This window comes from Micrococcus lacusdianchii, from assembly GCF_023155805.1.
Classification (GTDB): domain Bacteria; phylum Actinomycetota; class Actinomycetes; order Actinomycetales; family Micrococcaceae; genus Micrococcus; species Micrococcus lacusdianchii.
This window is the reverse complement of sequence record NZ_JAKNUW010000001.1, coordinates 221,704-270,739: the sequence shown is the minus strand read 5'-3', so window position 1 is coordinate 270,739 and position 49,036 is coordinate 221,704. Positions and strand designations below refer to the sequence as shown.

Here is a 49,036-nt window from a genome sequence, read left to right as displayed (position 1 = left end):
CACTCCACGATCGGCCAGGTGAGCCCAAATAGCTACGAGAACGCCTACGACGCCGCGAGGTCAGCTACCCTCACGGAAGCGGCATAACCGAACCGACACCGTGTCCACGATCAAGGGTCAAGGCCCGGTATGCTCTGCATCCTTCCGTTGGATCAGAGCCTCCACCAGACCCGGGGCGATTCACCTTGTGGCCTGAGGTCATCCGACGCCACTGCCCACCACGCATCGCTCACGACAGGCAGTCCCGCCGCCTGGAGTTCGGCCAGCAGTTCGGTGTACTCCTGAGTCAGCGTCTTTCGCAACGGCGCGGGCCATTTCCCGGGCTCAAGCCCCTCACCGTGATGTCGATAGTCGAAGGCGTCACCCATCCTGCTGTCCCAGGCGTGGATCCTCGCCTGCAGGTCTGGAGGGACCGCAGCGATGACCTGCGCTGCCCTAGTCGGGCCATCCGCGTCTGATTCACACACGTCTATGAAATTCTCACCTCCATGGAGGTATGTGAATCGAACTGACTCCGAGTGCGGGCCCGGGTTCTTCGACATCAGCACGATGGGGTGGACGTCGGGTACGACGTCACGACGACCTTGTTGTTCATGGAGACGGCGACGCGTGGGCATCGGGTCTTCACGTACTGGGGCTTTCCATTGACGACCCGATAGAGCTTGATGGGGGTCTTGTAGCACCGGGTGTTCTTCTCCCGGTTGGCTTTGGTGCTCGACGGGGCTTTCATAGCCTCACGGGAGGCATAAACCATGAAGTCGTCCCAAAGGCCGGGGCCAGTCATGGTGTTCTGCCAATCTTGCTGGTGCCGTGCACGGATGTGGACGTATCCACCGCCACTGTGGCCACAGCGCAGGGAGACGGTTCCATCGTGCTTCGTCGTGAACTTCTCAATCACGTGGGTGGTCCGACCAGCATTGCAGAGGCCGATGGAGATGGGATTGAGAAGGGGTTGTGCGGTCACTTCATCACCCCGCGACGGCGCTGTCGTCGACGAGCCCCCATCCAAATCGATCTTATCTTCCAGTATGACTGTCTCCGTGGGACCAACTGCGTACCAATCACCCTCTCGTGCACCTGCCGGTGGAGCCGGCACTCGCTGGGTTCCTGCCCTAGCGACAGTCTCCACCGAGGAGAACTCGTCGCCGGCTGGAGAGTCGGCAGGGGGCAGGCCAGCTACGAGGAGAACGGACAGGGCTGCGGCAGCGAAGGTCTTCATGTCTGACACTATCGTGAGAAGGGCGAGCGGTGCCGAGGATGTGATGCCCATCATAAACCGAGGTGGCCTGGGTGTCGCCTCAAGGTCAGAGCGCAACGAGTGCTGAAGGGCATGGCGCACATCCTTCCCTGTGGTGTAGGAGCACCACAGATCGTGTGACACCTATCCATGCACCAGCCCGCTCCTCCACAACCACTACGCCAATGTCGGGCGGGGCTCCTTCCGGGTCCGGGGAACGAATCGAACCGGGGTCCTGGCCGCGTTCGTGCTGGCCGCGGTGAACGTCACCACTCTGGCTGTCCGCTACGGGTACGACGTAGCCAACCCTCCGTCTCTGGACCCCACGGTTGTTCTGCTCCCCTTGCCACAGCACCGCCCCACGAGGGCCCTCCACAGGGAGTTCAGCCGCCCCGCCGAGACTAAAGGTCGTAGCACTGACCCGCCTCCTGACAAGGTACGGCTCGAACCGATCTTCCTCCCGGTTCTTCGAGCACCTTCGGCCTCGGCTTCCTGAGTGCCGCAGGGCCATACGCCCCTGCCCGGATTCCTCCGGGTGGGGGCATTTTCGTACCCCGGGGCCCCGGTTCAGAGCGGTCTGGCCGGTCTGAGCCGCCACAGGACCCGTAGTGAGGGCCGTCGGCGGCGGTGAGAGGGCATGACAAAGGGGCCCGGGCCACATCTGATGTGGCCCGGGCCCCTTGGCGCTTCATTTCCTGGGTTCGTCGCTCCCATTTCCTGAAACATCCCGTGTGGAGGCAAGGGGACTCGAACCCCTAACCCCCTGCTTGCAAAGCAGGTGCGCTACCAATTGCGCCATGCCCCCGTGGGATCAGCCCTGCGGCGTCTCCTCCGGATCCACGTGTGCGTCCTCGGCGGACTCCCGCGGCGCCTCCGGTCCGGGCAGGCCGTCCGTGGCGTCAGCCCAGACCTGCCTGCCCTCGCGGTTGCGCTGCCAGGCGCGGAGCCCGTACGCGGCCGCGGCGCCGGCCACCAGGGTGGCGGCTCGTGCCAGACGCATGGGGTCTCCTCCCCGTCAGACGACTCGAGCCCCAGTCGGACCGGGGCTCGTGCGTGGAGTGGGCGTACCAAGACTTGAACTTGGGACCTCTTCGTTATCAGCGAAGCGCTCTAACCGCCTGAGCTATACGCCCTCACCATTGCGCACGGACCAGGATCCGTCCACAACAGGAGACGACTCTACAGGCACGGCGACGCCCCGCGCAAATCCGCGCGGGGCGTCGTCGTCGGTCGCATCGAGAGGCCGGGTCAGTCGTCGGTCAGGGTGACCCCGAGGCCGCCCACGAGCGCGGCGCACACGTTGTACAGCATCGCCAGGACCGTGGCCAGGGCGGTCAGCAGGATCACGTTCAGCACGGCCGCCACCGTGGCCAGGGAGACCACGGTGCTCAGCGGGGCCAGCGACTCCACGGTGTAGGTACCGGCGTCCGCGCCGAGGATGGTGCCCAGGACGTCGTTGATCAGCCCGAACACGCCGGTGAGCTCGCCCAGCGTGTAGATGGCGATGGCGGCCACCACGGTCAGCACGCCGAGGGCCACGGAGAGCAGGAAGGCCAGCTTCAGGACGGACCACGGGTCGATCCGGCTCAGCTGCAGCCGGGCACGGCGCACCTTGGCCTTGGGCACGGCGCGGACCAGGTCCTCCTGCGCGTCACGGGTGCTGGAGCGGCGCACCGGACGGGAGGTCGTGGCCCCCTTCGTGCCGCCGGACGGGCGCGGCGATGCGGACGTGCTCACTGGTCTCCTCCGTCTGCATCCTCACCGGGGGCGTCGGCCTCCGGAGCTGCTGCGGGGTCGTGCGGGTCGTGGACTGCGTCCAAGGGTACCCCCGGCGCGGGGACGGCTCCGGCGTCCGCCTGGGCCTCGATCTCGTCCTCGTTGTTGAGGGTGACCGCCACGATCCGGTCGCGCTTGTCCGGCTTCGCGAAGATCACGCCCATCGTGTCGCGGCCCTTGGCCGGCACGCCGGCGACGGCGGAGCGCACCACCTTGCCGGAGGCCATCACCACGAGGACCTCCTGGCCCTCGCCCACCACGAGCCCGCCGGCGAGCTCGCCGCGGTCGTCCACGAGGCGGGCGACCTTGATGCCGAGGCCGCCACGGCCCTGCGTGCGGTACTCGCCCACGTGCGTGCGCTTGGCCCACCCGCCGTCGGTCACCGTGAACACGGAGGAGTCCTCGTCCCCGGCGCGGATGACGTCCATGGACAGCAGCGCGTCGTCTCCGCGGAACTTCATGCCCGTCACGCCCGAGGTGGCCCGGCCCATGGGGCGCAGCGCCTCGTCCGTGGCGGTGAAGCGCACGGACTGACCCTGACGGGAGATCAGCAGAAGGTCGTCTTCGGCGGAGATCACCTGCGCGGAGACCAGCTCGTCGCCCTCGCGCAGCTTGACGGCGATCAGGCCGGCGGTGCGGTTCGTGTCGTAGTCCTCGAGCGGGGTCTTCTTCACGAGGCCGTTGCGGGTGGCCAGCACCAGGTACGGGTAGCGCTCGTAGTCCGTGAGCGGCTGGATCTGCGCGATCCGCTCGTCCGGCTGGAACGCGAGGAGGTTGGCCACGTGCTGGCCCTTCGCATCACGGCCGGCCTCCATCAGCTCGTACGTCTTGACCCGGTACACGCGGCCGAAGTTCGTGAAGAACAGCAGCCACTGATGCGTGGACACCGTGAGGAAGTGCTCCACCACGTCGTCCCCGCGCAGCGCCGCCCCGCGCACGCCCTTGCCGCCGCGCGCCTGCGAACGGTAGTGGTCGATCCGGGTGCGCTTGACGTACCCGCCGCGGGTGATGGTGACGACCATCTCCTCCTCCGGGATCAGGTCCTCCATGGACATGTCCCCGTCGAAGCCCGCCACGATCTCGGTGCGGCGGTCGTCCCCGTGCCGGTCCACGAGCGCGGTCAGCTCCTCGGAGACCACCTCGCGCTGTCGCTGCGGGGACTCGAGGATCGCGTTGTACTCGGCGATCTTCGCCATCAGCTCGTCGTACTCGTCCTGGATCTTCCGGGACTCGAGGGCGGCCAATTGGCGCAGCTGCATGGCGAGGATGGCGCTGGCCTGGTCGTCGTCGATGTCCAGGAGGGACGTCAGGGCGGCCTTCGCGACGTCGGCGGAGGCCGAGCGGCGGATGGTCGCGATGACCTCGTCCAGCGCGTCCAGCGCCTTGAGCAGGCCCTGCAGGATGTGGGCGCGGGCCTCGGCCTTCTTCTTCCGGAACGCGGTGCGCCGGACGATGACCTCGATCTGGTGGCGCACCCAGTGGTGCACGAACCCGTCGAGGGACAGGGTGCGCGGCACGCCGTCCACGAGGGCCAGCATGTTGGCGGAGAAGTTCGTCTGCAGGTCCGTGTGCTTGTACAGGTTGTTCAGCACGACCTTCGGCACGGCGTCCCGCTTGAGCACGATCACGAGGCGCTGGCCGGTGCGGCCGGAGGTCTCGTCGCGCATGTCCGCGATGCCGGAGATCTTGCCGTCCCTCACCATTTCCGCGATCTTCGCGGCGAGGTTGTCCGGGTTGACCATGTACGGCAGCTCCGTGACCACCAGGCACGTGCGGCCCTGCATCTCCTCCACGCTCACCACGGCGCGCATGGTGATCGGGCCGCGGCCGGTCCGGTACACCTCCTCCACGCCCCGACGCCCCAGGATCTGGGCGCCGCTGGGGAAGTCAGGCCCCTGGATGCGGCGCAGCAGCGCCTCGAGGAGCTCCTCGCGGGTGGCCTCCGGGTTCTCCAGGTACCACTGCACGCCCGCGGCCACCTCGCGCATGTTGTGCGGCGGGATGTTGGTGGCCATGCCGACGGCGATGCCCGAGGAGCCGTTGACCAGCAGGTTCGGGAAACGCGCCGGCAGCACGGTGGGCTCCTGCTGCTTGCCGTCGTAGTTCTCCTGCATGTCGACGGTGTCCTCGTCGATGTCCCGGACCATCTCCATGGCCAGCGGGGCCATCTTGGTCTCGGTGTACCGCTGGGCGGCCGCGCCGTCGTTGCCCGGGGAGCCGAAGTTGCCCTGGCCGAGGGCCAGCGGGTACCGCATGACCCAGTCCTGGATCAGGCGGACGAGGGCGTCGTAGATCGCCGTGTCGCCGTGCGGGTGGTAGTTGCCCATCACCTCGCCGACCACGCGGGCCGACTTGTTGAAGGAGCGGTCCGGGCGGTAGCCGCCGTCGTACATCGCGTAGAGCACGCGGCGGTGCACCGGCTTCAGGCCGTCGCGCACGTCCGGCAGCGCGCGGCCGACGATCACGGCCATCGCGTAGTCGAGGTAGGAGCGCTTCATCTCCGACTCGAGGTCGACCGGCTCCACCTTGTCCGCGGCGCCCTCCGGCAGCACGTAGTGCTCGACGGCGATGTCCTGGCCGGTCTGCGGGGTCTGCTCGGCGCCGTCCTGCGGCTGGTCGGGCTCGGCGCCCGGGGTGGTCTCGTCGCTCAAGGCGACTCCTCTCCTGCGTGGGAAGTCTCGGGAAGGTCAGGCGGCCCGGATCAGATGTCCAGGAAGCGGATGTCCTTGGCGTTCTGCTGGATGAAGCTGCGGCGGGACTCGACGTCCTCGCCCATCAGCATGGAGAAGACCTGGTCGGCGGCGGCGGCGTCCTCCATGGTCACCTGCAGCAGGGTGCGGTGCTCGGGGTCCATGGTGGTGTCCCACAGCTCCTGGTAGTTCATCTCGCCCAGGCCCTTGTAGCGCTGCACGCCGTTGTCCTTGGGGTAGCGCCAGCCCTTGGCTAGACCGGCCTGGATGGCGGCGTCGCGCTCCTCGTCCGAGAACACGTAGTCGTGCGGGGCGTTGGTCCACTTGATGCGGTACAGCGGCGGCTGCGCAAGGAACACGTGGCCGGCCTCGATCAGGGGGCGCATGTACCGGAACAGCACCGTCAGCAGCAGCGTGGTGATGTGCTGGCCGTCCACGTCCGCGTCGGCCATGAGCACGATCTTGTGGTACCGCAGCTTGGCGATGTCGAACTCCTCGCCGATGTTCGTGCCGAAGGCCGTGATCATCGACTGGATCTCCGCGTTGCCGAGGGCCTTGTCCAGGCGGGCGCGCTCCACGTTCAGGATCTTGCCGCGCAGCGGCAGGATCGCCTGGGTGTCCGGGTTGCGGCCCTGTTTCGCGGAGCCGCCGGCGGAGTCGCCCTCCACGATGTACACCTCGCAGCGGGCCGGGTCCTTCGAGGAGCAGTCCGCGAGCTTGCCGGGCATGCCGAAGGACTCCAGCGGGGACTTCCGCCGCGCGTTGTCCCGGGCCTTGCGGGCGGCCAGACGGGCGTGCGAGGCCTGGACGGCCTTGCGGATGATGTCCTTCGCGGTGCCCGGATTGCGCTCGAGCCAGTCGCCGAGGTGCTCGGTGACCACCTTGGACACGAAGCCGCGTGCCTCCGAATTGCCCAGCTTCGTCTTGGTCTGACCCTCGAACTGCGGCTCGGAGAGCTTCACGGAGATCACCGCGGTCAGCCCTTCACGGATGTCCTCGCCCGTGAGGTTGTCCTCCTTGGGCTTGAGGATCTCCTTCTCGCGGGCGTACCGGTTGATCAGCGCGGTCAGCGCGGAGCGGAAGCCCTCCTCATGGGTGCCGCCCTCGTGGGTGTTGATGGTGTTGGCGTAGGTGTGCACGGACTCCGAGTAGGCGGTGGTCCACTGCATGGCCACCTCCACGGCCATGTTGCGCCCGCCGTCCTCGGCCTCGAACGCGATCACGTCCTCGTGCACCACCTCGGACTTCTTCGAGGAGTTCAGGTGCTTCACGTAGTCGAGCAGGCCGTCCTCGTAGAGGTAGGTGACGCTGCGGCGCTGCGGCTCCTGCTCGGCGTCGTCCGTCAGGCCGTTCTCCGCGACGTCCTCCCCCGCGGTGCCCTCGCCCACGATCTCGTCGTCCTGGACCTCGTTGTCCTCCTGGACGCGCTCGTCCGTGAGCGTGATGCGCAGGCCCTTGTTCAGGAACGCCATCTGCTGGAAGCGGGCGCGGAGGGTCTCGTAGTCGAACTCGACCGTGTCGAAGATCGTGGGATCCGGCCAGAAGACCTGGGTGGTGCCCGTGGCGTCCGTGGCCTCGCCCTTGACCAGCTCGCCCTGGGGGTGGCCGCCGTCCGCGAAGGACATGCGCCACGCGTGGCCCTGGCGACGGATCTCGGTCTCGACGCGCGTGGAGAGGGCGTTGACCACGGAGATACCCACGCCGTGCAGGCCGCCGGAGACGGCGTAGCCGCCGCCGCCGAACTTGCCGCCGGCGTGGAGGATGGTCATGACGACCTCCACGGTGGGCCTGCCCTCGGTCGGGTGCACGTCCACGGGGATGCCGCGGCCGTTGTCCTCCACCCGCACACCGCCGTCGGCCTGGAGCGTGACGTCGATGCCGTCCGCGTACCCGGCCAGGGCCTCGTCCACGGAGTTGTCCACGACCTCGTAGACCAGGTGGTGGAGGCCGCGCGGGCCGGTGGAGCCGATGTACATGCCGGGACGCTTGCGCACGGCCTCGAGGCCCTCGAGCACCGTGATGGCGCTGGCCCCGTAGTCGCCGGGGACGCGGCGGTCCTCGGCGGACCGGGCGGGGGCCACGGCCTGGTCCGGCGCCGCCGCGGAGGACTCGGGGGCCGATGCGGCCGCCGCCTCCCCGTCGCTCACCGGCTGCTGCTCGGGGTTCTCGGATGGGGCGTCAACCACGGGCGGGTCACTTCCTCAGGACGGGACGGTCAGGGGCGCCCCGCTCGGCCCCGCGCGCACGCGCGCGAGACCCGCCGTTCCGGGAGACGCGCCGACGACGTCTGCCGGGGCGGTCCGCGAGGGGCGCGGGGCGGGCCGCCGGCCGGGGACCGGCGGCGCCTGTTCCCCGCCATCCTACGGCGTGGTGGCCTCTCCCGCCGCATCGGGGGGTGCTGCGCGACCGGATCATGCCGTGGACGGGCTCAGAGGCCGCTCAGGACCGCCGGGGCACCCTGCCCAGGGCTCCAGGCACGCCCCGGCCCCTCCGGACGCGCCAGAGGGGCGTCCACGGTCTCGGGCCCTCAGCCGTAGGTGTCCCGGGGTCCGCGCCCGCCGCGCACCGTGCGCGGCCCGTGCCGCCAGCTCGGGGCCGCCGGTCCGGCCACGTCGATCCTCGTCACGACGCCGGGCCCGAGGGCCTCGTCGAACCGCTGCAGCAGCACCGGGCTCATCAGCCGCAGCTGGGTGGCCCACGCCGTGGAGCTGGTGCGCACCCGCACCACCGAGTTCTCGAAGCTCTCCGGACGGCAGTGCAGCGCGATCTCCGGCCCCACGAGCTCAGCCCAGCGGGTGAGCACCGAGCCCACCGCCACCGGCGTGGACCAGCCGCGGTCCCGGATCAGGCGCCCGAACACGGTGGACACGGCGGCCGGGTCCCGGTCCGTGGGGGTGCCGGTCCGGCGTCGTGCCCCGCCCCCCGCCCCCGCGGGGCCGCCGGCGGCACCGCCCGGGGACCCGGTGCCCGCCATCTGCGTGGCCAGGCCGGCGGCGGTGCCCCGCGCGCGCAGGGGGGCCTCCCCCCGCTCCCGGGCGGCGTCCCGGACCCGGCGCAGCTGCACGAGCGCCAGGTCCGGCCGGTCCGGGGGCAGCTCCGCGAGCGCGTCCGGCTCCGGGGACCGCTCACGCATCGGGCGGCTCCGGGGACGGGGCGCCGTCGTCGGGGGCGGCGTCCGGGGACGCGACGCGCGGGGCGCGGATGTCCCCCTCCACCGGGGCGGCGGCGGGCACGGCCTCCGAGCCCTCCGCGTCCTGGCGGATCAGCACGCGCGGGCCGGCGAGCTCGGCGGGGACGTCGGCGATCGCCGCGGCCGTCACCACCACCTGCTCCGCGCGGCCCACCAGCCCGGCCAGCCGGGTGCGGCGGGCGGCGTCGAGCTCGGCGAACACGTCGTCGAGGATCAGGACGGGGCGGGCGTCCGGGTCCGGCTCGTCCGCCACCAGGACGTCGTACGCGGCCAGGCGCAGCGCCAGGGCCAGGGACCACGTCTCCCCGTGAGAGGCGTAGCCCCGGGCCGGCGCGGGGCCGAGGAAGAGGGCCAGCTCGTCCCGGTGCGGGCCGACGAGCGTGAGCGCCCGGGCGCGCTCCTCGTCCCGCTGGGCGCGCAGCGCCGTGGCCATGTCCGCGGCCAGGTCCGCGACGGCCGGCACCTCCGCATGCGCGCCCCGGGCGAGCGGCACGGTGGACTCGTACGAGTACGCGGCGGCCTTGGAGCCGTTGGTCAGCGCCGCGTAGTCCTGCTCGAGGGGGTGTGCCAACAGCCGCAGGACGTGCAGCCGGCCGTGCAGCAGCCGGGCGCCGGCGGCGGCCAGGTGCTGGTCCCACACCTCGAGGGTCGACTCCTCCTCGGCGCTCCAGCGGTGAGAGCGGCGGGCGGACTTGAGCAGTGCGTTGCGCTGGCGCAGGACCCGCTCGTAGTCCGCCGCGGCCTGGCCCAGGGACGGCCGCAGCTGCACCATGAGCTGGTCCAGGAACCGGCGCCGACCCCCCGGCTCTCCCGTCACCAGCCCGAGGTCCTCGGGCGCGAACACCACGGTCCGCAGGATCCCCAGGCCCTCCCGGGCACGGACGAGGGCGCCGCGGTTGATGGCCACCCGGTTCGAGCGGCCCGGGAGGATCTCCAGCTCGAGGGCCACGGTGCGCCGGCCGCGGTGCACGCGGCCGGCGATCCGGGCGCGGTCCTGACCGAACCGCACCAGCTGGGCGTCCTGGCTCACGCGGTGGGACTGGTGGGAGCCGAGGTAGCCGATGGCCTCCACCAGGTTGGTCTTGCCCACCCCGTTGGCGCCCAGCAGCACGGTGGACCCCGCACTCAGCTCCAGGTCCGCCCAGCGGTAGGAGCGGAAGTCCGAGACGGTGAGGTGGGACAGGTACACGGGTGCGGTCAGCCCCCGGCCGTCAGGTCAGGCGGACCGGCATCACGAGGTACCGATGGTCCGAGACGCTCCCGGACTCCTCGGAGACGCCCGTGAGCAGGGCCGGCTTGGGGGCCGAGGTGAAGGAGAAGCGCACCTGGGGCTGGTCGACGACGGCCAGGCCCTCGGACAGGTAGGCCGGGTTGAAGGCGACGGTGATGTCGTCCCCCTCCAGGGTGCAGGGCACGGACTCGTTGGCGGAGGCGTCGTCCCCGGTGCCGGCGTCCAGGGACACCTGGCCCTGGGTGAACACCATGCGCAGCGCGGTGTTGCGTTCGGCCACGAGGGCCACACGCCGGGAGGCCTCCACGAGGGCGGCGGTGTCTACCACGGCCTCGATGGGACTGGACTCCGGGAACAGGGAGCGGATCTTGGGGTACTCGCCGTCCACCAGGACGGAGGTGGTGCGCCGGCCGCCCGAGGAGAACCCCACGAGGTCGGCGTTCTCGCCGAACATGATCTCCAGCTGTCCGCCGCCGCCGAGGGACTTGGCCACCTCGGTCAGGGTGCGGGCCTTGATCAGCAGTGACGTGGACACGGACGGGTCCGCGGGGGTCCAGCGGATCTCCTTCATGGCCAGCCGGTAGCGGTCCGTGGCGAGGAACGTCATGGTGTCGCCTTCGATCTCGACCTTGACCGCGGTGAGGATCGGGAGGGTGTCGTCCCGGGAGGCGGCCACGGTCACCTGGGTCACCGCGTGGGCGAACGCCGCGCCGTCCACGGTGCCGGCGGCCGTCGGCAGCGCGGGTAGGGCGGGGTAGTCCCCCACGGGCATGGTGGCCAGCGAGAAGCGCGAGGAGCGGCACGAGACGAGCACCTTGCCGCCGTCGAGCTCCACCGTGACCGGGGCGGCGGGCAGCGACCGGACGATGTCGTTCAGCAGCCGGCCGGAGACGAGGACCTGGCCCTCGGTCTCCACGTCCGCCTCGATCTCCAGGCGGGCCGAGGTCTCGTAGTCGAAGCTGGCGATCGAGATGAGCCCGTCCTCGGCGGTGACCAGCAGCCCGGAGAGGACCGGCACCGGCGGCCGCGGGGACAGGGAGCGGGCCGCCCAGGAGACGGCGTCGCTGAGGATGTCGCGTGCCACGGTGAACTTCACGGTCTCTGCACTGCCTCTCTGGCGGGATCTTGCGGTCGGGAGGCCGGAGACGGGGCTCACGGTCCACGGGACGGCGTCTGCCGGTGAATCACAAGGATCTCTGTGGTTCAAGGAGGCGCGCCCAGTCAGCATAGGCGGTCTGAGAGCGCGGTGTCAGGTCGCTCGAGCGCCCTGTGGGCGCTCCGGTTCTTGTGATTCGTCGGCCGGGAAGCCGAGGCGGGTTGATGTTGCTTGGCGGGATCTTCGGGAAGGGATCAGGAGTGGTGGTAGCAGGTGTGGAATCTGTGGAGATCCGCTCCGGAGCGCGTCGTTCCGTCGATTCCGCTGGGGGAACCGTGTGGATCCCGTCCCGTTCGGGGTGTGCACGGCCGGTGGACGACGTCGCTGCTGGCCCGGCAGGGATCCACAGCGTCCGGCCGCGTTGTCCCGAGGATCGGCCCCACCGTCCCGCGCTTGTCCACAGCGTTGTGCACAGTACGTGTCCACATCGGCTAGAAACACCGGAATCATGCCGATCGACCCTGTGGACAACTGTGGACAGCGGTGGATGGTCGAATCACATCGGTGTGGTTCCCCCGGATGTGGACCGTTCGTGTCCCCAAGGATGTGGAGAGGGCTGGGGACACGGAGTGGTGCAGGATCCCGCCGTCCACACGGCGCCGTGTCATCCACAGGCGACGACGTTGTCCACCGGGTTGTCCACAGCGGTGGACAATGTGGACGGACCGTCGACCGGTGGTCGAGGGTCCGGGCGGCCCGTCAGCCGCCGCGCTGCTTGCGCTTGATCTCGTTGGTGAGCTCCGTCACCTGGTTGAAGATCGTCCGGCGCTCCGCCATGAGCTCGCGGATCTTGCGGTCCGCATGCATCACCGTGGTGTGGTCGCGACCGCCGAGCTCCTGCCCGATCTTCGGCAGGGACATCTCCGTGAGCTCGCGCAGCAGGTACATCGCGATCTGCCGGGCGGTCACGAGCGTTCGGGTCCGCGACTTGCTGGTCAGCTCGTCCATCGTGAGGTTGAAGTACTCGGCCGTCGTGTGGACGATCAGCTCCGGCGTGATCTCATGCCCGGCGTCGTCCGTGATCAGGTCCTTGAGCACCTGCTCCGCCAGCTCGATGTCCACCGTCTGACGGTTGAGGGACGCGAACGCCGTCACCCGGATCAGCGCGCCCTCGAGCTCTCGGATGTTCGTGGAGATCCGGGAGGCGATGTACTCCAGGGCCTCCGGCGGGGCCACCAGGCCCTCCGCCTCCGCCTTCTTGCGGAGGATCGCGATGCGGGTCTCCAGGTCCGGCGGCTGGATGTCCGTGATCAGGCCCCACTCGAAGCGGGAGCGCAGCCGGTCCTCGAACCCGGAGAGCTGCTTGGGCGGCAGGTCCGAGGTGATCACGACCTGCTTGTTGTTGTTGTAGAGCGTGTTGAAGGTGTGGAAGAACTCCTCGACCGTCGCCTCCTTGTCCGCCAGGAACTGGATGTCGTCGATCAGCAGGATGTCCACGTTGCGGTAGACCTGCTTGAACGAGGCGCCCTCGTCATGGCGGATGGAGTTGATGAAGTCGTTGGTGAACTCCTCCGAGTTCACGTACCGCACCCGCAGGCCCGGGTAGAGCCGCCGGGCGTAGTGCCCGATCGCGTGCAGCAGGTGGGTCTTGCCGAGGCCGGACTCGCCGTAGATGAACAACGGGTTGTACGCCTTGGCCGGGGCCTCCGCCACGGCGTTGGCCGCGGCGTGCGCGAACCGGTTCGAGGAGCCGATCACGAACGTGTCGAAGTGATACCTGTCGTTGAGCCGGCTCGTCTCCGAGGACGTCGACGGCGGCGCCGGGGTGGGCGCGCCCGGGGCGCCGGGCGCGGGGGCGGGTGCCTCCTGCGGGCGCGGGCGGGCCAGGCCGGGCAGCTCCTCCGCGATCCCCCGATGGGTGCCGGCGGCAGGGGGCACGGGGGCGGAGACGGGGGGCTCGGCGTCGGCCGCGGTCGGCGCGGCAGGGACCTCCGCGCGGCGGTCGTCCGCCGAGGGGGTGCGCGGCGGCTGGAGGCTCGCGTCGATCGAGATGGCCAGGAGCATCTCCGCGCCGAACACCGCGGTGAGGGCGTCCGTGAGGGCGTCCGCCACCTGCGCGCCCTGCAGGGTCTCGCGCGTCGTCTCGTTGGGCACGGCCAGCAGCAGGGTGTTGCCGATCTGACCCTGCGGCTGGGCGAGGTAGACGTACCCCATGAGCCGGGCGGTGACCCGCGCGTCGTCCTCCAGGGAGGAGACGACCCTGCGCCATCGCTCCAGCACGGCCTGCTCTGCCGTCATGGCGGACGTCCTCTCCCCGGGCGACGGGCCCGGGCGGCCCGCTGCGGTGTGCCTTCGATCTGCGTCAGCCTACCTGTTGTCCACAGGGTTGTGCACAAGGAGTGGACAACCCGTATCCTCCTGTGGACAGCCCGGACGGATCTCCTCCGCCCAGGGCCGATGTCGCGCACCCCGCTTGACCCCTGGGCCGGCGGACGACTAGAGTCGCCTGGTCCCCCGGGGCGGTGCCGTGCCCTCTGTGCACACCGCTGCGCCCGCCGGGGATTTCATGTCAGAGCCTCCCCGGTCCTTCCCCCTGGTTCATGTCCTCAGGTCGACGATCGAAGGCACACCTACACGTCGTGGAGTGATCACAGTGAGCAAGCGCACCTTCCAGCCGAACAACCGTCGCCGCGCCAAGAAGCACGGCTTCCGCTCCCGCATGCGCACCCGCGCCGGCCGCGCCATCCTGGCCGCGCGCCGTGGCAAGGGTCGCACCGAGCTCTCGGCCTGATCCGGCTCCCCGGGCCGACACGGCGCTCGTGCTGCCCCGTGACCGCCGCGTCCGTCGGCCCGAGGAGTTCCGCCACATCCGCCGCACCGGTTCCCGGGCCGGACGGACCGCCGTCGTGGTGAGCGTGGCATCGGACCCGGCCCCCGCCCGGTCCTCGGCGTCGAGCCAGACTCGTCAGCCGAGGGCCGGGTTCGTCGTGTCCAAGGCCGTGGGCAACGCCGTCGTCCGCAACCGCGTGACGCGGCGGCTGCGCGCGATCCTGCGCGAGGAGCTGGAATCGGACGCCCTGCGCGGCCGCCCGCTGCTGGTGCAGGTCCGAGCCCTGCCGCCGGCCGCCGAGGCCGACCATGCCACCCTGCGCCGTGAGGTGCACGGGGCCCTCTCCACAGCCCTGCGCCGCCACACGCCTCGGGCTCAGGAGGGGTGAGATGACCGCCTCCTCCCCGTACGTCGTGCTGGAGCCTGCGCAGGAGTGGGGCCCGCTCCGCGCCCTGCCGGCCACCCTGCTGGCCTGGCTGCTCACCGCCTACCGCGCGGTGGTCTCGCCCCTCTACGGCCCCGTCTGCCGATTCTTCCCCAGCTGCTCCGCCTACGGGCTGGAGGCCGTGCACGTGCACGGCGCGGTGAAGGGCTCGGCGCTGGCCGCCGCCCGCGTGGCCCGCTGCCACCCCTGGAACGACGGCGGCGTGGACCCCGTCCCCCCGGGACGCCGGCGCTGGCCCCCGGGACGCGAGCCGCGGATCATCGCCCTCAACCACCCGCCCATCCCACCTGACCCCTCGCAGGAGGACTGAGACCGATGTTCGAAGCCATCCTCGCCCCGTTCCGCTGGATTATGTCCTGGCTGCTCGGCGCGTTCCACACCGTCCTGGAGATGGCGGGCATGTCCCCCGACTCCGGCTGGACCTGGGCGCTGTCCATCCTCCTGCTGGTGGTGCTCATCCGCACCCTGCTGATCCCGCTGTTCGTGAAGCAGATCAACGCGCAGCGCTCCATGCAGGCCATCCAGCCCGAGCTGCAGAAGCTGCAGGCCAAGTACAAGGGCAAGAAGGACTCGCTCTCCCGCCAGGCCATGGCGCTCGAGCAGCAGGCCCTGATGAAGGAGCACAAGGCGAACCCGTTCGCCGCGTGCCTCCCGCTGCTCATCCAGATGCCGTTCTTCTTCGCCCTCTACCAGGTGCTGATCGGCGCCCGCGGCGCGGCCGAGCGCGGTGAGGGCATGGACGCCCTGTCCGCGGACCAGATCCGCTCCTTCGAGGGCTCCACGATCTTCGGCGCGCGCATGTCCGACACGCTCCTGCGCTCGTTCGACCAGGCCAACACGGTGGCCGTGGTGATCGTGGCCCTGATCCTGATCGTGCTGATGTCCGGGTCCATGTTCTTCATGCAGAAGATGCTGATGACCAAGAACATGACCCAGACGGCCCTCACGGGCCCGATGATGCAGACGCAGCAGATCATGCTCTACGCGATGCCCCTGATCTTCGGCATCGGCGGCATCAACTTCCCCATCGGCGTGCTCCTCTACTGGACCTACTCGAACTTCTGGGCCGTGGGCCAGCAGTGGTGGATCATCCGCCGCAACCCCACCCCCGGCTCCCTCGCGGAGCAGGAGCTCAACGAGCGCCGCGCCGCCAAGGGCCTGCCGCCCGTCGGCCAGAAGGTGACCTCCGCCCCGGCCCCGCAGGCCGCCGCAGCCTCCACCTCCTCCCCCGCCGCGGGTGAGCTCGTGCGCACCGACGCCGCCCCCCGGCGGACCTCGAACCAGCGGCAGCAGCCGCAGCGCAAGAACCGGAGGAAGAAGTGACCGAGCCCGAGGAGACCGCCGCCCCGACCCCCGTCGACGAGGCCGCGGGTGTGCCCGCGGAGACCGCCGCGCAGGCCCCCGCCGAGGACGAGCGCGCCGAGGCGGCGCGGCGCCTCGAGGAGGAGGGCGACGCGGCCGCCGACTACGTCGAGGAGCTGCTCGACATCGCGGACCTGGACGGGGACATCGACATCGAGGTCCGGGACGGCCGCACCTACGTCTCCGTGGTCCCCGGCGAGGACGACGAGGACGACCGTCTCGCCGACCTCGTGGGCCCCGATGGCAGGACCCTCGAGGCCCTGCAGGAACTCGTGCGCCTGGCCGTGCTCGCCGCCACCGGCCACCGCTCCCGCCTCATCCTGGACATCGCCGGCCACCGTGCGCGCCGCGACGCCGAGCTGCGCCGCGTCGCGGCCGAAGCGGTGGACCGCGTGCGCGAGGGCGCCGGCACTGTCCACCTCGACCCGATGGGCGCGTACGAGCGCAAGATCGTGCACGACGTCGTCGCCGAGGCCGGCCTCGCCTCCGAGTCCGAGGGCGAGGGCCCGCGGCGCCACGTGGTGATCAGTGCCGATGGCTGATCCCCGCGACCCCCAGGCCCCCGGGGCCGCCGAGGCGGAGGCGCCGGCGCCGGCGTCGGCAGCCGCCCCCGCCCTGACCGAGGAGCTGCGCCCCGCTGCCGCGAGCGTGTTCGGAGAGGCTCTGCCCCTCGCGGAGCGCTACGTGGGGCACCTGGCCACCACGGGCACCGAGTGGGGGCTGCTGGGCCCCCGCGAGGTGCCCCGACTGTGGGAGCGCCACGTCCTCAACTGCGCCGTGGTGGCCGAGCTGCTGCCGGACGGCGCGCTCGTGGCGGACGTGGGCTCCGGCGCGGGCCTGCCCGGCCTGTGCCTGGCGCTGGCGCGCCCGGACTGCCGCATCACGCTGATCGAGCCCCTCGAGCGCCGCGTGTCGTGGCTCGAGATGGTGGTGGCGGACCTAGGCCTGACGAACGTGGAGGTCGTCCGGGCCCGCTCCGAGCAGGTGGCGGACGAGGTCCAGGTGGACGTGGTGACCGCGCGAGCCGTCTCCGCCCTCAAGACGCTCCTGCCGCTGACCATGCCCCTCCTGCGGAGCTCCGGCGAGCTGCTGGCCATCAAGGGCCGCTCCGTGGCCGAGGAGATCACCGCCGCCCGGAAGCCGCTGCGCAAGTATGGTGGTGCCGAACCGGAGATCGTCACCGTGGGCGAGGGCCTGCTGCCCGAGCCCACCACCGTGGTGCGTGTGCCCGCACGCCGCTCCCGCTGACCCCTCCCCTCCCCCGAGGGGCGGTCGCACGGTCTCCCCGGACCATGCCGGCGTGCCCGGCGAGGAGGAGGACGCATGGCCAAGGACGAGGACGGCCGCGGGGGCACCTGGAAGGCCCTCAAGCAGAGATGGTCCGGCCGCACGGCGGACCGGGGCTCCGCGTCGGAGGACGCCGCGCGCCTGCGCAGCCGGCGCCCCACGGCTCCCGAGCGGCCCCGGGTCTTCACGACGTCGAACCAGAAGGGCGGCGTCGGCAAGACGACCACCACCGTGAACCTGGCCGCCGCGCTGGCGCGCACCGGGATGCGGGTGCTCGTGATCGACATGGATCCGCAGGGCAACGCCTCCACAGCGCTCAACGTCCCGCACGGTGCCGAGGTGGCCTCCGTGTACGACGTGCTGCTCGACGAGATGGAGATGCGGGAGGTCGTCCAGGACTCCCCGGACGTGGACGGCCTGCAGGTGGTCCCCTCGACCACTGAGCTCGCCGGCGCCGAGATCGAGCTGGTCTCCCTCGTGGCCCGCGAGCAGCGGCTGTCCCGGGCGCTCGAGCGGTACATGGCCTGGCGTGAGGAGCAGGGACAGGAGCGCCTGGACTACGTGTTCATCGACTGCCCGCCCTCTCTGGGCCTGTTGACCGTGAACGCGTTCGTGGCGGCCGAGGAGGTCCTCATCCCCATCCAGGCGGAGTACTACGCGCTCGAGGGACTCTCGCAGCTGTTGAACAGCGTCCAGATGATCCAGAAGCACCTGAACCCGCGTCTGCAGGTGACCACCATCCTCCTGACGATGTTCGACGCGCGGATGAACCTGGCCGTGCAGGTGGCCGAGGAGGTGCGGTCCCATTTCCCGGACCAGCTGCTGGACATCGCCATCCCCCGCAACGTGCGCATCTCCGAGGCCCCGAGCTACCAGCAGACCGTGCTGACCTATGATCCGGCGTCCGCCGGCGCCGTGGCGTACCGGGAGGCGGCCGCAGAGATCGCCCGCCGTGGGGCACCTGCCCTCCGCTCGGCCCGCTGAGTCTCCTCCCGCGCCGCCGTCATGCCGGCATCGGCCCCCACCTCTGCGGTGGGGGCCGATGCCGTCTGCGGGTGACGGCAGTCGCACGTGTCGAGGTCGTAAGCGAAGCAAGGGGATGCGGTTGTATCCCGTACCGATGTTCCACGTGGAACGTGGGGGGTCATGAGTGGGACGGTCCGATTTCCGCGACCTGCGGGGGACGCTTGCGGTCGGCCCGAGGCCGTGTGACGCTGCTGGCGGCACTCGCGATCGGCGAGGGCCACTCGGAGACCTCCCGCGGACCGTGAGGTCAGGTGGACACGCAGATGCGCGAACTCGGCACATGGGGTTGCGTGGCGTGGTGGCGGCCGCCGCGAACCCCGTGGTTTATGTATACACACGTGCGGCGGGCCATCCGCCGAGGAGCTTGAATCGTCCATCAGTTGGGGCTGCTGATGGTCCTGCCAGGGCGGCAGCGGTCGACTGGGTTCCTGTTGATATGTGGACAGGACCTGGGGATGGGTCGGATGCTGAGCAATGCAGCCCAGAGGTGACTGCCTCGGCGGGACCCTCTCGCGGGTACCGATGACACGAGACTCCGGCACCCCCACGGCGCATGGAAGAAGCCCGAACTGTTCCACCCATCGTCGAGGCCGGTGCTGCTTGCCTCCCTCGCGCAAGCCCCGGCCCGTATCAGGTTTCACGTGAAACCACCACGAAGCTGTTCCCGTGCCACACCCGGAGCGATCGCCTAGGGCAGCGAATCGCGGACGGAGTAGGCGCGGCGGACATGGGCGTAGGGATCGTCCACACAGGGCCGGGGACCTCCCCTGTCAGTGCGATCTGGCACGGGCTACGATTGGCGCTTCAGCGCAACCCTCGGCCGAGGGAATCCTCGGTGCGAGGATCGCAGCGCAGACTGGCTGACGGCAGACGAGCCTGGAGGCCGACACAGTGCGTTGGCGTCGCTGTGGAGGACTGTCCATGTTCCACGTGAAACCACACCTGCCGCGACGCTCGAACGCTGCTTCCCAGAACCTCGTTCACGTGCTCGCCGGCTCAAAGCTCCCGCGCATTGAATCGATATGAAGCGTGATGCCTCCTGCAGATGTGTCCGCGTGACCGCGCCGTGATGAGTCGAATAGACCATTCTGCGTGTACTGCCTTGGGCACGCCGCGCCAATGACACTTCCGCTGGGCCAACGGCAGCACGCCTTGTCACGGCGTGGTCCACGCGGTGACACGGCAGTGGCTGGCGGAGCATGCGCCCCTGGTTTCACGTGGAACACCCTCGGCGAGTCGTTGTGCGCTTACGTCTTGGAAGTGGCGCATCCGGAACTGAGCAATTGAACCCACGTCCTCCACCGCTGCCCGGTCATTCAGCCCGTGGTCGGCCGGGCAGGGCAGGACAGGTCGTGGCCTTCACTGTTTGTCGAGCGGACGGTTGCCTGCAGCGTTGTCGGACCTCCAGGTTGCACACGGATGGGAGCAATGAGAGGCCGTCCTCGCTGATGCGTTTCATGTGAAACCCTCCGCTGACGCTGATGACATCACGGACAGGGACACTGACACGGGGCACTGAGTCCTGGAACGGCTCCCGGTCAGAGTGGATGAGTGTGCAGGCATAGGTGCACCGGGAGGGCCCTGGCAACTGGTACGCCTTCAAATCGAATGCAGAGGCCCCGATCACACGGATCATCCGAGCGCGAAGGTCTTACACGGTAACAGCCGGGCATGGCGCCGGCCCCAAGCGCACCACCACGCAGAATCCTGGAGACGTAACCGAGTGCGGCATGTCCCGGTGGAGTGGCGAGTTCGGCCGAGCCGAGTGGGCACCTGTTGCAGGATGACGGAAGAATCCCGGAGGAGACGCGGGGCGACGAACGTCGGCAAGGCCAATTTCCCCATGGCCCAACGTGTCCAAGAACGATCACAGTGCCCTCAATCGCGCTGTTCCACGTGAAACGGCGCCCATGATCGCGCGAACGGGCCGTCCCCACCCACGACTGAACCCGCGCCGAACCGTAGAATAGCGCACGAATACCCTGAACAAGGAGGAGACAGTGGTCAAGACGAGTCGCCGAGGGGGACTGGGCCGAGGCCTGGGTGCCTTGATCCAGAACACCACCGAGCCGGATGGGGCTGGAGCGTCGTCCACCGATACGCCCATCGCGGCCGAGGACTCGGCCTCCGACACGAAAGTGCCCACGTCGGAGCGTCGTCCGCGCGGCGCAAGCGAGAAGGCGGGCGGGACGCCTCGGCCCTCGGTCGCAGAAGTTTCTCCTGATCGCAAGCCTTCGTCGAAGACTTCCAACGCAGAGGCCCCCGATGCGGTTCCTGGGCGTCCTGCCGACATCTTCTTCACGCGCACCGAGGATCCTGACGCGGAGCGCACACGCCGTCCCAGCAGGTCCGGGTCCGGCCGACCGTCCATGCCCACAGTGAAGGCGCCGGGGCGGCGCCCCGCGGCCACGTCGCGTCCAGACACGGGAGACGCAGCTGCCCCGGAGCCCGTGGACGGCACCGTCTCCCCGGACATCGCCGTGCTGAGGGACATCCCGGTGGGGGACATCCACCCCAACCCGCGCCAGCCCCGCGAGGTGTTCGATGAGGAGCACATGGCAGAGCTCGTCACCTCGATCACCGAGGTGGGCATCCTCCAGCCGATCATCGTTCGCCAGGTCAGCGACGCCGACACCCCCTATGAGCTGATCATGGGTGAGCGCCGGTGGCGCGCCACCCAGAAGGCCGGCCTGGAGACCATCCCGGCGATCATCCGCCAGACGCCGGACCAGGACCTGCTGCGCGACGCTCTCCTCGAGAATCTCCACCGATCCCAGTTGAATCCCCTGGAAGAGGCAGCCGCGTACCAGCAGCTCCTGGAGGACTTCTCCTGCACCCAGGAAGAGCTCTCGCAGCGCATCGGCCGGTCGCGTCCTCAGATCTCCAACACCATGCGACTGCTGCGCCTGCCCCCGCTGGTGCAGCGACGGGTGGCCGTGGGCACCCTGTCCGCCGGGCACGCCCGGGCGCTGCTGGGACTGGAGGACCCGGCGGAGATGGAACGGCTGGCTCAGCGGATCGTCTCGGAGGGGCTCTCCGTCCGCGCCACCGAGGACGCCGTCGCCCAGCTGCAGGGCTCGGTGCGTCCTGCGCCGAAGGCCAGTCGGGGCAGGGAGGATGGCACTCGGCATGAGCGCCTGGACTACTTCGCCACCGCCCTGACCTCCCGGCTGGACACCCAGGTGAAGATCACCCTCGGGGCTCGCAAGGGCAGGATCGCGATCGACTTCACCTCCGTGGAGGACCTCAACCGCATCATGGACCTGATCCAGGGCGAGGCCCCCGCGGGGAAAGACCTGGAGCGCTGACCCCAGCGACGCCGTCGGCCGGGCCCGACGGGCGACGTCCACAGAAGCACGAGGGCCCCTCCACCCTGACGGTGGAGGGGCACTCCTGCACCCCCGCGGTGGGGGAGGGGCGGCTCAGCCGAGCAGCGCGGAGAACTCCTTCTCCAGCTGCTGCTTGGGCTTGGCCCCCACGGACTCGGCCACCTTCTCGCCGTTCTGGAACCCCAGGACCAGCGGGATGGACGTGACGCCGAACGTCGCGGCCGACGCCGGGTTCTCATCCACGTTCAGCTTCGCGATGACGACCTTGCCCTCGTGTTCGGCGGCCATCTCCTCGAGGACCGGGCCCAGCATGCGGCACGGGCCGCACCACTCGGCCCAGAAGTCCACGAGGACGGGCAGCTCGGAGTCGAGGACCTTCTCCTGGAAATCGGCGTCGGTGACGTTGATGGTGCTCATGGTGTTCCTCCTGGTCGGGCGGGGGTGGAATGGCAGGCTGTCAGGGTCATCATCGGGTTCACCCTTGACCGTGGTCAGGAGTGAACCCGGTGGCGGTCATGCGGGGTTGCTGTCGGAGTCCGGTGCGGCAGGGGCGGCCTCCTCGACGTCGGCGACCTCCGCGAGGTAATGCTCCACGTCCTGCGCGGCTACACAGCCGGACCCGGCGGCCGTGATGGCCTGACGGTAGGTGTGGTCGGTGACGTCACCGGCGGCGAAGACGCCGGGCATCGAGGTCCGGGATGAGGGGTGGTCGATGCGGATGGTGCCGTGCTCGGTCAGCTCCAGCTGGCCCCGCACCAGGTCGGTGCGGGGGTCGTGGCCGATGGCCACGAACAGTCCCGTCACCGCCAGGTCGGACTCCTCACCCGTCCGCGTGTCCCGCAGGGTCAGGCCCTGCAGCTTGTCGCCGCCGTTCACGGCGGCGACCTCGGTGTTCCAGTGGAACTCGATCTTCGGCTCCTCCCTGGCGCGGCGGGCCATGATCTTGGAGGCGCGCAGCTGGTCCCGGCGCACGAGCACGTGCACCTTGGAGGCGAACTTGGTCAGGAAGAGCGCCTCCTCCATGGCGGAGTCCCCGCCGCCGGCCACCGCGATCTCCTGCTCACGGAAGAAGAAGCCATCGCACGTGGCGCACCAGCTCACACCGTGGCCGGAAAGCCGCTTCTCACCCTCGACGCCGAGCTCGCGGTAGGCGGAGCCGGTGGTCATGATCACCGCGTGGGCGCGGATCTGGGAGCCGTCGCCCAGGGTGAGCACCTTGGGGGAGGAGGTCAGATCGGCCGTGACGACGTCGTCGAAGACGATCTCGGCGTCGAACCGGCGCGCCTGGGCCTCCAGGTTCGCCATCAGCTCCGGACCCTGCACGCCCTCGGGGAAGCCCGGGAAGTTCTCCACCTCGGTGGTGTTCATCAGCTCGCCGCCCGCCGTGACCGCACCGGCGACCACCACGGGGGCCAGGCTGGCCCGGGCCGTGTAGATGGCAGCCGTGTACCCGGCGGGGCCGGAGCCGATGATGACGACGTTGCGGATCTGTCGGTCCTGCTCGGGGGTGCTCACATGGTCCTCCAGGGATCGGGGATGTCTCTCGCGCTCCCAGGGCAACCGTGGGCGGGGGACGCGTATTCCGTGCCGCACCCGCCCGGGAAGGGCGTCAGCGGACCCCGATCTCCGTCAGCTGCAGGCCGTACGGGTGCTCGGCATCGCCGTCGACCTGGGGGAGGGAGGTCACGCTCAGGATGACGTACCCGGCGGTGCGGTCCTCTCCCTCCACGGGGACCGTGATGGTCTCCTCGTCGAAGGTGCCCTGGCCGATCTGCCGGGCGTCGTCCTGTCCGCCCTCGGGGCTGTCCGCGAGGTAGGCGATCCAGCTGCCCCCGGTGCCGCCCGCGTGCCGCAGCACCACGTCGTCGATCTCCGCGGGCTGCTCGAGCTCGACCACGAGGTTCATGCTGTCCACGTAGCCGCCGAAGTTGGGGCGGTTGTAGGCGTAGCTCTGCCACGCGGTGCCCGGGTCGCCGTCGATCAGGGCGCCCAGGGTGGCGTCGTTCTCCTCCTCGAGGGCAGGCAGCTCCGGCACGCGGCGCTCGACGGCCGTTGGACGGGGCTCGGCGCCCGCCGGGACGGCGGTGGTCGTCTCCTCCTCGGGGGTGGCCTCCGACGACGGCGACGCGGACGTCGTGCCTTCGGCGCCCGGGGCCTCCGACGACGGCTCGGGGGACGCGGCCGGGACGGCCGGCGCCACGGAGTCCCGGTTCTGCGCGAGCAGGAACAGGCCGGCGACGCCGGCCAGGACCAGCGCCCCGACGAGCAGGAGGGCGAGCAGCCAGGACCGGCCGCTCGAGGAGCGCGCCGGCTCCTCGGTGGGGACCGCCGTGGCGGCGGAGGATCCGCCCGCGCCCGCGCCCGCGCCCGCGCCCGCGCCCGTGTCCGCGCCCGTCGGCTCGGAGGCGAGAGCCTCATCGTCGGACACGCCGGCCGTGGCGGGCTCCTCGGAGGCCGGTCGGACCGCCTCCACGGGCGGGGTGGCCGCGGCGGCGGTGCCCGCGGCGCCCACCGCGCCCGCGGTGGCGGCGGCCGCCCCGGTGCCGGCGCCCAGGCCGGCACGCCACTCGGCGGCCTCGTCCCGGAGCGCGCGCCGCGGGGCGGGGCGGAGACGACGCACGGGGGCCGTCTCCGCCACGACGGGTGTGGCCTGGGTGGCGGGGGCGTCGTCGGACTGGTCGGCGGGACTCGGGTCGGCAGGGGCGGGCTCGGCGGTGGCGGGGGCGTCGCCCTCGGCCTCGGTCTCCACGACCGGGACGGCCTGGGTGGCGGGCTCGGGCTCGTGGTCCTCGCGGTCCACGGCGGCGCCCGCCGCAGCGTCATCACGCTCTGCCTCGGCTGCCTCGGCTGCCTCGGCCTCCTCCCGACGGGCATCCTCCGCCTCCTGGCGCTCCCGCTCGCGCTCCTCCCGCTCGCGCTCCTCCCGCTCGCGCTCCTCTTGCTCGCGCTCCTCCTGCTGGGCTCGCGTGGCGGCGTCGGCGGCGGCCAGGGCGGAGGCGCCCGCGGCGGCCTTGGCGGCGGTGCCGTCGGCGGGGCGGACGCGCTCGGTGATGCGCTCGGAGATGCGGTTCAGGAAGCCGGGGCGGCGCTGGGACTTCGCCTCGTCGGCGCGCAGGCGGCGGTCGAGGTCCGCGTAGTAGGCGTCGTCGTCGTCGTAGCTGTGGGCCTCCTCCGTGCGGGACTGGCCGAAGATCTCCGAGCCCAGGGTGTCCGTCTGGAAGGGCTCCACATGGAGCTCCTGCGGGTAGGCCAGGCCGAGCAGCACGTCCGGGTCGGGGTCGCCTCCGGCGATCAGGTAGGTGCGTCCCTCGCTGAGTCCCAGGTCGAGGACCTGGACGTCGTCCTGCCGCTCGCCCGTGGCCAGCTCGCGCGCCGAGGAGGCCACCTGGGTGGCGTTCTCGGGGGAGGCCACCAGGACGGTGACGCGGCGGTTGAGCACCTGGTCCGCCCCGTGGAAGACCATGTCCTGGTCAGCGGACGTCACCACGTGGTCGGTGATGCGGTAGCGGCCGCCCAGGACGGTACCGACGGGGAGGGACTGGGGCACGGAGGTCTCCTGACGAACGGGGGTTCGGTCCCCGATGATACGTGCGCCGGGGCGGGGCCCGGCAGGGCGGGGTCCGTGACGTGTCGCGGGGGGCCGCTCAGCCTGTGCCGAGCACCCGGCCCAGCGCGGGCACCCGGCGCACGAGCGGGCGCAGCGCGGCGTCCAGCTCGGGGAAGCGCAGCAACCGCAGTGCCGCCACGTACACGGGCGCCATGACCGTGCCCACCACGGCGCAGGTCAGCAACGCGGACAGGATGGTGCTCCACGCGAAGCCGCCGGAGTACGCGCCCAGCAGGCCGGCGACGACGGCGCCTGCCGCCCCCGCCACGGCCGCCGCCACGCCGGTCTGGGCGTAGGCGTTCAGCACGTGGCCGAAGCCGTAGTCCCCGAACCGCCGTACGGCCAGGACGTGCACCAGCACGAACTGGTAGGCGTGGGCGAGCACGGACGCCACCACGGCCCAGTAGGTGATGGCCCACAGCGGCAGCAGGAATGCGCCCGCCGCGGTGAGCGCGAGGGTCACGAAGGATGTGCTCACCTGCACGAGCATGGGGATCCTGGCGTCCTCGGCGGCGTAGAACACGCGCAGCAGGTAGAAGCTGCCGGAGCGGAACGGCATGGACAGGCTCATCACCAGGATGAGAGCGCCCACGGCCATGCCCGTGACCTGGGCGGTGTCCGCCGTCGAGCCGAACAGGCGGCCCAGCGGGCCGGCGAGGACGAGCACCGCGGCCAGGCAGAACATCAGAGGAGCGGCGAACGTGCGCAGGCCGCTGGCGGTGGTGCGCCGGACCTCGGCGTGGTCCCCCTCGCCCATGGAGCGTGCCAGCCGGTTGAACAGCACGGTGGCCAGGGACAGCACGAACACCGAGTGCGGGAGCACGGAGATCAGCATCGCCTGGTTGTAGGCCGTCAGTCCGGGGATGGCCGCCTCGGCCAGGTCCGCGCTCCAGCCCTCCGTGCCGGGGACCCGGATGGCCGGATCCTCACGGGCGGCGGAGGCGCCGTTGATGTAGCGGTGGGAGAGCAGCAGCACGATGTTGCTGACCGCCATGGTGACCAGCGTGTACCCGGCGATCCGCCCGGTGTGCCGCAGGCCCATGCCGCGCCAGCCGAACCGCGGGCGCAGCCTCAGGCCCAGGCCACGCAGCGGCAGGAACAGGATGAGGGCCTGCAGCACCACCCCCAGGGTGTGGCCGCCGGCGAGCACGAGGGTTTGGGTCGCCGTCCACTCCCCGAGCAGGTCGCCGCCGTCGTACGCGCCGAACATCACGAGGTACAGGCCGATCGCCGCGATCGCCACCACGTTGTTGAGCACGGGCGCCCACATGTAGGCCCCGAAGCGGCCGTGGGCGTTGAGGATCTGCCCCACCAGCGCGTACATGCCGTAGAAGAAGACCTGCGGCAGGCACCACAGCGCGAACACCGTGCCCAGCTGCAGCATCTGCGGGGTCCACTCGCGGGTGAGCACGTGCATCAGGGGCGCGGCGGCCATGGTCACGAGCACCGTGGCCGCGAGCATCACCAGGATGGACAGCGTCATGAGCCGGGACGTGTAGTCCGCGCCGCGGTCCGCGTCCTTGGCGTGCTTGATCAGCTGCGGGACGAGCACCACGTTGAACACGCCGCCCACCAGGAGCAGGTAGATCACGTTGGGCAGGGAGTTGGCCACCTCGAAGATGTCCGCCACGGTGCCCACCGTGGTCCCGATCGCGATGGTCAGCAGCGCCGCCCGGACGAACCCGAGCACGCGGGAGACCATGGTGCCCGCCGCCATGATGGCGGTGGAGCGGCCCGCGCGTCGCTCGCCCTCGGGGACGTCGTCCGCGGTGCGGGCGGGGGCGGCGTCGGGCCTGTTCGGTGCCGCGCGGCGCGGGGCGGTGCTGCTGCTCAAGGCTCACCCATCGTGAGGAGGGACCCGCGGCCGGGGACACCGGGGCGGGTCGGGGAGGACAGGGTCAGATGCGCCCGGGGGCGTGGTCCCCGGGGAAGTGCTGGGGAAGGATCCGGCGGGCCAGGTCCACGATTCGGCGCTCGTTGGCGAAGGAGAGGCGGCGGGCGACGTCGTCGATGCCCACCCACGCCACGTCCACGGCCTCGTGGTCCGGGTCGTTCTCCGTGGTGAGCTCGCCGCCGACGGCGCGCAGCAGGAAGTGGTGGACCGTCTTGTGCACGCGGTGCCGGGAGACGGTGAACCAGTAGTCGATGGACCCGAGGGGCTCGAGGATGTCCCCGGCGATCCCGGTCTCCTCCTCCACCTCGCGCACGGCCGCCTGACGGTGGTCCTCCCGGCCCTCCGGGTGGCCCTTCGGCAGGCACCACTCGAGGCGTCCGCCGCGGTTGTAGCGGGCGATCACGGCCACCTGCAGCTCGCCCTGGTGCTCGCGGATCACGATGCCCCCCGCGGAGACCTCCTCCACCGTGGGCAGGCCGGAGTCGGCCGGCGGGCGGGGCCCTGCGGGGGCGGGCGCGGCGGGCCGCGGCTGCTGCGGAGGACGGCGCCGGGCGCCCAGCGCGGAGGGCAGGGGGGCGCCCCGGTGCGCGGAGGGATCGGGGCTGGACATGGCCTCCACTCTAACGCGGGGGCAGAGCCCCCCGTCCGGGCCGCCCGGCCCCGCCGATCTGGCACCCTGGTACCCATCATGGAATCGTCCTCCGAGCACCTCGCGCTGCCCGCCGCCTTCCCCGCGGACGCCACCCTGCCCGCCGTCGTCGTGGAGCTCGGCCGCCGGTTCGAGGCCGCGGGGCACGCGCTGTCCCTGGTGGGCGGGCCGGTGCGGGACCTGTTCCTGGGCAGGCCCGTGGTGGACCTGGACTTCACCACGGACGCGGATCCGGCCGCCACCGAGCGCGTGGGCACCGGCTGGGCGGATGCCGTGTGGGACGTGGGCCGGCGCTTCGGGACCATCGGCTTCCAGAGGGGCGGCTGGCAGCTGGAGGTCACCACGTACCGCGCCGAGCAGTACGACCCGGCCTCCCGCAAGCCGCAGGTGGCGTTCGGGCACAGTCTCGAGGACGACCTGCTGCGCCGGGACTTCACCGTCAACGCGATGGCCCTGCGCCTGCCCGGGATGGAGCTCGTGGACCCGCACGGCGGCATGCGGGACCTGGCCGCGGGCGTGCTGCGCACCCCCGGCGCGCCCGAGGACTCCTTCTCCGACGACCCGCTGCGCATGATGCGTGCCGCCCGGTTCGCCGCCCAGCTGGGGTTCGCGGTGGCCGATGAGGTGGAACAGGCCATGACGGACATGGCCGAGCGCATCACGATCATCTCCGCCGAGCGCGTTCGGGACGAGCTGGTCAAGCTGGTCTCCGGGCGGCACCCGCGCCGCGGCCTGGACCTGCTGGTCCGCACGGGGCTGGCCGAGCACGTCCTGCCGGAGCTGCCCGCCCTGCAGCTGGAGACGGACGAGCACCACCGGCACAAGGACGTCTACGCCCACTCCCTCACCGTGCTCGAGCAGGCCGTGGAGCAGGAGGCGCAGTACTCGAAGGCCTCCCCGGACGTGGTGCTGCGCCTGGCGGCGCTGCTGCACGACGTCGGCAAGCCCGCCACGCGCCGCTTCGAGCCCTCGGGTGCGGTGAGCTTCCGGCACCACGAGAACGTGGGCGCGAAGCTGGTGCGGAAGCGTCTGAAGGCCCTGCGCTTCGACAACGAGACGGTCAAGGCCGTGGCCCGTCTGGTGGAGCTGCACATGCGCTTCTACGGGTACGGGGACGCCGGGTGGACCGACTCGGCGGTGCGCCGGTACGTGCACGACGCCGGGGACCTCCTGCCGCGGCTGCACGCGCTGACCCGCTCGGACGTGACCACCCGCAACCGCCGCAAGGCCGAGCGCCTGGCCCACGCCTACGACGACCTCGAGCGGCGCATCGAGGAGATCGCCGAGGCCGAGGAGATGGCCGCCGTCCGCCCCGACCTGGACGGCGAGCAGATCATGGCGCTGCTGGGCATCCGCCCCGGCCCTGTGGTGGGGCGGGCCTATAAGCACCTGCTCGAGTGGCGCCTCGACGAGGGCCCCCACGAGCGAGACGCGGCCGAGGCCGAGCTGCGCCGCTGGTGGGCGGAGCAGCCGGAGGCTCAGCAGGACTGAGGCGGCGCGGCGGGCCTTCCACCCGTCGTCGGGCCGGGACCACACTGGCCGCATGGCTGAGAAGAAGACCGAGAAGAACGGCGCCCCCATGGGCCCCGGCACGTCCAGCATCAAGGACCCCGAGGTCTACGAGGCGCTGCGCCGCGAGGGCGCGAGCGAGGAGAAGGCCGCGCGGATCGCCAACGCGTCCGCCCGGGACGGCCGGGACGAGGTCGCCGAGCGCGGCGGCGAGGCCGGCTCCTACGCGGACTGGACCAAGGACGAGCTCGCGAAGCGGGCCCGCGAGCTCGACATCGAGGGCCGCTCCACGATGACCAAGGATGAGCTCATCGAGGCGCTGCGGAACCACTGACCGGCGCCCGCACCCCGCTTCCGGGGCGGAACCCGGTGCTTTGGGAGCGGAATACCGCCGGAAACCGCCCCCAACGCGGTGGGGCCTGCGGGGGATAGCCGGAGGCTTTGGCCCATCCAGGTCCGGATGGGATGATCGACCGCTGTGAGTTCCGACCAGCGCACCGCGCCCGTGCCCCGCCACGCCCTGCCACCCCAGGACGGCGCGCCCGCCGTCAAGGTCGGCACGCGGGTCAGCCGCGGCCCCGGCCGGGTGACCGCCCTCGACGGGCTGCGGGGGATCGCGGTGCTCGCCGTGCTCGTCTTCCACGCCTGGCCCACCTTCCTGCGCGGCGGGTTCGTGGGCGTGGACATGTTCTTCGTGCTCTCCGGCTTCCTCATCACCACCGGCCTGGTCCGCGGCGTGGACGCGGGCCGGGGCGTGGCCCTGGGCACCTTCTGGATGAAGCGCGTCCGACGACTCATCCCGGCCATGCTGATGGCGCTTGTGGGCACCACCGCGCTCGCGTGGCTGGCGGTGGACGAGTTCCCCGCGGGCCTGGGCCGCCAATGGTTCGGCGCCCTGACCTACACCAGCAACTGGGTGATGATCCTGCAGGGCGGGGACTACTTCAACCGCGCCTCGCCGCCCCTGTTCGAGCACCTGTGGTCCCTGGCGATCGAGGAGCAGTTCTACATCCTCTGGCCCCTGCTCCTCTGGGGGCTGCTCCTGCTCACCTGGCCGCCGCGCAGCACGGTGAACCCGGGGCGGGTGGCGGACCGACGCCGCATCCTCGCGGTCGCGGTCGCGGCCGTGGCCTCCGCGGCGTGGATGGCCTGGGGCTCGTGGCACGGGTTCGAGCAGGCCCGCCTCTACTTCGGCACGGACACCCACGCCTTCGGCCTGCTGTTCGGCGCGTGCGTGGCGATCGGCCTGGCCCACGTGCCCCGGCCCGAGCACGGCGGCCCCGAGCCGCGGACCTCGGCCACGCGGGTGGCTGTCGCGTGGGGCGCCGTCGCGGTGCTCGCGGCGGGCTTCGCCCTGGTCGACGGCGGCCACGCGAGCACGTACCGCGGAGTGCTGGCGGGCCTGTCCGCCGTCGTCGCGTTCATCGTCTGGCACGTGGTGCAGGGCGACCGGCGCGACTCGCTCTCGCGCGTGCTGGGCAACGGGTTCCTGCGCTGGTGGGGGCGCCGCTCCTACGCCGCATACCTGTGGCACTGGCCGCTGCTCGTGATCATGCGCGTGATGGTGCCCGTGGACGCCCCCGGGTGGGTCGAGCCCGTGGCCGCCGGCGCGATCCTGCTGCTGACCGCCCTGATCGCCGACCTGAGCACCCGGCTGATCGAGGAGCCCATCCTCCACGAGGGGTTCAGGGGCGCCTTCGGCCGCTGGGGTGCGGCCGCGCGGCGGGCGTTCACGGGCGGGGCCGGGCCGATCGGCCGGCTCGCGGCCGCCGCCACGGCGCTGGGGCTCGTGGCCGTGCCCGCGGCGGCCGTGGCCGCCGTGGTGCACTCGCCCGCGCAGACCCAGCTCGAGCAGGACATCGCCCAGGCGGAGGAGTCCCTCAAGGCCGCCGAGGCGGCGCAGCAGGCGGCCCGCGAGTCCCGCGCGGCGGAGCAGTCGAAGCGGGCCGAGGCGTCGGCCTCGGCCTCGCCCGGCTCGGCCGCCCCCGGGGACGCGGAGGGCTCCGCCGGCGCGACGTCCTCGCCCGGGTCGTCCGCCGAGCCGTCCGGGCTCGGGCTCGGCGACCCGGCCGTCACGCGCCCCACGTACTCCAAGGAGCAGCTCACCGCGGCCCTGCCGCCGTCCGAGCTCGGCCCGGACGTCACCCTGATCGGCGACTCCGTCTCGCTCTCGGCCGCGCCCACGCTCATGGAGCAGCTGCCGGGGATGCTGCTCGAGGCGGAGGTGGGCTACCAGATCTGGGACGCCGCGGACGAGCTCGAGAAGCTCAAGGCGGACGGCCAGCTGAGCGACGTCGTCGTGGTGGCCCTGGGCGCCAACGGCACCACCCATCGGGGCGACTGGGAGAAGATCCTGGCGGCCGTCGGCGAGGACCGGCTGCTCGTGCTCGTCGTCCCGCACGGCCCGATGGACTGGATCGCGGACGTGCAGGTGCAGATGGAGGCGCAGGCCACGGCGCATCCGGACCGGATCGTCCTGGCGGACTGGGACGCCGCGGCGAAGCAGCACGTCACGGACTTCTCCGCCGACGGCGTGCACCCCCGCGCCGACGGCCAGGCCATGTACGCCCAGCTCGTCCGGCTCACCATCGAGGACCGGCTCGGCGCGCGGCGCTGAGCGCGGTGGCCGGGGCGGCGCGCGCCCCCACGACGACGCCGGCCCGTCACCTCCACGGGGAGGGTGACGGGCCGGCGTCGTGCGCGGTCCGCGGGGACCGGGCGGGTCAGCGCTCGATCTCGCCGCGGATGAAGGCCTCCACGAGCTCGCGGGCCTCCTCGTCGTGGTGCTGCACGGGCGGGGACTTCATGAAGTAGGACGAGGCCGAGAGGATCGGGCCGCCCACGCCGCGGTCCAGGGCGATCTTGGCCGCGCGGACGGCGTCGATAATCACGCCGGCCGAGTTGGGGGAGTCCCACACCTCGAGCTTGTACTCCAGGTTCACGGGCGCGTCGCCGAAGTTGCGGCCCTCGAGGCGCACGAACGCCCACTTGCGGTCGTCCAGCCACGCCACGTAGTCCGACGGGCCGATGTGCACGTCCTTCTCGCCGAGAGCGGCCGAGGTGTTGGAGGTTACGGCCTGCGTCTTGGAGATCTTCTTGGACTCCAGGCGCTCGCGCTCGAGCATGTTCTTGAAGTCCATGTTGCCGCCCACGTTGAGCTGGTACGTGCGGTCCAGATGCACGCCGCGCTCCTCGAACAGGCGGGCCATCACGCGGTGGGTGATGGTGGCGCCGATCTGGGACTTGATGTCGTCGCCCACGATCGGCACGCCGGCCTCGGTGAACTTGTCCGCCCACTCCTTCGTGCCCGCGATGAACACGGGCAGCGCGTTGACGAAGGCGACGCCGGCGTCGATCGCGGCCTGAGCGTAGAACTCGGTGGCCTGCTGCGAGCCGACCGGCAGGTAGCAGACCAGGACGTCCACCTGGGCGTCCTTGAGCACCTGCACCACGTCCACGGGCTCGGCGGAGGACTCCTCGATGGTCTCCTTGTAGTACTTGCCGAGGCCGTCCAGGGTGGGGCCGCGCTGCACCTCGACGCCCGCGTGCGGGACGTCGGCGAGCTTGATGGTGTTGTTCTCCGAGGCCAGGATCGCCTCGGACAGGTCCAGGCCGACCTTCTTGGCGTCCACGTCGAACGCGGCCACGAAGTCGAGGTCGGAGACGTGGTAGTCGCCGAACTGCACGTGCATCAGGCCCGGCACGGCATCGGACGCCGTCGCGTCCCGGTAGTACTCGACGCCCTGGATCAGGGACGTCGCACAGTTGCCCACGCCGGCGATGGCGACGCGGATGGGGTTCTCAGCCACGGTCTGGTTCTCTCCTCAGGGTCCGGGGCGGGCGCTCGCGTGCCCGTCAGGCACGCGCGGGGGCTCCTCGTGCGGAGCTCTCGCCCGGGGGTTGATCCAGTCCAGCTTACGCCGGGCGACGTGCGCCCGCCCGGGACGTCACGGCTCCGCCCCGTCCAGGGCTTTCTAGGATGGGGGGCATGTCCCCGGCTCCGGCGCACCGCGTCCCCCCCGACGATCCGCCCGCCCGCGCCCAGGACGACGGCGGCCCGCGTTCCGCGGCTCGGCGCGCGCGGCCCCGCCGCGCCCTCCTCCCCGCCCGCCCCCGTTCCGCTGAGGGCGCACACCCGGCCCCCTCCGCGCAGGGCCCCGCGTGGGCGGCTCCCCCCGGCCGGCGGGGCGGCCGACACGGCCTCCCGGGCGGTCTCGCGGCGAACGGCCGCGGTCGGGGCACCGGCGCGTGGGCGAGCCCGCTGGCGCTGACCGCGGTGCTGGTGGCGCTGGCCGCCGTCGTCACCGTGCTGCAGAAGACGCCGTGCCTGCTGCACGGCTGGGGCGCCCCGAATGTGTACTACGCCGGCTGCTACTCGGACTGGGCGGCGCTGTACGGCGGGCGGGGGTTCGCGCAGGACCCGTGGGCCCCGTTCCGCGCGGACTCTACGTTCGAGTACCCCGTGCTGATGTCCGCGGCGGCGTCCCTGGCGGCGTGGATCACGCAGGTGCTGCCGTTCCCGCCGGCCCTGGGCACGGCCGCCTTCTGGAGCGTGAACCTGGTGTTCGCCGTCGGGCTGTGGGCCGCCACCGCGGTGCTCACCGTGCGCACCGCGGGCCGGCGCTGGACCGACGGGCTCATGGTGGCCGTGGCGCCGGGGGTCATCCTGGCCGGCACCATCAACTGGGACCTGTGGGCCGTGGCCCTGCTCGCGTGGGGCATGTGGACGTGGTCCCGCGGCCGCCCCGCCCTCGCCGGCGTGCTGTTCGGCCTGGGCGCGGCCATGAAGCTCTACCCCCTGCTGATCCTGGGGCCGCTGCTCATCCTGGCGGTGCGCTCGCGGCGGTTCGGCCCGTTCCTGACGGCCGCGGCCGGGGCCGTGGCCGCGTGGCTGGCGGTGAACCTGCCGCTGATGCTCACGAACTGGGACGCGTGGGCCGTGTTCTTCACCTTCTCCTCCGAGCGCGGGCCGGGCCTGTCCAGTGTGTGGCATGCGTGGGACGTGACGGCGGCCCAGGCGGGCTGGCCCCGGGTGCCGGAGGACTCCCTGTCCCTGCTCGCGTACGGGGCGTTCGCGGTGTGCTGCCTCGGGGTGTTCGTGCTCGGGGTGACCGCGACGGCCACGCCGCGGCTGGCGCAGCTGACGTTCCTGGTGGTGGCCGCGTTCGTGCTGACCAACAAGGTGTACTCGCCGCAGTTCGTGATCTGGCTGATCCCGCTCATGGCGCTCGCCGTGCCCCGGTGGCGCGAGTTCTGGGTGTGGCAGGTGATCGAGGTCCTGCACTTCTTCGCGGTGTGGATGTACCTGGCCAAGGGAGCCTCGGGCTCCATGCCGCAGCACTCCATGGACGACTCCGTCTACGTCGCCGCGATCCTCGCCCACATGGCCGCCGTCCTGTGGCTGTGCGCCCGCGTGGTGCGGGAGATCCTGCACCCGGAGGAGGACCTGGTCCGCGGTCCCGACGGCGACCCCGCCCGGGATCCTGACGACCCGCGCGTCGGCCTCACCGACCCCGGCATGACGGGGCGGCGGCCGGCGGCGCGGTACCGTCGGGAGGCATGACCACGCAGAGCCCCGCCCCCGCGCCGACCCCCGTGCCCGGCGCACCCGCCCTGTCCGCGCACCTGCAGGACCTGGCCGCGTTCGTGCAGGCCTCCCCGTCCAGCTTCCACGCCGCCGCCGAGGTGGCCCGCCGCCTCGAGGCCGTGGGCTTCACCCGCCTGTCCGAGGCGGACGAGTTCCCCGCGACCCCCGGTGGGTACGTGGTGGTCCGGGACGGCGCCGTGGTCGCCTGGCTCGTGCCGGACCCCGTGCACTCCGACGACGCCGGCGAGGCCCCCGCCGTGCCGGTGTTCCGCGTCCTCGGGGCCCACACGGACTCGCCCGGCTTCAAGCTCAAGCCGAGCCACGTCACCGTGACCGCCGACGGGTGGGTGCAGGCCGGCGTGGAGGTGTACGGCGGGCCGCTGCTGAACTCGTGGCTGGACCGCGAGCTCCGCTTCGCCGGACGCCTCGTGCTCGCGGACGGTCGTCAGGTCCTCGCCGCCACCGGCCCCGTGGGCCGCATCCCGCAGCTGGCCGTCCACCTGGACCGCGGCGTCAACGAGGAGGGGCTGAAGGTGGGCCGCCAGCGGCACACCCAGCCGATCGTCGCGTCCGTGGGCGGCGCGTCCGACGCTGAGGCGGGTGGGGACGCGGAGGCCGTGACCGGCGTCGTGCGCAGGAGTGGCGACGTCCTCGAGCTGCTGGCCGCGCAGGCCAGCGTGGACGTGGCGGACGTGCGCGGGGCGGACGTGGTGGTCGCCGACGCGCAGGCTCCCGCCGCGTTCGGCGCCAACGGCGAGTTCTTCGCGTCCGGCCGACTGGACAACCTCTCCTCCGTGCACGCCGGGCTCGTGGCACTCGAGGCCCTCGCCGCCGGACGCCCCCAGCCGGGCGCCGCGGACGGCGACGACGACGCGCCGGGGTGGACCGGCGTCGTCGCCGACGGCGTGGCCGGGGAGGCCGCGGGTGCCCCGGTGATCCCGGTGCTCGCCGCGTTCGACCACGAGGAGGTCGGCTCGGCGACCCGCACCGGCGCGGGCGGGCCCCTGCTCGAGGACGTCATGGACCGCGTGCTGGACGCCGTGGGCGTGCGCGGGCAGGGCGTGGCGCGCTCGCGGGCCGGATCGTGGCTGCTGTCCGCGGACGCCGGCCACCTGGTGCACCCGAACTACGCCGAGCGGCACGACCCCGTGAACCACCCGCGCGTGGACGCCGGGCCGCTGCTGAAGATCAACGCCAACCAGCGCTACGCCACCGACGCCGAGGGCGAGGCCGCCTTCGCGCGCTGGTGCGGTGTGGCCGGAGTGCCGTTCCAGCGGTTCGTCTCGAACAACGACATGCCGTGCGGCTCCACGATCGGCCCGATCTCCGCGACTCGCCTGGGCGTGCGGACCGTGGACGTGGGCATCGGCCTGCTGTCCATGCACTCGGCCCGGGAGATGTGCGGCGCGGGCGACCCGGCCCGGCTGGCCGCGGCGGTGGGGGCGTTCTTCTCGGGGGTCTGAGGGTGGGACCCAGGCGGGCGACCGGAAGGCCCCGCGGCCTCCCGCCCGGGCGCAGTACTGCCAGGTAGACCGGCGGATACGCGGCAGTACTGCGCCCGGGCCGACGCGGGGCGGGGCCGGGTGCCGCCGGTGGCCTGACCCTGGGGGCCGCCGTCGCCTCCTGCACACCGGACGACGACGGCGCGCCCCTCCCCAGGTCGGGGCGACTCCCTGCCGTGGAGCAACCACGCGGGCTGGACTCGGCCCATGACCGACCCCCTCAACGCCGTCCCCGAGCCCGTCTTCCCCGTGCGCCGCGCCGTCGAGGCCGGGCTGGTCACCAGCCGTGCACGCCGACCGGACCTGGTGGCCGCCGGCCGCGGGCTGCGGCGTCGACGCGATGCGCCGGTGACGTCCGTCCAGATGGCCGTGGCGCACGCCCAGGGCGACCGGAGCCTGATCGTCAGCCACGCGTCCGCGGCGGCACTGTGGGGACTGTGGCTGCCGCCCGGCAGGCAGGCCCCGCCGCAGCTCTCCCGCCTCCGGCCCGCGGCCCAGCCGCGCGTGGCCGGGGTCGAGGGGCACCGCCTGCGTCTCGACCCTGCGGTGGACCTCGTGGTCCTGGGCGCCGCGGGGAACGCCCACACGGTGACCTCCCCGGTGCGCACGTGGCTCGACCTGGCCGCGGCCGGACTGCGCGGGGAGGACCTCGTCGTCGCCGGGGACGCCCTGCTGCGGCGGGCCGACGGGCCACGCGGTCGGCTTCCCCCGGGCTGGGGGCACCCCCTCGCGCGGCCGGACGAGCTGCGGGCCGCCGTCGACGTTGTGGCCGGCCGCCCCGCAAGCCGGGCCCTGCAGGAGGCGCTGCCGCACCTGCGCGCGGGGTCGGACTCGCCCCAGGAGAGCCGGCTGCGGCTCCGACTGGTCCGGGCCGGCCTGCCCGAGCCGCAGGTGAACCCCCGGATCCCCCTGGCCCGGGACGCGCGGGGACGGGTGCTGCGGTCGACCCCCGTGGACCTGTACTTCGAGGCCGCGCGCGTGGCCGTGCAGTACGAGGGCGAGCACCACTTCAGCCGCGCGGACCAGTACCGGCGGGACATGCGCCGGGATCAGGAGCTGCGGGACGCGGGGGTGGAGACCCTGAGGGTGGACCTCGCGGTGTTCGGACTCGCGGAGTGGCCTCGGTTCGTCGAGCGGGTGCGACGGCTGCTGCGGGCGCGCGGCGGCGGGTGAGGGGCGGCACGAGGACGCGGGTGCGGGGGTCGGTGGGGTGTCCGGCGTGGCCCGGGCGCAGTACTGCCAGGTAGACCGGCGGATACGCGGCAGTACTGCGCCCGGGCGGGGGCGTGGCCGCCCGGGTTGTCCACAGACGACGCCGACCCGCCCCGCACGGAGCGCGGCTGGGGTTGACTGGGGATCGGGATCGAGGCCGCGGCCGACCGGGGTCCGTGCGGGGGGTGCGGACCCCGGGACCCGATGCCCCTGGGCTCCCCGGCCCGGGGCCCGGGCCGCGCTGACGGCCCACCGGGCCATGGCCCGGTGCTCGACCCGGATGATAGGATCGTCAGGATTCTCCGCGTGCCGCCAAGAGTGTGGACCGACGCGCGGGGGACGAGCACAGAACCTCCTGCCACGGAGAGGCCGTGGCCGCAAGCCCAGAGGAGGTGGGTTCTCATGCGTGCTTATGAGCTGATGGTGCTGATCGACCCTGAGGTCGACGAGCGCACCGTGGAGCCGACCCTGAAGAAGTACCTCGAGGTCGTCACCAACGCCGGCGGCACCGTCGACAGCATCGACGTGTGGGGTCGCCGCAAGACCGCCTACGAGATCCAGAAGAAGTCCGAGGCCATCTACGTGGTCGTGAACTTCCAGGCCGAGCCGGCCGCCACCCAGGAGCTGGATCGTGTCCTGAACATCAACGAGACGATCATGCGCACCAAGATCATCCGTCCGGAGGAGCAGAAGATCTCCGCCGAGTGATCTTCGCCGCCGGGAGCGTCCGGCGGTCGGCCCGGCCGATCCGCCCCGCACCCGGCGACACCACCGGGGAATTCCGTCCCCGCCCGCTGACCGATTTCGCGAACACAGGAGTGACCATGGCCGGAGAGACCGTCATCACCGTGGTCGGCAACCTCACCGCCGACCCCGAGCTGCGCTTCACCCCGAACGGTGCGGCCGTGGCGAACTTCACCGTCGCCTCGACCCCCCGCACCTTCGACCGCCAGTCCAACGAGTGGAAGGACGGGGAGACCCTGTTCCTGCGCTGCTCGATCTGGCGCGAGGCCGCGGAGAACGTGGCGGAGTCGCTGACCAAGGGCATGCGCGTCGTCGCGCAGGGACGCCTGAAGTCCCGCTCCTACCAGGACCGTGAGGGCAACAACCGCACGTCCTGGGAGATGGACGTGGACGAGGTCGGCCCCTCACTGAAGTACGCCACGGCCAAGGTCACGCGCTCGCAGCGCGGTGGCGGCGGTGGTGGCTTCGGCGGCGGGCAGCAGCCCGGCGGCGGCTCCTCCGGGGGCGGCCAGCAGGGCGGCGGGTTCAACGACGGCGGCTTCGGCGGCGGACAGCAGTCCGGCGGCTGGGGCCAGCCCTCGGGCGGCCAGCAGTCCGCTCCGGCGCAGGACCCCTGGTCCGGCGGCAGCGCGGGCGGCGGCTGGGACACCCCCGCCGGTGGTGAGCCGCCGTTCTGATCGGCGGCCGGCCGGCGTCGTGCCCCGCACGGCGGTCCGGCCCTCCGGTCCCCTCAGGACCCCCGTCCGGGCGTGCGTCGCCCGGAGGCCCGTCACACCGGGCCACCCCCGCACCGCGGCACCGCCGCGGCGCACTCCACGCGGCACACCGCGTGGATCCCATCCCGCAGAACCGTTCTGCGGGCTCCAGAGAAGAAGGAGCACCACGATGGCGAAGGCTGAACTCCGCAAGCCCAAACCGAAGTCCAACCCGCTCAAGGCCGCCAAGATCACCGAGATCGACTACAAGGACGTGGCCCTGCTGCGCAAGTTCATCTCCGACCGCGGGAAGATCCGCGCCCGTCGGGTGACCGGCGTGACCGTCCAGGAGCAGCGCAAGATCGCCCAGGCCGTCAAGAACGCCCGCGAGGTGGCCCTGCTGCCCTACGCCGGCGCCGGCCGCGGCTGATCGAGCGAGCAGAGGAGAGGAACGACAATGGCAAAGCTCATCCTGACCCAGGAGGTCGCCGGCCTCGGCACCGACGGTGACGTCGTCGAGGTCAAGAACGGGTACGCCCGCAACTACCTGCTCCCGCGCGGTTTCGCCACCGTGTGGACCAAGGGCGGGGAGAAGCAGGTCGAGTCCCTGCAGGCCGCCCGCGCCGCGCGCGCCGCGGCCTCGCTCGAGGACGCCCAGGCCCAGGCTGCGAAGCTGCAGTCGGCCACCGTCCGCATCGACCGCAAGGCCGGTGAGGAGGGCCGCCTGTTCGGCGCCGTCCAGGCCGCGGACGTGGCCGAGGCGATCGAGGCCGCCGGCCTCGGCACCGTCTCGAAGCGCCAGGTGACCCTCCCGGCCCACATCAAGACCGTGGGCAACCACGAGGCCCAGGTGCGCCTGCACGACGAGGTCGTCGCGACCGTCGCCCTGCAGGTCGTGGCCGCCAAGGGCTCCAAGAAGTGATCATCCGCTTCTGAGGGCGGCCGGCCCCGCGCCGGACGCCGTCCGGCCTCTCCGGGAGACCGACGACGACGCCCTGCCCGTTCCGCTGGAACGGGCGGGGCGTCGTCGTGCGTGGGACCGCCCGCGGACCGGGGACAATGGCGGACATGGCCGACCTCCCCCACCCCGTGCCCGCCGATGCGCCGCCGCAGCGCCTGTGGACGCGGCAGTTCGTGCTGGTGGGGGTCACGTACTTCTTCGTGGCCATGATCTTCTACTCCCTCATGACCGCGATGGCCGCGTACGCGGTCCTGCGGTTCGGCGCGGCCGACGCGTAGGCCGGCCTGGTGGTGGGGGCGTTCGTGCTCGGGGCGGTGGTCACCCGCGTGACCACCGCCCCGGCCGCCACTGCCTGGGGCCGGGGGCATGTGCTTCGGGGCCGCGGGCACCGTCCTCGCCACGACGGTGCAGTCGATCGTCCCGCCGGCGCGGCGCTCCGAGGGGACCGGCTGGTTCTCCACCGCCATGACCATCGCGGGCGCGGTGGGGCCGGTCCTGGCGTTCCAGCTGGCCGGCGGCCCCGGGCACGACGCCCTGTTCCTCGCCTGCACGGGCCTCACGACGGCGGCCCTGCTGGTCTCGCTGCTGCTGCGCGTCCCGGAGGGGCAGCGGATGGGCCGGTTCCGCCTGCACCGCGCGGCGGTGTTCTCCCTGGAGGCGGCCCCGGTGGCCGTGGTGGCCATGGCGACCGGCTTCGCCTACGGCGGGATCCTGACGTTCGTGGGTGTCTACGCCTCCGGCCAGGGGCTGGCCCCGACGCTGCCGGGCCTGTTCTTCGTGCTCTTCGCGGCCGGGACCATCGTTGGCCGTGCGGTGCTGGGACTGAGCTACGGGCCGGGGATCAGCGTGTTCCAGACGATCGCGGCGCAGGTGGTGCCGCCGTCGTCGGTGGGGGTGGCGATGGGCACGTACTTCCTGCTGCTGGACCTGGGCACCGGGCTGGGTCCGGTGATGCTGGGCGTGCTGGTGGCCGCGGCGGGCATCCCCGTCATGTTCCTGACGTGTGCGGGGCTGGTGGCGGCCCTGGCCGGGTACTACGCCCTCGTGCACGGCCGTCGCGAGATCGCCCGGCGGCCCTCGGCCTAGGGCTCCGGGACACGGGACGGCCCCGCGCCGTCGGCTCTCGCCGGGCGGCACGGGACCGTGGAGTCCGTGGAGCCGCCGTGCCGGCGGTCCCACGGGTCAGCGGGTCACTTGGTCAGCGAGCGCGCGTTCTGCTCCTCGAGCTTGAGCGCGGTGCCGAGGGCGATGAAGGTGGGCGCCCACTCGCCGGTGAACAGGCCCCAGCGGTCGGCCTGGGGCTTGGGCTCGTCGGCGCCGAAGCGGGAGACGGCCCAGGCGACCCAGGTCAGGCCGACGGAGGCCAGGCCGGCGGCGTACATGTGATCGGACTTGATGCCCATGGAGGAGATGGCCTTCAGCATGATGATGCCTTTCGGAGGCGGGGTGGAACGATCGGCCGTCGGGCGGCTCCGCATGCCCGCCTGACGACACCTCCCATTGGACCGCCACGACACCCCCGGTGTCCAGGGATCAGCCGCCACTAAGCGAGGACTTTTTCCTCTCGCATCCCGGGCGCGCCCCAGGGGTGGGCACAGCGGCGGATCAGTGATGCGCTGGCGACCACCGCGGACCCCGGGCCTCCCGCCCCGGGCCGCCCGAACCCCAGGAGGAACCCATGACCGCCGAGACCCGCACCGACCGCTTCGTCGAGGCCCTGCACCGCATGGACGAGGGCGAGGCCGCCCCGCTGCTGGAGCTGTTCGCCGAGGGCGCCACCCTCCAGCGCCCCGAGAAGGACGCCTCCGGCGCCGACCAGGGACCCGAGGAGTTTTGGCGGCAGTACCGCGAGGTCTTCTCCAGCCTTTCCACCGAGTTCGTCTCCGTGCGCGAGGAGGGCGACCTCGGCGTCCTCGAGTGGACCTCCACCGGCACCCTCACCACGGGCCGCGAGGTCTCCTACGCGGGGGTATCCCTGCTGGAGTTCTCCGGGGACCTGGTGCAGCGCTTCGCCACGTACTACGACACCGCGGCGTTCGTCTCGCCGGAGGTCTGAGTCGCGCGCAGGACGCCGCGTGCCGCTCAGGGCAGGTGCTCGGCCCGCTCCTCGTAGTGGGAGGGCCGGCCTCCGCGCACGCCGGAGCGCACGGGCTCGGCCACCGGCAGCGTGGTGGTCGGCCGGCCGTCGAGCTCGCCGATGTGCACGAGCGCGTCCCCGCGGTGCACCAGCGGGGCCTCGGCGCGGCCGACCACCACGCCGCTGAGCTCCGCGCTCACGTGGGCCAGGCGGCGGCCGAAGGAGTTGTAGAGCGCGCCGATCCGCTCGCCCGCGCGCACGGTCTGCCCGAGCGCCACGTCCAGGTGTAGCAGGCCGTCGGCGCGGGCGCGCACCCACCCGGAGCGCCACACCACGTGGGTGCCGGGGTCCGTCTCCACGGACTCGGCGTTCTCGCCGGTGGCGTCGACGGCGGGGGGCACCTCGTCGTCGCCGGGGGTCAGCCCGACGTCGGCGGCGCGCACCATGCCCAGGTGCGCCAGGACGCGCAGCACGCCGTCCACGCCGGGGGCGATCGCGTACTCGTCGAACCGCCAGGCCTCGCCGGCCTCGTAGAGCAGCACGCGCGCGCCGGTCTCGCGGGCCGCGGCGCGCAGGGAGCCGTCCCGCAGGCGGGCGTGGAAGAGCACGGGCGCGCCGAACGCCTCGGCGAGCGCGCGGGTCTGGGGGTCCTCCAGGTCGCACCGGATCTGCGGCAGGTTGGAGCGGCGGTCCGCGCCGGTGTGCAGGTCGATGCCCACGGTGCAGCGGCCGATCACCTCGGTCATCATCAGGTGCGCGATGCGCGAGGCCAGCGAGCCCCGGGCGGAGCCGGGGAAGGAGCGGTTCAGGTCGCGGCGGTCCGGCAGGTAGCGGTCCCCGGCCATCACGCCGAGCACGTTGACGATGGGCACGGCCAGCAGGGTGCCGCGCAGGTGTTTGGGCTGCAGGCGCTCCAGGACGCGGCGGACGATCTCGACGCCGGCCACCTCGTCCCCGTGGATCGCGGCGGAGACCCACACGGTGGGCCCGTCCTCGCGGCCGTGGAGCACGTGCACGGGCAGGGTGACGTCCGCGCCGGTGACGAGCTGGGAGATCGGCAGGGACAGCTCGTGGCGGCGGCCGGCCGGCACCTCGACCCCGCCGAACGCGAAGGGGGCGCGGGCGGGGCGACGGCTCATGCGCGTCCTCGGTTCCGGCGGCGCACGCCGCGCGGCGGCTGCCCGCCCACGTACGAGGCGGCGGGGTCCACGAGGAGGCCGCCGGCGGCCAGCGCGGTGCGCCCCACGAGCATGCGGAAGCCCATCTCGTCCCGGTGGGTCAGGGTCACCTCGGCCTCGATCGTGCGGCCGGCCAGGGTCAGCGGCATCACGACGACGACGCGCTCCTGCGCCTTGCCGTTCGAGGAGCGGACCGTGCGCAGGTCGGCCACCGGCAGCTCGGCCGTCCGCGCGTCCGCGGCCGAGGTCTGCCACGGGTGCACCTCGAACCGGACCCACGCGGCGCCGTCGCGGGTGAACCGCTCGATGCCGAAGGCGTGGAGCGCCGAGGTGCGGGCGCCGGTGTCGATCTTGGCCTTGATCCAGGGGGTGTGGGCGGCGGGCAGGCCGACCCATTCGCGCCAGCCCACCAGCCCCGGGCGAGCGGCGCCGTCGTCGGTGGGGGGCACGCCGTGGGGGGCCGGGGCCGTGTGCTTAGATTCAGACACGCCCCTCATCCTCCCAGGAAAGCGGTCATGAAGCTCGCCATCCTCTCCCGTTCCCTGCGCGCCTACTCGACGCAGCGCCTCAAGACCGCGGCGCTCGAGCGCGGCCACCAGGTGAAGGTCCTGGACACCCTGCGCTTCGGCATCGACCTCAGCTCGGACGAGCCCGATCTGATGTTCCGCGGCCGCCCCCTCTCCGGCTACGACGCCGTGCTGCCGCGCATCGGCAACTCGGTGACCTACTTCGGCACCGCCGTGGTGCGCCAGTTCGAGCAGATGGACGTCTACACGCCCAACACGGCCGCCGGGATCATGAACTCGCGGGACAAGCTGCGGGCCACCCAGATCCTCTCCCGCCACGAGATCGACATGCCCGCCACCGTGTTCGTGCGCAACCGCGGTGAGGTCTCCACGGCGATCGACATGGTGGGCGGGGCGCCCGTGGTGATCAAGCTGCTCGAGGGCACCCAGGGCATCGGCGTGATCCTGGCGCCGACCAAGAAGGTGGCCGAGGCGATCATCGAGACGCTGCACGGCACCAACCAGCAGGTGCTCATCCAGCGGTTCGTGGAGGAGTCCAAGGGCACGGACATCCGCGCGCTCGTGGTGGGGGACCGCGTGGTGGCCGCGATGCGCCGCCGCGCCCAGGGGGACGAGTTCCGCTCCAACGTGCACCGCGGCGGCACCGTGGAGCGCGTCGAGCTCTCGCCCGAGTACGCGGAGACCGCCGTGCGCGCCGCCCACATCATGGGCCTGCGCGTGGCCGGCGTGGACATGCTCGAGGGCGAGCACGGCCCGCTGGTCATGGAGGTGAACTCCTCCCCGGGGCTGCAGGGCATCGAGGCCGCCACGGACCTGGACGTGGCCGGCGCGATCATCGACTACGTGGCGGACCAGGCCGGCTTCCCGGACATCGACGTGCGCCAGCGCTTGGCCGTCTCCACCGGGTACGGCGTCGGTGAGATCACCGTGCACGCCGGCTCCGGCTGGGTGGGCCAGTCCATCGAGGACTCCGGGCTGCTCGCGAAGGACCTGCAGGTGCTCACCCTGCACCGCGGCACCTCCGTGTTCCCCAACCCCGCGGACACCAAGGTCCTCGAGGAGGGCGACCGGCTGCTCTGCTTCGGCAAGACCGAGAACATGCGCGCCCTCATCCCTGCCCGCGCCCGCCGCCCCAAGCGCGTGCGGAAGCTGCCGGCCACCCCGATCCTCGCGTCCGTCGCCGAGGAGGCCCCGGCGCCCGAGGCCCCCGCCGACGACGACGCCTGAGTCCGGCGGGCGCGGCTCAGCGGGCCGGGGCGAACGCGCCGATGCCCGTGAGGTGCCGGCCGAGCGTGAGCTGGTGGACCTCGTCCGTGCCCTCGTAGGTGCGCACGGACTCGAGGTTGTTCGCGTGCCGCAGCGGCGAGTGCTCCAGGGTGATGCCGTTGCCGCCGAGCATCTCGCGGGCCTCCCGGGCGATGCCGATGGCCACGCGGCAGTTGTCCAGCTTGCCCGCCGAGATCATGGCGGGGGTGAGCGGGCCGGCGTCCTTGGCGCGGCCGATCTGGTGCGCCAGCAGGTAGCCCTTGCCGATGGCCACGGCCATGTCCGCGAGCTTGGCCTGCGTCAGCTGGTGGGAGGCCAGCGGCACCCCGAACTGCTGCCGCTGCATCGCGTAGTCGAGGACGGCGTCGAAGGAGTCGCGGGCCGCGCCCATCGCGCCCCAGATGATCCCGTAGCGGGCCTCGTTGAGGCACTGGAAGGGGCCCCTAAGCCCGACGGCGGAGTCCGCCGGGAGGATCGCGTCCGCAGGCAGGCGGACGTCCTCCAGGTGCAGCTCCGTCTGGATCGAGGCGCGCATGGAGAGCTTGCCCGTGATGGCCTCGGCGGTGAAGCCGGGGGTGTCCGTGGGCACCACGAAGCCGCGGACCCCGCGGCCGTCCCCGATCTCCCCGGTCTGGGCCCAGACGATCGCGACGTCGGCGATGGTCCCCAGCCCGATCCACCGCTTGGTCCCGTTGAGGACCCAGTCCCCGCCGGCCTCCTGGCGGGCCGTGGTGGTCATGGACGCCGGATCGGAGCCGGCGCCGGGCTCGGTGAGGCCGAAGCAGCCCACCGCCTCGCCCGCCGTCATCCGCGGCAGCCAGTGCTCCTTCTGCTCCTCGGAGCCGTGCTTGTGGATCGCGCCCATGGCCAGGGAGCCCTGGACGGAGACGAAGGTGCGCAGGCCGGAGTCTCCGGCCTCGAGCTCCTGGGCGGCGAGGCCGTACTCCACCGCCGAGCGACCGGGCATGCCGTGGCCCTCGTAGGGCATCCCGAGCACGCCGAGGCGGCCCAGCTCGGGGACGATCTCGTGCGGGAACACCGCGTCGTCGTACCAGCGGGCGATGTGCGGGCGGATGTGCTCGTCCACGAAGCCGCGCACCTGCAGTGCGACGGCCTTCTCCTCGGCGGAGAACAGGGAGTCCAGGCCGACGACGTCGGCGCGGCCGAGGAAGGAATCGGTGTCGGAATGGAAGGCGGTGCTCATGATCGGTGTCCTCTCGGGGGTGCAGCGGTCAGCGGTGCTTGCGGGTGAAGGCGGAGATGCCGGTGATCTCGCGTCCCACGATGAGGGCCTGCATCGAGTCGGTGCCCTCGTAGGTGGAGACGACCTCCATGTCGGTCATGTGGCGGGCGATGTGCTTCTCCAGGAGCAGTCCCTGGCCGCCGAGCAGGTCACGGGCCTCGCGGCACATGGCCAGTGCCTTGCGCGAGGTGGTCATCTTGACCAGGGAGGCCATCGGGTCGGTGAGTCGGTCGTCCTCGGCGAGCTCGGCCATGCGCCGACACATCAGCTGCATCGAGACGAGGTCGGAGAGCATCGTGGCCAGCTTCTCCTGCACGAGCTGGTAGGAGCCGATCGGCGCGGAGAACTGCTCGCGCTCCAGGGAGTACCGGGCGGCGATCTCGAAGGCCGCCATGCCGTGGCCCAGCGCCTCCCACGAGGCGCCGCCGCGGGTCGCCTTGAGGACCCGGTTGACGCCCGCGAAGGACTCGCAGTTCGCCAGGCGGTTCTCCTCCGGCACGCGCAGGCCCTCGATCCGGATGTCGGCCTGGTGGATGGCCCGCTTGGCGACCTTGCCGGTGATCACCTCGGGGGAGTAGCCCTCCGGGTAGCGGCCGTCGTCGTCCTTCTCGACCACGAACGCCTTGACCTGGCCGTCCGCCTCATCCCGGGCATAGAGGACGATCACGTCGCCGGCGGCGCCGTTGCCGATCCAGCGCTTGTGGCCGTCGATGATCCACGAGTCCCCGTCCCGCCGGGCCGACGTCTCGAGGGACACGGAGTCGGACCCGTGCGCGGGCTCGGTTAGGGCGAACGCGCCGGTCTTCTCCAGGCGGGCCATGGCGGGCAGCCAGCGCTGGCGCTGCTCCTCGTCGCCGAGGATGTAGATGGAGCCCATGCCGAGGTTGGCGTGCACGCCCAGGAACGTGTTCACCGAGCCGTCCACGCGGCCCATCTCCCGGGCCACGATCCCGGCCTGCAGCCGCGACATCCCCGGGCAGCCGTAGCCCTGGATGTACGTGCCCACGATCCCGGTCTCGCGCAGGGCCGGGAGGATCCCGTAGGGGAACTCGGCGCGCTCCCAGTGGTCGTTGATCACGGGCTCCACGTGCTCGAGTGCGAAGGACCGCACCCGGTCCCGCAGGGCGAGCGTGTCGGCGTCGAGCTCCTCGTCCAGAAGGAGGAAGTCCGGGTGCTCGATGACGGGGGTGAGGGATGCCATGTCAGGATCTCCTGTCAGCGGGGGGCGGCGGTGCGCCGTGGTCAGTCGGTGGGGAGGTGGTCTGGCGGGCGGCGGCCGTGGCCTCGTCGGCGGCGGTGACCCCGGGCCGGTGGACGGCCCGGCGGAAGTCCACGGTCAGGGTGCGCACCACACGGGGCAGCCCGGAGTCCGGGGTGGAGTCCAGCCATGCCAGGTAGGCCGCGATCCGGATCTCCTCGAGGAGGGTCACCACGCGTGCGTTGTTGACGTGGCCGTTCGCGTCCTGGTCCGACCAGCGGACGGGGACGGGGCACTCGAAGACGCCGCCGCTCACCGGGCCGCCTCCGGGTCGGCCGCCCGATCGCCGTCGTGCCGGCGGGCCGGGGTGGCCTCGAGCCAGGCGCGGACGTCCGCGGCGTCCTCGTCCAGGTGCGGGGGCGCCTTCGGATAGGCCACGGGGGTCCGGCTGAAGGAGACGGGGTTGCGGATCAGCGGGACCTGACGGGTCCCGGGCGCGCCCACCTGGACCACCGGCTCCAGCCCGAGGTCGTCGGCGCGCTGCACGCCCTGGGCGATGTCCAGGATCGGGGCGCAGGGCACGCCCACCGCCTGGAGGCGCCGGAACCAGTGGTCGGCGGTCCCGGCGGCGAGCGCCTCCGCCATCAGGATCCGCAGCTCGTCCCGGTTCTCGTTGCGCAGCAGCACGGACTCGAAGCGCGGGTCGTCGGCCAGCTCCGGCACGCCCAAGGTCTGGACGAGGCGGGCGAACTGGCTGTCGTTGCCCACGCAGATGATGAGGTCCTGGTCCGCCGCGGGGAACGGCCCGTAGGGGTACAGGCTGGGGTGGTCGTTGCCGAGCCGCTGGGGGTTGTCCCCCGCCGCCGCGTAGCCCGTGGTCTGGTTCACGAGCCCGGACAGGGCGGAGGAGAGCAGGTTCAGGGCCACATGCTGCCCAGGGCCGTCCTCGCTGCCCTGCCGCTCCAGCAGGGCGGCCAGGATGCCGACGGCGGCGTGCAGGCCGGTGACGACGTCGAAGATCGCCACGCCGGCCCGCTGGGGGTCCGCGTCCGGGTGGCCGGTGACGTGCATGAACCCCGACATCCCCTGCACGAGCAGGTCGTACCCCGGCATGGACGCGCCCCCTGCCGTGCCGAAGCCGGTGATGCTGGCGTGGATGAGGCGGGGCCAGCGCTCGCGGACGGACTCGGGGTCGAGGCCGAACCGGGCCAGGCCGCCGGGCTTGAAGTTCTCCACGAACACGTCGGCGCGGTCCAGGATCGCGTACGCCGTGCGCAGGTCCTGCTCGTCCGCCAGGTCCAGGGCGATGGAGCTCTTGTTGCGGTTCACCGAGAGGTAGTAGGTCCCGATCCCGTCCCGCTCCGGGGGCATCCACAGGCGGGTGTCGTCCCCGTTCGGCGACTCGACCTTGATGACGGTGGCCCCCATGTCCGCCAGGAGCATGGTGGCGTAGGGCCCGGCGAGCACGCGGGAGAAGTCGGCGACGACGATGCCGTCCAGCGGTCGTCGCGGCGACGCGGCCTGGGATCCGGGCGTGCTCATCGGGGGCTCTCCTCGCTGTGATGTCCGACACGGTGTGGACACCACCAAACCAGGGTGATTAGATCCTGTCTAATACATATTCCGAAGGTCGGCGATGCGCTCTCAGCATCGATCTCCCGGCCCCGGCACGGAGCGAGGAGGACGGT

The 49,036-nt window shown here is 72.1% G+C and carries 45 protein-coding genes and 2 tRNA genes; 22 read left to right on the top strand and 25 right to left on the bottom strand.

Features of this window, described 5'->3' with window-relative positions:
* Nucleotides 1-152 precede the first annotated feature (152 nt).
* From MA879_RS01340 to dnaA, 12 genes are all read right to left on the bottom strand, one after another.
* Entirely contained in the window at nt 153-542 is a 390-nt protein-coding gene (locus tag MA879_RS01340; protein WP_248122635.1) for a hypothetical protein, read from the bottom strand.
* Nucleotides 542-1,219, bottom strand: a complete 678-nt coding sequence (locus MA879_RS01335) for a hypothetical protein (protein WP_248122633.1) — start codon at nt 1,217-1,219, stop codon at nt 542-544. Before MA879_RS01335 ends, MA879_RS01340 begins: the two co-directional genes overlap by 1 nt.
* Before the next feature lie 750 nt (nt 1,220-1,969).
* Nucleotides 1,970-2,042, bottom strand: a tRNA-Ala gene (locus MA879_RS01330).
* Between the two features lie 6 nt (nt 2,043-2,048).
* Nucleotides 2,049-2,237, bottom strand: coding sequence for a hypothetical protein (locus MA879_RS01325; protein ID WP_135030822.1), 189 nt, complete (start codon nt 2,235-2,237; stop codon nt 2,049-2,051).
* 59 nt (nt 2,238-2,296) lie between these two features.
* Nucleotides 2,297-2,370, bottom strand: a tRNA-Ile gene (locus MA879_RS01320).
* 115 nt (nt 2,371-2,485) lie between these two features.
* Complete coding sequence (locus MA879_RS12500) at nt 2,486-2,974, bottom strand: DUF3566 domain-containing protein (protein ID WP_248122631.1); 489 nt, start codon at nt 2,972-2,974, stop codon at nt 2,486-2,488.
* Nucleotides 2,971-5,664: a DNA gyrase subunit A gene (gene gyrA, locus MA879_RS01310; RefSeq protein WP_248122630.1), complete on the bottom strand. Its 2,694-nt coding sequence runs from the start codon at nt 5,662-5,664 to the stop codon at nt 2,971-2,973. The genes MA879_RS12500 and gyrA overlap by 4 nt, the downstream gene beginning before the upstream one ends.
* Before the next feature lie 50 nt (nt 5,665-5,714).
* Complete coding sequence (gyrB, locus tag MA879_RS01305) at nt 5,715-7,889, bottom strand: DNA topoisomerase (ATP-hydrolyzing) subunit B (RefSeq protein ID WP_418001203.1); 2,175 nt, start codon at nt 7,887-7,889, stop codon at nt 5,715-5,717.
* A 341-nt stretch (nt 7,890-8,230) separates the two neighbouring features.
* Complete coding sequence (locus MA879_RS01300; RefSeq protein ID WP_248122628.1) at nt 8,231-8,836, bottom strand: DciA family protein; 606 nt, start codon at nt 8,834-8,836, stop codon at nt 8,231-8,233.
* The gene (gene recF, locus MA879_RS01295) at nt 8,829-10,082 is read right to left on the bottom strand and encodes a DNA replication/repair protein RecF (protein WP_248122619.1); all 1,254 of its coding nucleotides are present in this window, start codon (nt 10,080-10,082) and stop codon (nt 8,829-8,831) included. The genes MA879_RS01300 and recF overlap by 8 nt, the downstream gene beginning before the upstream one ends.
* A gap of 22 nt (nt 10,083-10,104) precedes the next feature.
* The gene (gene dnaN, locus MA879_RS01290) at nt 10,105-11,220 is read right to left on the bottom strand and encodes a DNA polymerase III subunit beta (protein ID WP_248122617.1); all 1,116 of its coding nucleotides are present in this window, start codon (nt 11,218-11,220) and stop codon (nt 10,105-10,107) included.
* Nucleotides 11,221-11,979: 759 nt separating this feature from the next.
* The gene (gene dnaA / locus MA879_RS01285; protein ID WP_248122615.1) at nt 11,980-13,518 is read right to left on the bottom strand and encodes a chromosomal replication initiator protein DnaA; all 1,539 of its coding nucleotides are present in this window, start codon (nt 13,516-13,518) and stop codon (nt 11,980-11,982) included.
* A 355-nt stretch (nt 13,519-13,873) separates the two neighbouring features.
* On the opposite strand from dnaA, the gene rpmH reads away from it, so the two are divergent.
* The 8 genes from rpmH to MA879_RS01245 all read left to right on the top strand — a co-directional run bounded on the left by rpmH (nt 13,874) and on the right by MA879_RS01245 (nt 21,478).
* Nucleotides 13,874-14,011, top strand: a complete 138-nt coding sequence (rpmH, locus tag MA879_RS01280) for a 50S ribosomal protein L34 (RefSeq protein ID WP_135030582.1) — start codon at nt 13,874-13,876, stop codon at nt 14,009-14,011.
* Nucleotides 14,012-14,039: 28 nt separating this feature from the next.
* A complete protein-coding gene (gene rnpA, locus MA879_RS01275) occupies nt 14,040-14,438 on the top strand; it encodes a ribonuclease P protein component (protein ID WP_248122613.1) in 399 nt (132 codons plus the stop codon).
* Nucleotide 14,439: 1 nt separating this feature from the next.
* A complete protein-coding gene (gene yidD, locus MA879_RS01270; RefSeq protein ID WP_248122611.1) occupies nt 14,440-14,805 on the top strand; it encodes a membrane protein insertion efficiency factor YidD in 366 nt (121 codons plus the stop codon).
* A gap of 5 nt (nt 14,806-14,810) precedes the next feature.
* The gene (gene yidC, locus MA879_RS01265) at nt 14,811-15,818 is read left to right on the top strand and encodes a membrane protein insertase YidC (protein WP_248122609.1); all 1,008 of its coding nucleotides are present in this window, start codon (nt 14,811-14,813) and stop codon (nt 15,816-15,818) included.
* Nucleotides 15,815-16,399, top strand: a complete 585-nt coding sequence (locus MA879_RS01260; protein WP_418001202.1) for a Jag family protein — start codon at nt 15,815-15,817, stop codon at nt 16,397-16,399. Before yidC ends, MA879_RS01260 begins: the two co-directional genes overlap by 4 nt.
* Nucleotides 16,392-17,105, top strand: coding sequence for a 16S rRNA (guanine(527)-N(7))-methyltransferase RsmG (gene rsmG / locus MA879_RS01255; RefSeq protein ID WP_248122607.1), 714 nt, complete (start codon nt 16,392-16,394; stop codon nt 17,103-17,105). The genes MA879_RS01260 and rsmG overlap by 8 nt, the downstream gene beginning before the upstream one ends.
* 75 nt (nt 17,106-17,180) lie before the next feature.
* Nucleotides 17,181-18,128 carry a ParA family protein gene (locus tag MA879_RS01250; protein WP_248122605.1) on the top strand — a complete coding sequence of 316 codons (948 nt, stop codon included), beginning with the start codon at nt 17,181-17,183 and terminating at the stop codon, nt 18,126-18,128.
* 2,042 nt (nt 18,129-20,170) lie between these two features.
* Nucleotides 20,171-21,478 carry a ParB/RepB/Spo0J family partition protein gene (locus tag MA879_RS01245; protein ID WP_248122603.1) on the top strand — a complete coding sequence of 436 codons (1,308 nt, stop codon included), beginning with the start codon at nt 20,171-20,173 and terminating at the stop codon, nt 21,476-21,478.
* 114 nt (nt 21,479-21,592) lie between these two features.
* Here MA879_RS01245 and trxA read toward each other — a convergent pair whose 3' ends face one another.
* The 5 genes from trxA to MA879_RS01220 all read right to left on the bottom strand — a co-directional run bounded on the left by trxA (nt 21,593) and on the right by MA879_RS01220 (nt 27,610).
* Nucleotides 21,593-21,916: a thioredoxin gene (trxA, locus tag MA879_RS01240; protein WP_248122601.1), complete on the bottom strand. Its 324-nt coding sequence runs from the start codon at nt 21,914-21,916 to the stop codon at nt 21,593-21,595.
* 96 nt (nt 21,917-22,012) lie between these two features.
* Entirely contained in the window at nt 22,013-23,014 is a 1,002-nt protein-coding gene (trxB, locus tag MA879_RS01235) for a thioredoxin-disulfide reductase (RefSeq protein WP_248122600.1), read from the bottom strand.
* 94 nt (nt 23,015-23,108) lie between these two features.
* Complete coding sequence (locus MA879_RS01230; RefSeq protein ID WP_248122598.1) at nt 23,109-25,046, bottom strand: discoidin domain-containing protein; 1,938 nt, start codon at nt 25,044-25,046, stop codon at nt 23,109-23,111.
* A gap of 97 nt (nt 25,047-25,143) precedes the next feature.
* Nucleotides 25,144-26,940 (bottom strand): murein biosynthesis integral membrane protein MurJ, encoded by a 1,797-nt coding sequence (gene murJ / locus MA879_RS01225; RefSeq protein ID WP_248122596.1) that lies wholly within the window; start codon nt 26,938-26,940, stop codon nt 25,144-25,146.
* 64 nt (nt 26,941-27,004) lie between these two features.
* Nucleotides 27,005-27,610, bottom strand: coding sequence for an NUDIX hydrolase (locus MA879_RS01220; RefSeq protein ID WP_248122594.1), 606 nt, complete (start codon nt 27,608-27,610; stop codon nt 27,005-27,007).
* Between the two features lie 78 nt (nt 27,611-27,688).
* On the opposite strand from MA879_RS01220, the gene MA879_RS01215 reads away from it, so the two are divergent.
* The 3 genes from MA879_RS01215 to MA879_RS01205 all read left to right on the top strand — a co-directional run bounded on the left by MA879_RS01215 (nt 27,689) and on the right by MA879_RS01205 (nt 31,775).
* Nucleotides 27,689-29,140 carry a CCA tRNA nucleotidyltransferase gene (locus MA879_RS01215; RefSeq protein ID WP_248122592.1) on the top strand — a complete coding sequence of 484 codons (1,452 nt, stop codon included), beginning with the start codon at nt 27,689-27,691 and terminating at the stop codon, nt 29,138-29,140.
* Between the two features lie 52 nt (nt 29,141-29,192).
* On the top strand, nt 29,193-29,492 hold the full coding sequence (locus MA879_RS01210; RefSeq protein WP_061867469.1) for a DUF7218 family protein: 300 nt from the start codon (nt 29,193-29,195) through the stop codon (nt 29,490-29,492).
* A 144-nt stretch (nt 29,493-29,636) separates the two neighbouring features.
* Nucleotides 29,637-31,775 (top strand): acyltransferase family protein, encoded by a 2,139-nt coding sequence (locus tag MA879_RS01205; RefSeq protein ID WP_248122589.1) that lies wholly within the window; start codon nt 29,637-29,639, stop codon nt 31,773-31,775.
* A gap of 106 nt (nt 31,776-31,881) precedes the next feature.
* Here the strand turns inward: MA879_RS01205 and MA879_RS01200 are convergent, their stop codons facing one another.
* On the bottom strand, nt 31,882-32,967 hold the full coding sequence (locus tag MA879_RS01200; protein ID WP_248122587.1) for an inositol-3-phosphate synthase: 1,086 nt from the start codon (nt 32,965-32,967) through the stop codon (nt 31,882-31,884).
* Between the two features lie 179 nt (nt 32,968-33,146).
* Here MA879_RS01200 and MA879_RS01195 point away from each other — a divergent pair, with 179 nt between their 5' ends.
* From MA879_RS01195 to MA879_RS01155, 9 genes are all read left to right on the top strand, one after another.
* Nucleotides 33,147-34,721: a glycosyltransferase family 87 protein gene (locus MA879_RS01195; protein WP_248122585.1), complete on the top strand. Its 1,575-nt coding sequence runs from the start codon at nt 33,147-33,149 to the stop codon at nt 34,719-34,721.
* Nucleotides 34,718-36,208: a M18 family aminopeptidase gene (locus MA879_RS01190; RefSeq protein WP_248122583.1), complete on the top strand. Its 1,491-nt coding sequence runs from the start codon at nt 34,718-34,720 to the stop codon at nt 36,206-36,208. The genes MA879_RS01195 and MA879_RS01190 overlap by 4 nt, the downstream gene beginning before the upstream one ends.
* A 246-nt stretch (nt 36,209-36,454) precedes the next feature.
* Nucleotides 36,455-37,420, top strand: a complete 966-nt coding sequence (locus MA879_RS01185; RefSeq protein WP_248122581.1) for an endonuclease domain-containing protein — start codon at nt 36,455-36,457, stop codon at nt 37,418-37,420.
* A 441-nt stretch (nt 37,421-37,861) separates the two neighbouring features.
* Nucleotides 37,862-38,167: a 30S ribosomal protein S6 gene (gene rpsF / locus MA879_RS01180; protein WP_248122579.1), complete on the top strand. Its 306-nt coding sequence runs from the start codon at nt 37,862-37,864 to the stop codon at nt 38,165-38,167.
* Between the two features lie 116 nt (nt 38,168-38,283).
* Nucleotides 38,284-38,880 carry a single-stranded DNA-binding protein gene (locus MA879_RS01175; protein ID WP_248122577.1) on the top strand — a complete coding sequence of 199 codons (597 nt, stop codon included), beginning with the start codon at nt 38,284-38,286 and terminating at the stop codon, nt 38,878-38,880.
* A gap of 208 nt (nt 38,881-39,088) precedes the next feature.
* Nucleotides 39,089-39,328 (top strand): 30S ribosomal protein S18, encoded by a 240-nt coding sequence (gene rpsR, locus MA879_RS01170; protein ID WP_002857788.1) that lies wholly within the window; start codon nt 39,089-39,091, stop codon nt 39,326-39,328.
* A gap of 27 nt (nt 39,329-39,355) precedes the next feature.
* Nucleotides 39,356-39,820 (top strand): 50S ribosomal protein L9, encoded by a 465-nt coding sequence (rplI, locus tag MA879_RS01165; RefSeq protein ID WP_248122575.1) that lies wholly within the window; start codon nt 39,356-39,358, stop codon nt 39,818-39,820.
* 146 nt (nt 39,821-39,966) lie between these two features.
* Nucleotides 39,967-40,137: a hypothetical protein gene (locus MA879_RS01160; RefSeq protein ID WP_228070596.1), complete on the top strand. Its 171-nt coding sequence runs from the start codon at nt 39,967-39,969 to the stop codon at nt 40,135-40,137.
* Nucleotides 40,138-40,225: 88 nt separating this feature from the next.
* Complete coding sequence (locus MA879_RS01155; protein ID WP_248122573.1) at nt 40,226-40,945, top strand: MFS transporter; 720 nt, start codon at nt 40,226-40,228, stop codon at nt 40,943-40,945.
* A 104-nt stretch (nt 40,946-41,049) separates the two neighbouring features.
* Here MA879_RS01155 and MA879_RS01150 read toward each other — a convergent pair whose 3' ends face one another.
* The gene (locus MA879_RS01150) at nt 41,050-41,283 is read right to left on the bottom strand and encodes a hypothetical protein (protein WP_248122571.1); all 234 of its coding nucleotides are present in this window, start codon (nt 41,281-41,283) and stop codon (nt 41,050-41,052) included.
* Nucleotides 41,284-41,537: 254 nt separating this feature from the next.
* Between MA879_RS01150 and MA879_RS01145 the strand changes: the two genes are divergently transcribed.
* Nucleotides 41,538-41,915, top strand: a complete 378-nt coding sequence (locus MA879_RS01145; RefSeq protein WP_134416171.1) for a nuclear transport factor 2 family protein — start codon at nt 41,538-41,540, stop codon at nt 41,913-41,915.
* A gap of 26 nt (nt 41,916-41,941) precedes the next feature.
* On the opposite strand, the gene MA879_RS01140 is transcribed toward MA879_RS01145, so the two are convergent.
* Both MA879_RS01140 and MA879_RS01135 read right to left on the bottom strand, forming a co-directional pair.
* Nucleotides 41,942-43,075, bottom strand: a complete 1,134-nt coding sequence (locus tag MA879_RS01140) for a succinylglutamate desuccinylase/aspartoacylase family protein (RefSeq protein ID WP_248122569.1) — start codon at nt 43,073-43,075, stop codon at nt 41,942-41,944.
* On the bottom strand, nt 43,072-43,602 hold the full coding sequence (locus tag MA879_RS01135; RefSeq protein WP_098471024.1) for an ATP-dependent zinc protease family protein: 531 nt from the start codon (nt 43,600-43,602) through the stop codon (nt 43,072-43,074). The genes MA879_RS01140 and MA879_RS01135 overlap by 4 nt, the downstream gene beginning before the upstream one ends.
* 27 nt (nt 43,603-43,629) lie before the next feature.
* On the opposite strand from MA879_RS01135, the gene rimK reads away from it, so the two are divergent.
* The gene (gene rimK / locus MA879_RS01130; protein ID WP_248122567.1) at nt 43,630-44,868 is read left to right on the top strand and encodes a 30S ribosomal protein S6--L-glutamate ligase; all 1,239 of its coding nucleotides are present in this window, start codon (nt 43,630-43,632) and stop codon (nt 44,866-44,868) included.
* Between the two features lie 16 nt (nt 44,869-44,884).
* Here the strand turns inward: rimK and MA879_RS01125 are convergent, their stop codons facing one another.
* From MA879_RS01125 to MA879_RS01110, 4 genes are read right to left on the bottom strand one after another with little or no spacing between them, the layout of a single operon-like run.
* Nucleotides 44,885-46,111, bottom strand: coding sequence for an acyl-CoA dehydrogenase family protein (locus tag MA879_RS01125; RefSeq protein ID WP_248122565.1), 1,227 nt, complete (start codon nt 46,109-46,111; stop codon nt 44,885-44,887).
* Between the two features lie 28 nt (nt 46,112-46,139).
* Nucleotides 46,140-47,351: an acyl-CoA dehydrogenase family protein gene (locus tag MA879_RS01120; protein ID WP_248122563.1), complete on the bottom strand. Its 1,212-nt coding sequence runs from the start codon at nt 47,349-47,351 to the stop codon at nt 46,140-46,142.
* A gap of 1 nt (nt 47,352) precedes the next feature.
* Nucleotides 47,353-47,664, bottom strand: a complete 312-nt coding sequence (locus tag MA879_RS01115; RefSeq protein ID WP_248122554.1) for an acyl-CoA thioesterase — start codon at nt 47,662-47,664, stop codon at nt 47,353-47,355.
* Nucleotides 47,661-48,890 (bottom strand): CaiB/BaiF CoA transferase family protein, encoded by a 1,230-nt coding sequence (locus tag MA879_RS01110; protein ID WP_248122552.1) that lies wholly within the window; start codon nt 48,888-48,890, stop codon nt 47,661-47,663. Before MA879_RS01110 ends, MA879_RS01115 begins: the two co-directional genes overlap by 4 nt.
* Between the last annotated feature and the right edge of the window lie 146 nt (nt 48,891-49,036).

Excerpts from the sequence above, each read along its gene's own strand:
- MA879_RS01340 (WP_248122635.1), bottom strand. The coding sequence starts at position 542 with ATGTCGAAGAACCCGGGCCCGCACTCGGAGTCAGTTCGATTCACATAC.
- MA879_RS01335 (WP_248122633.1), bottom strand. The coding sequence starts at position 1,219 with ATGAAGACCTTCGCTGCCGCAGCCCTGTCCGTTCTCCTCGTAGCTGGC.
- MA879_RS01325 (WP_135030822.1), bottom strand. The coding sequence starts at position 2,237 with ATGCGTCTGGCACGAGCCGCCACCCTGGTGGCCGGCGCCGCGGCCGCG.
- MA879_RS01300 (WP_248122628.1), bottom strand. The coding sequence starts at position 8,836 with ATGCGTGAGCGGTCCCCGGAGCCGGACGCGCTCGCGGAGCTGCCCCCG.
- dnaA (WP_248122615.1), bottom strand. The coding sequence starts at position 13,518 with ATGACGGCAGAGCAGGCCGTGCTGGAGCGATGGCGCAGGGTCGTCTCC.
- yidD (WP_248122611.1), top strand. The coding sequence starts at position 14,440 with ATGACCGCCTCCTCCCCGTACGTCGTGCTGGAGCCTGCGCAGGAGTGG.
- yidC (WP_248122609.1), top strand. The coding sequence starts at position 14,811 with ATGTTCGAAGCCATCCTCGCCCCGTTCCGCTGGATTATGTCCTGGCTG.
- rsmG (WP_248122607.1), top strand. The coding sequence starts at position 16,392 with ATGGCTGATCCCCGCGACCCCCAGGCCCCCGGGGCCGCCGAGGCGGAG.
- MA879_RS01250 (WP_248122605.1), top strand. The coding sequence starts at position 17,181 with ATGGCCAAGGACGAGGACGGCCGCGGGGGCACCTGGAAGGCCCTCAAG.
- trxA (WP_248122601.1), bottom strand. The coding sequence starts at position 21,916 with ATGAGCACCATCAACGTCACCGACGCCGATTTCCAGGAGAAGGTCCTC.
- MA879_RS01220 (WP_248122594.1), bottom strand. The coding sequence starts at position 27,610 with ATGTCCAGCCCCGATCCCTCCGCGCACCGGGGCGCCCCCCTGCCCTCC.
- MA879_RS01215 (WP_248122592.1), top strand. The coding sequence starts at position 27,689 with ATGGAATCGTCCTCCGAGCACCTCGCGCTGCCCGCCGCCTTCCCCGCG.
- MA879_RS01210 (WP_061867469.1), top strand. The coding sequence starts at position 29,193 with ATGGCTGAGAAGAAGACCGAGAAGAACGGCGCCCCCATGGGCCCCGGC.
- MA879_RS01195 (WP_248122585.1), top strand. The coding sequence starts at position 33,147 with ATGTCCCCGGCTCCGGCGCACCGCGTCCCCCCCGACGATCCGCCCGCC.
- MA879_RS01190 (WP_248122583.1), top strand. The coding sequence starts at position 34,718 with ATGACCACGCAGAGCCCCGCCCCCGCGCCGACCCCCGTGCCCGGCGCA.
- MA879_RS01185 (WP_248122581.1), top strand. The coding sequence starts at position 36,455 with ATGACCGACCCCCTCAACGCCGTCCCCGAGCCCGTCTTCCCCGTGCGC.
- rpsF (WP_248122579.1), top strand. The coding sequence starts at position 37,862 with ATGCGTGCTTATGAGCTGATGGTGCTGATCGACCCTGAGGTCGACGAG.
- MA879_RS01175 (WP_248122577.1), top strand. The coding sequence starts at position 38,284 with ATGGCCGGAGAGACCGTCATCACCGTGGTCGGCAACCTCACCGCCGAC.
- rpsR (WP_002857788.1), top strand. The coding sequence starts at position 39,089 with ATGGCGAAGGCTGAACTCCGCAAGCCCAAACCGAAGTCCAACCCGCTC.
- rplI (WP_248122575.1), top strand. The coding sequence starts at position 39,356 with ATGGCAAAGCTCATCCTGACCCAGGAGGTCGCCGGCCTCGGCACCGAC.
- MA879_RS01160 (WP_228070596.1), top strand. The coding sequence starts at position 39,967 with ATGGCCGACCTCCCCCACCCCGTGCCCGCCGATGCGCCGCCGCAGCGC.
- MA879_RS01155 (WP_248122573.1), top strand. The coding sequence starts at position 40,226 with ATGTGCTTCGGGGCCGCGGGCACCGTCCTCGCCACGACGGTGCAGTCG.
- MA879_RS01150 (WP_248122571.1), bottom strand. The coding sequence starts at position 41,283 with ATGCTGAAGGCCATCTCCTCCATGGGCATCAAGTCCGATCACATGTAC.
- MA879_RS01145 (WP_134416171.1), top strand. The coding sequence starts at position 41,538 with ATGACCGCCGAGACCCGCACCGACCGCTTCGTCGAGGCCCTGCACCGC.
- MA879_RS01140 (WP_248122569.1), bottom strand. The coding sequence starts at position 43,075 with ATGAGCCGTCGCCCCGCCCGCGCCCCCTTCGCGTTCGGCGGGGTCGAG.
- rimK (WP_248122567.1), top strand. The coding sequence starts at position 43,630 with ATGAAGCTCGCCATCCTCTCCCGTTCCCTGCGCGCCTACTCGACGCAG.
- MA879_RS01125 (WP_248122565.1), bottom strand. The coding sequence starts at position 46,111 with ATGAGCACCGCCTTCCATTCCGACACCGATTCCTTCCTCGGCCGCGCC.
- MA879_RS01120 (WP_248122563.1), bottom strand. The coding sequence starts at position 47,351 with ATGGCATCCCTCACCCCCGTCATCGAGCACCCGGACTTCCTCCTTCTG.
- MA879_RS01110 (WP_248122552.1), bottom strand. The coding sequence starts at position 48,890 with ATGAGCACGCCCGGATCCCAGGCCGCGTCGCCGCGACGACCGCTGGAC.